The following is a 57,671-nucleotide window of genomic DNA, read 5'->3' as shown; positions in this document are numbered from 1 at the left end:
TCGCCTGGACCTTCCCCTTGGCAACAGAAACCTGTCCCTCCTTGTCGCCGCCGAACGTCGACGACATTGGCACTCCGATCAGAAACACGCCGAATGCATCGCCCGTAGCGGCATCATGTTGTTGCTTCGACACCGCAGCAAGAGCCGTCTGTTCCTTGATCATCTCCTGGCCAAGTTGCTCGCACGAATAGTTAGTGTAAGCGGCCATCGGAATGTCAGCCGGAACAATTGCATCCGGCCGCTTGGCGCACGAAGTAATCACCAGCGCAAGTGCCGGCAGCACAAAATAAGCCTTCATAAATACCCCCACATTACCCGCACGGAGGATAAGCATGATTCAGCCAGAAGTGGAAGTGCTGGCTATGCAACTGCAGCCAGATCACAAAAGGTTATGTCAACGCTGCTGGGCATGCCTATGCGCCTTTTCATGCCCGCATCGCATTAGCAAATTCTCAAAAAGAATCCCTGTTGACTCATTCGCGGATGAGAACATAATTAGAACATCGAAGTTGCCATGGCGGGCGGCTATCCACATATTACCCACAGGTTGAACGCGCTTCGGCGCGAAGGAGAAGTCATGTCTGCTTACGAGGTCCAACGATGATCACGTTTGCCCCCTCCCCACCTTTGGCACCAGAGCCCGCTCCAGCAGCCATTGCGCCGACGGTCATTAAGCCCAGGAAGGACGCTCCTCCACTGGAACTAGTGGCAGAGCCGATCGCCAGAGAACGCGCAAAAAGTTCGAAGCCCCGTAGCCCCAAGCGGAAGGCGACCAAGTCTGCCGAGGATGCGCCTCAGCTGGAACTGGAACTGGAAGCATAGGAAAAACGATGGCAAATGACTTTGTGCGGGCCCCGCCAGACGATCCGCTCATGACGCTGGCATACGCATGGTCTTTCGTGCAGCCGATAGAGAACCCCAGCCGCGAGTTGATCGCTGGGATAGCTGAACGTCCCGACCGTGACCGGTTCAGCTTCTTCAAGGCGGGGATCTGGGGCATGGAGGGGTACACCGACTGGCCGACCTCTTCGTGGCTCGAGTTGGCGATGTCCCCTGAGGGCGATTTCCGCGTGCTCTGGAAAAGCGGGATTGCCGACACGATCGAGCTGCCCTCGACCTACCTCAGCGATTGGGACAATGCACCGGACGCCGAAGCTGCTCTGGAGAAGTTGAGCAAGCGCATGGACGAATCCGGCCGGCCGATGATCGGCGTTTGCGGCACGGAACGTATTCAACATGCCAACGGCCGCTGGCGAGAACGGCCGATCGTGTGGGGCTTCGATCTTGGGAAGAGTGACAAGCAATGACCGCGCAGATCGACCGGCGGCTCCTGAACCCGACGACGTCGCGACCGTGCTGATCGCCCATGACGGAGATACCAACGCCGCCATCACGGCGCTCATTGAGGAGATACGACGCCTTCACCGGGAACTCGCTCTTGCCGAGTTCGCCGGAAGCCGACGTTTTGCACGCGGTTGGCGGCCGCAATATGACCGATAGCGATGTATGATGAAGAACCTGTGCCGCGCTACCGTTGGCCTCGCACTTGGCCTGATAAAGAGAGCCATTTTATTGGGTTCGACGGGATTTGGAACGTCGGGATGTGATGAGCGGACATCAACTAATCCCACCGCCCCGGTTGCTTACTTCCCGGTTAACATCCACAACCGATGTACCGATTTGGTTCGGCAATTGCGTTTGACACTCAGCTCGTTTCACAACCTCAGGGTTCCGAGATTTCATATTCTACATTTACTATCTATTAACCATCTCCACCTCAGATGAGGAGGCCCTTCGTGAGGCAAGAATCGAAGCAAACACAATAGTTTGAGCCATTTATGACAAGCCTTTTGACGAATATCAGCGCCATGTCGGCTCTCCAGACACTCCGCCAGATCTCTGGCCACATGGAGGAAACGCAACGGCAAGTCTCTACAGGGCAACGTGTGAGCTCGGCCTCGGACAATGCTGCGTATTGGTCTATCGCGACCACTATGCGTTCTGATAATGGCGCTCTGTCCGCAGTCCAGGATGCCCTTGGTCTCGGCGCAGCCAAAGTGGATACCGCCTATGCGGCAATGGAGTCGTCTATCGATGTTTTGCAGGAGCTGAAGAATAAGCTGGTTGCAGCATCCGAATCCGGTGTCGATCGCGCGAAGGTGCAGGAGGAAATTAGTCAGCTACAGGATCAGCTCCGTAGCATAGCCTCGTCGGCTTCATTTTCCGGTGAGAATTGGCTGCAGGCGGAGGTCGGCGGTAAGTTCGATTCGACTAGCCGCGGATACGTTGCAGGAACAGCAATTCACAAAAGCATCGTGGGGTCGTTCACGCGTGATGCCTCTGGAAACGTCGCGCTTCAGACAGTGGACGTGAAGCTCGACCATTCCAATGTCCTATTCGACTTATCGGGAGGCCATGGCGGCATTCTTGACCAAGGGATACTAGTGGGGGTGCGAAACTCGGGACATCAGGACACAGCTGGGGCGGATATTTTTGTACCGACGATCGATTTTAACCCAAATTGGACGTTGGACGGTACTGTCGCTTGGGATGATGTGTTCGCCTACCGGCCCTACGTGCAGCTAGACGGAGCTTGGGTTGTTGCTTGGCCAGACATGGGGGTGTGGGACGGAGATTCCATCGAGACGAGCACAAGAGCGACCGTAAGCGCAAGCAACTACGAGAACGAGATAACGGTTGCTACTTTCGACATCACCAAGATGGACGACTACAAAAGCAAGCTGCGTCTCGGGACCAACGCCACCGACGACCAAGTCATCGCGACATTGCTGCCGTTCGTCGATCGGCAACTGGAGAAGTTGATCAACGCTGCTGCAAAACTGGGCTCAGCCGCAACACGAATTGCTCTGCAGGATTCATTTGTCTCGAAACTCACCGATTCTTTCACCAGCGGCGTGGGTCGCCTGGTCGATGCCGATATGAACGAGGCGTCTTCCCGGCTAAAAGCGCTTCAGACACAGCAGCAACTGGCAACGCAATCCCTTTCAATTGCCAACGCGGGTGCAGAGAACATTGTCAGCCTGTTCCGTTAGAAACACAACGTTCCGTCTCGTAAGCCGATATCCCCGTCGCCCCCCGATTTTGGGAGTTCCCGCGTCCCCGCGGCCGGCTATACCCCTGAGGTGCTTCTCCGAGGGGAACCGAATGGAATTGGTTGTATTTGGGTATCAGATCGTGCCCGGCCGTGATGAGCCCTTGGCCTTCGCCGCTTCACTTGAGGAATGCCAGCGCGAAGCCCCATTTGAGCGTGACGAACTTCGGCGGAATGACCCGAACCTCGAATCGCTGGGGGCAATGGCGATTTACCGGCTTACCCTGGCATGGCCCGATACCGAGGTGCTCCTTGCGGTGCTGAACGAGAAGACCTCGCTGCTCGATGCCATTGTCATCGATCGCAAGCTTGTGGGTCTTGTGGCCGACTGAATGCCTTCAGCTTTCAATCGAGGCGGACGACTATCATGTTTCTCACCGGGCAACTGCCAGTAGATCTGCGGGAAGATCAACGTAATGAACCTCGTGGCAGAATATTCCGTGCAGCGATCGGACGGATCTGCATGGTAGCCAGTCCAGCCGCAACTCTTGTCGCCCATCGACTTGGAGGGCCGGTTTCCCAACAAGCCTTTGCGCAGGCTTAGCAATCGTCAAAATCTGTGACGGGTGTGACCAATCAAACACAGCTTTTACAGGTAAATCTGTTAGCCATCTGTTTCGGATGGAGGTCGAAGCTTAGATGAGCGTCAGCCTGGTTTGCCATTGATCGTGATCTGAGGAACCAGTGTCAGCTTCCCATCGACATTGAGGTCGGGCTTCTCGCCGTACTTCTTCGGGCGAAGCTTACCGGCCATCCATTTGCGGGCATCAACCTGCAGGCGGCGGTGCTCGATCATGTCGCCGGTTGTGACCTCGACGATATTGCCTTCCTTGTCGGCCTTCGTCTTCTGACCAATCATTGGCGTGTCGGCGATGTCCAGGATCTCGTCGAAAAGGGCATCGGCCTGAGTTTCCCGCGCGCGGGCGTACTGCTCCGAGAACGTCTCGTTGGAAGCCAGCCATTTGAACACAGTCGACATAGCCGGCATGTCTTCATCGCGGCAGATGGTCCTAAGGCTTTCACCCTCAGCAATACGCTCGCAGATGCGGTCACCGGTTGCCTCGGTGAATGTTGATACGCCGGACATGTTTCACCCTCTGGCCGTCTGAGGGGCTGCTTGCATTTCAACGGGAACAGCTGCAGCTTCTACGTGTCAACTTTTTGGGGATTCGCTGTGCGGGTAGAACTGACGTTGGTGACACTGCTGACCTTCGGCCTGGCATCCTGCCAATCATACGAGGAGAACAACAGACCGTTCAAATTGAACGATCGCAATACGCTTTACGCATGCACCGCTGCCCTTTCGAAGTTTAGAAACGATAGACAGAAATACACCGGATACGGATATATTGCCTTTGCGAAAGGGCCTGCCTTCACCGAGACTGGGATGAGAGGCTGCGGTTGGACTGCTTTTGCGAAAAGCCAGGAGGAAGCGGATGCAAAAGCAATGGCTGCATGCGCAAGGGTTGCAGCAAACCCGTCTCGTTGTGTTGTCATCGAGCGCTAAGGAATGTTTGTTATCATCTATAGGCCGGCTCTACTTTTGGCTGTCTAGCCGGCACAGCCCTTATTGCAATACTTTCAAACCGGTATGACAGATATCTCAAGAAAAGCTGGCCCCAGGGCGGGAATGGTCGCAGGTGGCATAGTCCTGCTCGGTGCCATTATCGCCGGCTCCAACTTCGCTCTGATTGAACGAAGCACTGCCTATCAACAGCCGCCTGTCCAGAGAGCAGCCATCGTGGCCCCCTACCGCTGGGGCTCCCGTTAAGAGCCAACGCTTGCGACTGAATCCCGGGCAAAGTCGAGGTAAGAGGATCGGGCTTATTCCGGCTTAGTAGATAAAGGATGCACTTCAGGACGGGCTCGGGCCGCGACCGACCCGGGTTACGCATAAACGACGGACGCTTGCGGCTTGCTGCCAAGGCTCTCGAACCTCCGAATGATCTCATCGCGGACGCCGTTGGTATTCTTCACAGTGTTTACGTTTGCCAGGCCAACCAGCCCGAAGATGATTACCATCAGCGACCCGATGAACAGCCAAGCTGTCGGATGATAGCTGTCTCGTGTCAGCATGATGAGCAGAGCTCCCAGCCCGGCAATCCCGAGGCTCAGATATGGATAATAGCTCTTCGCCCGCGCGTTCATGGCAACATAGCCGTCTGATGCGGCAACACCAACGATGGCATTCCGAATGACCTGGTTGTCAAACGGCTTTGGCAGGCGGACCTTCCGATTGATGAAGGCGATCGTGCAGGATCGACCGACCTTAACCGCGTCGTCGATGTAGTCATCAACGGCCACGTCTTCCAGTCGCACCACTTCGCCGTCGTCTCTCTTCAACAAGACGTGGGAGTGATAATGAATCTTCCCATGAACGAAACCGCTTCCGATTTCCAGGACCTTACCGGTTTCGTAGCTGACCTTTACCATAGGACCCCCTGACGCAATTGGTGCCAGGGATACAAGCTAGTACCTGTAAATTTTATCTTACCGAAAGCTCGTGGTCCGCTCAGTAAGCTTAACAAAACGGCGGCGGGCAATATTCCGGATTGGGGCGCTCAGGCCGCGACCGACCTGGCTTTGGAGCCGGCGAGTATTCCATCGTCCGCCAGACGCTCCGCAAATCGCGATGAGGAATATTTACCTCATGATAGGAATGCATTCAAGACGCCTCTAGCTGCTTCTTTTCGAATTCCACAGGCGTCATTCTTCCAAACAGTGCGACGAGAGCGGCGATCCGGCCGTGACCCGTCACTTCCTTCACGACGGCGCTCAGGCCAATGAAGCAACCGTCACGACGCGAAGCTCGGCTCCGACAGGAAACTTTTCCTCAAGCTTCGCAATTCGTTGTTTCTTGGTCTGCCCGAGTTGGTCAAACTCTCCGTTGATCTCGTCGGTGTAGACAGCCTGTATTTGGTCGGGATGGATCGCTATGGGCCGCTCCCCGCCCAGGTAGCGGACCACATGATCCCGGATCACATGCATCTTGTCACGGCTGATCGAGACGAACGCACACCCCGGCAATGCGGGGTACTCCCGAACGTGGTATCTGTGTGTTCGGTGGTTTTTCACCTCCCGCCGGCCGTGAGGCACGTAGGTGCGAAAATAGATTTCATACCGATCGCAAGCCGCTGCATCTCAGCAACTGCCACTCGCTCCTCCCCTGGCATCACCTGAGCGACGAACCAGCACTCGCGTCCAGCGTCAAACATCCTCATGCCACTGTGTCTCCGCCCCGGCGCTCCAGCTCGTCCTCGACCATGTCGACGAGGATGTCAATCTCATCCCGCTCCGCAGGTCTTCCAGCTTCGCCAGCAGCTTCAACCATCAAGTTGAGATTTGCGAGATCAAGGGCCGACAGATCGCGAAGTATCTGGCGCGAGAACTGCAACACGGTCGAAATGTAGACGAAAGCCGCTTGCCCGCGGTCCAGGTTGGCAGGGATCTCTGCGTAATTCTGGGCCGCGTCTTGAACGAGTTTGGGCGAGCTCGGCTTCGGATTCTTCCAAGTCGAATCCATCGGCTTTCCGCAAAAATACGGACCGCTCGGCTGCGCGGGGATCGGCCGCCTCGAAGGGAATTCATAGCCATTGCTCATCATAGTGCTCCTCGAAATTGCTGTTTGGAAAGAATCTTCCCTGGACGAGGAACCGGAGGCTCTTCGCGGATTTGTCTCAGCAACAAGAACAGAAAGGGAGGAAAATAGTGATGTCCGGACCGAACGATAAATGGAGCAAACCCGTCCGACTTGATCTCACCAATAGCGGCAGGCTGGAGGTCAGTAGTCCGTTCGAGGCGTTGATCTACCTCACGGAGGACTGGCCGGCCCATCAAGGCCTGCGGTTCGTAAAGGCGCGCAGCGCTTGCATAGGCGCATTGGCCGGCTACAAGCCGATTGAGGAAGCCCGTGCGGAATTCGAAGCTGCTGCGGAGGAGGCTCGACAGCAATTTCGAAAGGGGCGGCACTGACGCGGCTGGCCACCGAGGCGTAGTTCGGCAGAGGCAATGTTCCGAAGGGATACCTAGCATGTCACCTCCTCTGAGCCGAGGGTTTTGAAACTATTAGGAACCGCTTCGAAGCGCCTGTCCGCACCGACGAACTGCAGAGTCACCGACCCCGGCCGGCCGCACATCGGCTGCCGGCGGATTTTCTTCGAAATGACAACGGTGACCTCCTCCTCGTAGTCGCGATAGACGACGATCCCGGCATCGGCCTTGTTCCGCCAATGGGCACTGCCGGCGAGATCGTAGAGGCCGGGAACCGGCTCCTTGCCTTCACCGTGGGCTTTCAGCTTTGTTGGGTGGATGATCATCCAGATCGTGCAGCCGTGGAGCTTTGCAAACAGCTTGCACTTCGAGATGAGCTGCGAAATGAACTCGGTTTCGGTAAGCTTGTCGGGACGAGACGCCTCGATTTCGTTGTACGGATCGATCACAAGGTTCGTCACGCCCTAGCGCAAAACCGCAGCCCTACCTCGCTCCAACAACCAGTCGATCGAGGGCGTGTGATCGACGGCACCGAGCAGAAATATCCGCTCGTTCAGCCAGGCCATGGCCGTCATCATCTCTGCTTCTGACATTCGAGGCGTAGGCCCCTCGAAAAAAGGCTGGCCGCACCAGATTTCGCATAGATCGGCAATGTGGTTCGCCCCACCCGTTTCGGGTGAGAAGAACCCCCACTTCTCGTTGCGCAGCCTCGCGGTCTGGACCGCAACCTGATCGACCCAACGCGACTTGCCGTGGTTCGGAATACCTGTCACCGCAATGAATTGGCCGGGGATATACCTGAACGCCTTGTCCATTTCGGGAAAGCCGGTAGACAGCGGCTTCCACCTTTGAGGGTGAGATTCATTGGTTGTGAACGATAGCGGATGATACGAGAACAAACAAGGAGGGCGCCTACGTTTCAAGGCCTCTAGAGTGACTTGATACACAACGAAAAGTAGTGATATTCGATTCCTGTGCCGGCACAGGGATCAAGCACGGCCTGGTCGGGCTCCTCTGGAATCTCCACCATACGTCCGAGCTCGTGAAGATAGGCGATGATCTCATCCTTGAGGTGGTCTCGTTCACCTAATGCCGAGGAGACAAGCGCGATCCGACGGTAGGCTTCTCTGTCAGTCGGATCGACCGGTTCAACTACAGCTATCCGATGGTTCCGATCGCCTGGACGTTGCTCCCGGCCTCGATCATGGCGGTTACGAACGCCTCTGTCTCATGTTCGTCATGACGGCAGTTGAGCATATTGTGGCTGTGAGGCAACCTTCAGATCTAAGAGGCGCTCGCGCAGCTAGTTTGCTACCCATGACCGGCGGCGGCAACTTGACTCCCGTAAAGAGCGTGCGAATGGTAGTTTCATGAATCCTGACCGCTTCAACGAATGCCTGCGCCACATCCGCTGGACGCCAATCAACCTGGCGTCGGCTTTGCAATGTGATCTTTCATGGGTCGGATCGCTGGAGACGGGCAATCACGAGGTGCCCGCTGGTCTTGCGGGTTGGCTGGAAACGCTCGCCCAAGCGCATGAAGCTCTCCCGCCACCGACCACCTACCGGCGCCAGAGGGCAATCCTGTGACGGTAAAAGCGGGACCTCGCTTCAATATCCGGAAGGGCAGCGGGGCGACGTGGGAGATATTCGACACCACGACCGGTAGGACGGTGTTCATTGCAGGGAAGCCATATTTCGACCTTCCCCAAGACAGCGCCGACACCTTGGCAGACTTCATGAACTCGGTGGGCATGGTTCCCGACACGGACACGCTGCATTGAGTTCGACGAAGGACTTCATCGCAGAACTGGTTCGTGCGGCGAATGAGATCGAGAGGCTCCATCAGGTCCGCCGCCTTGTCGTGGGCCAGCTGTTTGGTCCCGAGGCCATGCTCGACACAGGGCTTCCATAACCGCCGAACGGGCGACGAGAAAGAGCGCCGCTGCGCTCCCCGGCCAGCGGCGCTCCCTCCAGACCTCGCGACCGAAGTCAGACCACCAGAATGTAGACGATCTCGTAGGTATCCGGCTCGACGATCACGATGCGGTTGTCCGCTAGAACGAAGTATCGGTACGAGCGATAGGCCGGAAGGATTTCAACAACCCTCGGCGGAAGCGGATGCAGTTCCACCGTTTTGGGGATTGCCACGCCGACCGATACGCTGAAGCTCGGCTTGATCGGCTCGACCTTGTTCTCCACGATGACCTTTCGAATTTCGGTCTTCTGTTCGGTCGATATATTGATGCTGCCGGTGACCTCGTTCGAGGGCCGGTTAGCCGACGCCGCATCGGTCTCGCTCGACTGGCGTTGCTGCGTACCGGTCGCTGTATTGGTTTCGGTGTCGGGGCTTGTTTTAGTGGTGCTGCTGGCCGCGTTCATATCCTTCCCTTTGGTCGAAGTGCCCGCGCCCTGGGCCGACTGCTTTGTCTGATCAGCGCTCGAACCGGCGGCGGCGTCCTGGTTCATCTTCTTTTTCTGATCGTCCGTCTGAGCCGCATCGGTGCCAGTCTTGCTCTGGCTGTCCTTCGTGGTGACGCTCTGGCCATCCTGCGACGCGCCGCTACCTGCGTCAGCGGGCTTGCGAAGCTGTTCCGACTGGGCCTGATTCTGCGCCGGCTGCTTTGCCGCCGGGCTGTTGCTGCCTGCCGACTGGCCCGAGGCGCCCGCCTCCGGAGTGGTCGCCTTGGTGCCTTGGCTACCGGAGGCCGAACCCTGATTGGAGGTTCCCTCCTTGGGAAGGAGCCTCGGATCGGCAGAGCCGCCCGAGGGATTCTGGGCGAGTGCGGGAAGCGAAAGTGTGGACCCCGCAAGCAGGGCGACGAGGAGGGCTTTCCTATCAAAGAGTCTCATGTGGTTCTCCATCTTGTGTTTTACGGCGCCTATATGTCTGGCGGCGATCAGGACACGAGCTTTCCAAGCTGATCAGTTGATGACGTGCACGACCTTGCGCGTGCTCGGCTCAACCAGAACGGTTTTGCCGCCTACAACGGCATAGCGGTACTTCACGTCCGGGACGTCGACCGTGTGGAGTTCAACCGTTTCGGGAAGCGATGCCCCGACGCTGACGGTGACATTCGGCACGTCCACGGACTTCACCTTCTGCTTGGTGACATACTCCTTGATCACCGTTTCTTGTTCCGGGGCGATGACCACGGTCTGTGCTGAAGCGGCAAAAGTGCCTGCCATGGCGGCTAGGCCTGCCGCTGCGAAAATCATGTATTTTCTCATCATGTTATTCCTTCTTTTGCTTGTTCCCGCACTCGCCTCGCGAGATGTCGGAACAACCATGGAAGGATCATCGTGTTCCAGGGTTCGGACTTCGGTCCGACAGCTATGAGACCTAGGGCCCAACCCATCAGTCCAGCTTTGGGCACAAAGGCCTACTGCGCTTGGACCGAAGTCCCGAGGGTGGAACGCCTTGTACGAGCTCTTGTTGATGGTTCACGGCTACGGCCGAAGCAACGGAGGAAACACAATGAAGAAGCAACTCATCCTGACGACGACCATACTCGCGCTGGCGGGTGGAACAGCCTTTGCTCAATCGTCCACTGTCAACGGAGCGGCTGGTGGTGCGGTAACCGGCGCTATCGTCGGCGGTCCTGTCGGAGCCGCGGTCGGTGGCGTGGTCGGCGCGGTCGCAGGTACGGCCATCGATCCGCCGCCGCCGACTGTCGTCACCTATGTCCGTGACCTGCCCGCACCCACGGAACGGGTCGTGGTGAAGGAGAAGGTGGTCGTTGGCCAGCCCTTACCCTCGACTGTGGTCGTCAAGGCAGTACCGGACAATCCGAATTACGCCTACGCAGTCGTGAACGAGCAGCGCGTGATCGTTGAGCCTTCCTCGCGGAAAGTCATCCAGGTCATTAACTAAATTGGTCGGGTCGGGCGTGGGACACACGCCCGACCGTGTTGGATCGGTCATGATACACAGTCAGCCCAGAAGCAGTCGTAGTAGCACTCCCCTCCTGATGGTTTTGATAGCCATGGTGGGAATGGTCGTTGCACTTGTAGTGCTCAACGACTCCTCGAAGAATTCCCCTGCCCGTGTCTATATTCCTGAGGACTTGGCACTGAAGACCAAATCCTGAAATTCATCAATCGCCAGGAGAAGCCGCTGCTGGAAGCGCTAGCAACGGTACGGCTGTGGCTGTTGCGCGCCCGCTCGCAACTCGTTCCGCGCTGTCTGGTCTATCGCCTCTGGAAGAGCCCAAAAGCCGCCGGCCAAGCCGATTGAAATTGAAGAAGAACTGAGCGCCGGCTAACGATTTGGATCTAGATCCCACGTTTTTCGGAACATAGTAGCGCGCAACGGCATTCCGTTGGCGATCCAACCGGATCTGAAATCAGACCCACCAGTAGGTGACATCATGAATAGCATCGTATGGCTCGTCGGAGCCGTCGTTATCGTCCTGTTTATTCTCGGCTTCTTCGGACTGCGGTAATACTTACTCGGGCGACGCAAAGATGTTGCCCAAAAACTGCAGCCGTACGACTAATCGGTTCCTGAATGAACGCTTTCGACGCACCAAAACGTCGTCCGGCCGTAGCCGGCCATCTGCCTACCCCTCGGGCTGCGCTATTACCTCTTTAGGAGGATCTAATATGTTGACGCTGAAGTGGGAGAAACCGGTTCGCGCCGCAGGACAACTGAAAGCGGGGCCGCTCGAGGCGCACCAATTCTTGATGCACGGATGGCCGCATCGGAAAAATGAGGATTGGTCGGCGGCTGAGAACACCGCGCTGGCCGCGCTAGATGGAAGAAAGTCCCCTGACGAAGCACGCGCGAAATTTGAGGCGGCGCTCAAGTCGGCTCAGTTGAACTGACGCGGAACGAAGCCGACGCAGTTCCGTTCTGTGAGGCCCTGACGTCCACATCGAAGGCTCGGACACTCGGTGCCGTGGACCACTCAGAGGAAAGGCACTCTTATGAAAAACATTGTCCTCGCCGCCGCCCTTGTTGCAGGAGCAGGCGGCGCTTTTGCTCAGCAACCTACGGCGGCCCCACCCGACAAGGCGGTGGATTTTGTCAGCAGGCAACCCATGCCTGCCAATCCTGTCCAGGTCAGCGAGAAGATCGCAGTTGGCCAGCCAATACCAAACAACCTCGTGCTGTCACCTATTCCGGATACGCCGAACCTGGCCTTCGCGATCGTCAATCAGAAGCGACTGATCGTCGATCCCAAGACGTTCGTGGTTGTTAGGATCGTTGAGTGACACATAGATGAGCCCACACCGGGCGATTGACGATGGTCGACCTCAATATCTGATGGTGGAACGATGGCGTCTATCCGACGTGCTCTCTGCGCTAGAAATCAGAGGGGCGTTGGTGCACGGATCCGAAGCATCGTGGATCTCGATCTTTGATGACGTGGGCTATGCTATCTTTGACGAGCGGCGAACGGATTTCGGGCGTGCGCGGGCAAGCATCCCCATCATTTGCAGCACCGATGCCAGCAGGCCTTCGGCCTGGCGCAGCCGTAGACTGAAACACCAGGCCCAGCGTCAAGGCAGTCTCGATCGCAAGATCGGAATAGCGCGGCTGGCCGCCCCGGGTCTTGCGTCGTGGGCAGCCCAACCAACAAGCGCTTCCGGCGTCAGCCACAGGGTCAGGCTGCCACGTTCGCGCGGAGGCCCGCCTCATATTCCGGCCAGTTCGTCACCTTGAATTTCATCTTGCCTATACAATGCCGGCGGGAAGAATTGTGTTTGAAAGGCATCGCTGGGCAACCGGCTATTGAGATTGCAGCCCGCCTACACCACGACCGCTAAATGATCCGTGCACCAACGCTCTCGGCCCCAAAACGGCCCGCATGCGACCGACCTTTTTACGTGACCGCGCCGACCTGCCACGGCACGAATTCGTTGTCGCCGTAGTCATAGATCTCGCTCAGCGTCTTCTTGCCCGAAGCCACCGCGATCACGTCCTCGAAAATCCGCAGTCCCGCCTGTTCGATCGTCTCCTCGCCGGTGACGATGCCGCCGCAGTTCAGGTCCATGTCTTCCTTCATGTGCTCGTACATTTCAGAATTGGTGGCGATCTTGATGCAGGGCGACGGCTTGAAGCCCGAGACCGAGCCCCGCCCCGTGGTGAAACAGATGACGTTGCAGCCGCCGGCGACCTGGCCGGTCACCGCGACCGGATCGTAGCCCGGCGTATCCATGAACACGAAACCGGGTTCGGTCACGGTCTCGGCAAACTCATAAACCGCCTTCAAAGGCATCGAGCCGCCCTTGGCGACGGCGCCGAGCGACTTTTCGAGGATGGTGGTCAGACCACCGAGCTTGTTGCCGTGGGACGGATTGTTGTTGAGCTCGTCGCCGTTGCGGGCGGTATAATCCCGCCACCAGTCGATCCGCTGCAGAAGTTTCTTCGCCACGTCCGGCGTCACGGCGCGACGGGTGAGAAGATGTTCGGCGCCGTAGATCTCGGGGGTTTCGGAGAGAACCGTGGTGCCGCCGTTGCGGACGATCAGGTCTGACGCATGACCGAGCGCCGGATTGGCGGAAATGCCGGAATAACCGTCCGAACCGCCGCATTCCAGCGCCAGCTTCAGTTTCGAAAGCGGCTGCGGGGTGCGCGTCGCGGCATTCACGCCGGGCAGCATCTCCTTGATGATGGCGATCGCCGCGTCGATGGTCTTTTTCGTGCCGCCATGCTGCTGGATGTTCATGGTGCGCAGCCGGTCGCCCTCTTCCATGCGGTAATGTTCGAGGATCGGGGCGATCTGGTTGGTTTCGCAGCCGAGGCCGATCATCAGGATGCCGCCGAAATTCGGGTGGCGGGCATAACCCTGGATGGTTCGGATCAGCAGCCTGTACCCTTCCGACTTGTTGTTGAGCGCGCAGCCGCCGCCATGGGTCAGCGCCACGACGCCGTCGATATTGTCGAAGCCTTCGAGCCCGCCCATGCGATTGAAATAGTCGGCGATGTAACGCGACACCGTGGCGGAACAGTTCACCGACGAGATGACGCCGATATAGTTGCGGGTGCCGGCCCCGCCGGCGCCCCGGTCATAACCGAGAAAGGTGCGCCGCTCGGCTTCCGGCAGCATGCCCTTTTCCTCGATATCGACGCTGAACTGGTGCTCGTGTTCGGACGGCAGCATGGCGAGGTTATGCAGATGCACATGGCTGCCGGGCGCGATGTCCTCCGTCGCAATCCCGATCACCTGGCCGTATTTCTTCACCTCGCCGCCAGTCGGGATCGCCCTGATCGCCACCTTGTGGCCGCGGCCGATCAACTCGCGGGCCATAAGATCGCCGTAACCGGTCGGACCGCCGGCCCGCATCGGCTGCCTTGCGACGCCGACGTCGTCGATCGAATTCAAGATGATGATGGGTGAAGCAGCAACCATATCCATTTTCGTTTCCTCCCGAAACAGGCGCAGGAATATCACCGTGTCTCGTGGTTCATCCAGCGTTGTTTCGATTCTTCCAGATGTGCATGCATCATCGCCTGGGCAAGAAGCGGATTGCGCGCTTCCAGCGCCGCATAGATCGCCTCGTGTTCGACGAGCGCGGCCCCCCAGGTTTCCGGGGATTCGAACCGCGCGCGGATCTGCGCCGACATCGGGCTGTGCCGCTCGTCGAACAGATCTCCGACGATATGGACCAGCACCGAATTGCCCGACTGGCCGGCAATGGTCAGGTGGAAAAGCCGGTCGAGATCGAGCGCCTTGCGGCCTTCGGCGATCTCGGTCCGCATCTGGTCGAGCGTCTGGCGCAGCGACCGCAGCATCTCCGGCGTGATCCTTGCCGCCGCGAGCAGGATGACCGCGCCTTCGACGGCGGCACGCGCCTGCATCAGCTCCAGCGGGCTTTCGCCCATGGAGCCGCTCTGCCAGGGCCGGCGGTCCGGCTCGGCCGTGACGTAGATGCCCGACCCCATGCGGATCTCGACGCTTCCGTCGATCTCGAGCGCGATCAGCGCTTCGCGCAGGGAGGGGCGTGAAACGCCAAGCTGCTGGGCAAGCTCACGCTCCGCCGGCAGCCGCGCCCCGGCGGGAAACTGGCCGCCCTGGATGAGCAGCCGGATCTGGTCGGCTATCTGCTGATAAAGACGTCTTGGTTCTGGAGCTTTGATGGATCCATTCATGGATTTGGTCATCCCGGGCAATGTGGCCTTACCATATCAGGCTGCTCCAAGAGAGCAACCAACAAATTTTTACCGTTAAATTTCATTGTTTTACCATTCGATCTCCGTTTTTAATCGTCGGCGAAAGGACAGGCAACAGGCTTTCGCAAAAATTGGCTTGACCAGTTTCCAACTCGGGTTTACCCATTGGCAATGCCGGAGGGAGGAGCCGCCGGCGAATGGGCCTGGCGGCCCAGGGAGGCAAATGTGGAAAACCGTCCGGCCGAGCTTGGGCAGACTGCGCATGGCGCCGCCACGCTGCCGGGCTGCGTCACGCCGGCTCCGGCCACCGGAACGCTGCTCCGCCTCGACAACATCAGCAAGGACTTTCCCGGCGTCAAAGCGCTCTCCAACGTGCATTTCGATCTCCGCCGCGGCGAGGTCCATGCCGTCTGCGGCGAGAACGGCGCCGGCAAGTCGACGCTGATGAAGATCGTCAGCGGCGTCTACCAGCCGAGTTCGGGCACCATCACCTACAAGGGCGAGGAACGGCATTTCTCCTCGACGCGGGAATCGGAAGCCGCCGGCATCGCCATCATCCACCAGGAACTCAACCTCGTGCCGCATCTGACGGTGGCCGAGAACATCTATCTTGCCCGCGAGCCGCGCCGCCGCTTTTTCGGCGGCGGCTTTCTAGTCGACCGGAAGAAGCTGCGCGCCGATGCAAAAAACTGCCTCGACCGGCTGGGCGTCGACATCGACCCGGACCGGCCGGTGCGCGGCCTGTCCGTCGCCCAGTGCCAGATGGTCGAGATCGCCAAGGCGCTGTCGCTCGAGGCGCAGGTGCTGATCATGGACGAGCCGACCTCGTCGCTCACCGAACAGGAGACGGGGAAACTCTTCAAGGTCATCCGCGACCTGAAGGCATCCGGCGTCGGCGTCATCTATATCTCGCACCGGCTCGACGAAATGTCGGAGATCGTCGATCGCGTCACGGTGCTTCGCGATGGCCGCTACATCTCCACCGACGATTTCGCCGCCACCAGCATCGACGCGATCGTCTCGAAAATGGTCGGTCGCTCGCTTGAGGAAAAATTTCCGGATAGGACTTCGGTGCCGGGCGACGAAATCATCTTCTCGGCGCAAGGCCTTTCGCGGGCCGGCGTCTTCCGCGACGTCTCCTTCACGCTCCGCCGCGGCGAGATCCTCGGCTTTGCCGGCCTGATGGGCGCCGGACGCACGGAAGTGGCACGCGCCATATTCGGCGCCGAGCCGCTCGATACCGGCACCGTCACCCTGCACGGCCGGACGCTCTCGATCAGCTCGCCCCGCGACGCAATCGCCGCCGGTCTTGCCTACCTGTCGGAAGACCGCAAGGCGCAGGGGCTGGCGGTCAAGATGACGGTTGATGCGAACATGACGCTCGCCAACATGGAGGCGGTCTCCAATCGCTTCGGCGTGATCGACTTCGCCAGGCATGCGAAGGCCACCCGGCAATATGTCGATCTGCTCAACATCCGTACGCCCTCGATCAAGCAGCCGGTTCGCCTTCTCTCGGGCGGCAACCAGCAAAAGATCATCATCGGCAAGTGGCTGTTCCGCAAATCGAAACTGCTGTTTTTCGACGAACCGACGCGCGGCATCGATGTCGGCGCCAAGCTCGCGATCTACCGGATCATGGACGAGCTTGCGGCAAACGGCATCGGCGTCGTGCTGATCAGTTCCGAGCTTCCGGAAATTCTCGGCATGACCGACCGCGTCGCGGTCTTCCATCAGGGCCGCATCACCGGCGTGCTGGAGACTGCGAAAACCGATCAGGAAGAGATCATGCGATACGCCTCCGGCTACGCTCGGTCGGCAGGATGAGGGCATAACATGGCTGAGATCACCGAAGTTTCGAAACAGAAGAGCGGCGCGTTCAGCGACCGGCAGAAGGACATCATCCAGAAATTCGCCGCCCTCGGCAGCCTGTTCGTGCTGATCGGCGTCTTCTCGGCGACCAGCAGCGCCTTCTTCACCATCGACAACGGCATGACGGTGGCGCTGCAGGTGACCTCCATCGCCTTTCTCGGCATCGGCGCCACATGCGTCATCATCACCGGCGGCATCGACCTGTCGGTCGGCTCGGTGCTGGCGCTATCCGGCGTCGTCGCGGCACTCGCGGTCAAGGATTTCGGGGCGCCCGTCTGGCTCGGCATGATCTGCGGCATCCTCACCGGCTCGGCCTGCGGGTTCATCAACGGCATTCTCGTGACCAAAATGAAGCTGCCGCCGTTCATCGCGACGCTCGGCATGATGATGATCGCCCGCGGCGTGGCCCTGCAGATCACCGGTGCGCGGGCCGTCTCGGGACTTGGCGAATCCTTCGGCGAACTGGGCAACGGCTCGCTCTTCCGCGTCGTCAAGATCGGCGACGACGGTTTCCCGACCATCCTCTTTCCCGGCATCCCCTATCCGGTCATCCTGATGATCGTCATCGCGCTCGCCGTCTCCTACATGCTCAACCGCTCGGTGCTCGGCCGGCATATCTATGCGGTCGGCTCGAACGCCGATGCGGCCCGGCTTTCCGGCGTCAACGTGACCCGCATCGTCAGCTTCACCTATGTGCTGTCCGGCACGCTCGCGGGCCTTACCGGCTGCGTGCTGATGTCGCGCCTCGTCACCGCACAGCCGAACGAGGGCGTGATGTACGAACTCGACGCGATCGCCAGCGCGGTCATCGGCGGCACGTCGCTGATCGGCGGGGTCGGCACGATTTCCGGAACCGCGATTGGCGCCTTCGTGATCGGCATCCTGCGCAACGGCCTCAACATGAACGGCGTCTCCGCCTTCACACAGCAGATCATCATCGGCCTCGTCATCCTGGTCACCGTATGGATCGACCAGCTGCGCAACCGCCGCTGAGGAAAGGGCACGCGGACCGTTTTACCCGCGAGAATACCAAGGGAGTGAGGAGCTCTCTTAAAAACCGGCCGATCAGGCCAACCAAAAGAGGAGGAAGACATGAAAAAGCTTGCTGCCGCATTGCTGACATCCGTGATCGCGCTCACCGCGTTTTCGGCTCAGGCAGGCGAAATCGCCGTCATCGTGAAGACCGTCAATTCCACCTTCTGGCAGAATGTCCAGAAGGGCGCCGATGCCGCCATGAAGGCCGGCGGCGGTAGCAACACCATGACCTTCCAGGGACCGGCCGCGGAATCGGCGATCGCCGACCAGGTCAACATGGTCGAAAACGCCGTCAACCGGAAGGTTTCCGGCATCGTGCTCGCGCCGTCCGATCCGGACGCGCTGGTTCCGGCCGTCAAAAAGGCCTGGGAAGCCCGCATCCCGGTCGTCATCGTCGACTCGCTACTCGCCAAGGGCTCCGAGCAATATTACCAGTCGTTCCTCGCCACCGACAACAAGAAAGCCGGTGAACTCGCCGCCAAGGCGTTGATCGACAAGGTCGGCAAGGAAGGCAAGATCGCCGTGATGTCTTACGTGGCGGGCGCCGGTTCGGAGATCGGCCGCGTCGGTGGCTTTACCGATTATATCAAGGCGAACTCGAAGCTGACGATCGTCGGGCCGTTCTACTCGCAGTCCCAGATGGCGACGGCGCTCAACCAGACGACCGACGTGCTGGCCGCCAATTCCGACCTGAAGGGCATTTTCGGCGCCAACGAGCCGACCGCGATCGGCATGGGCCGCGCGCTGAAACAGTCCGGCAAGGCCGGCAAGGTGGTGGCGATCGGTTTTGACGGAAACCAAGACCTGCAGGAATTCGTGAAAGACGGCACGCTGTCGGCCATCGCGGTGCAGGGCTCGTTCCAGATGGGCGAACTCGGCGTCAAGACCGTGCTCCAGTCGATCAACAAGGAGAAGGTCGAAAAGTTCGTCGATACCGGCGTCGTGGTCGTCACAAAGGACAATATCGACAAGCCGGAAGCCAAGAACGTTCTCTACTGAGCCTTACCCCAGCGGGCGCGCATCGCGAATGGTGCGCGTCCGTACTCCCTGCCCCTATGAACTTCGGACTGTCCCATGAATGTCACTGAGCGCCGCAAGCTGCCCAATGCCCCCGTAGAAGTGACCCAGATGGGGCTCGGCTGCGCGCAGATGGGCAGCCTCTACCACAAGACTTCCTACGACGAATCGGCCGGCGCTTTTGGAGCCGCCTGGGAGGCCGGCATCCGTTATTTCGATACGGCGCCCTTCTACGGATACACGCGCTCGGAGCGGCGGCTCGGCACCATGCTGACGGACCTGCCGCGCGGCGACTTCGTGCTCAGCACCAAGGTTGGCCGGCTCATGCAGCCGGACGAGACGGTCGGTTCGCAGGAAGACGGATATGTCGAGCCGCTGCCCTTCCGGCCGGTCTTCGACTACAGCTATGACGGCATCATGTGGTCCTTCGAGGCAAGCCAGCAGCGGCTCGGCATCCTCAAGCCCGATATCCTCTACATCCACGATATCGGCAGCATGACCCATGGCGACAGACACCAGCACTACTGGTACCAGCTGACCGCCGGCGGCGGTTTTCGCGCGTTGAAGAAGCTGCGTGAGGAAGGACTTACCAAGGCCGTCGGCCTCGGCGTCAACGAGTGGGAGATCATCCGCGACGCGATGCAGGTCTTCGATATCGACGTCGCCATGCTCGCCGGCCGGTACACACTGCTCGAACAGCAGAGCCTCGCCTTCATGGACGACTGCGCCAGCCAGGGCGTCGGCATCGTGGTGGCCGGCCCGTTCAATTCCGGCTTGCTCGCCGGCAACCGCAAATTCAACTATACGGACGCGCCGGCCGATATCCTCGCCCGCGTCGACGTGCTGCGCGCGGCCTGCGAGGAAGAGGGCGTCAGCCTGCAGGCGGCGGCCTTGCAATTCCCGCTCGCCCATCCAGCCGTGGTGACCGTTGTTTCCGGCGCACGCACCGCCGATCAGATCAGATCGAATGTCGACTGGTTCGGCGAAGAGATCCCCGCCTCCTTCTGGTCCCGCCTGAAAGCCCGCGGGCTGATCGCCGATGGCGCACCGCTGCCGGGCCGGGGAGCCTGAGATATGAGGATCGACGCGCATCAGCATTTCTGGCGGATCGCGGACCGGGCGGGCCAATGGCCGCCGGCCGACCTGCAGGCGATCCATCGGGATTTCCTGCCGGACGACTTGGCGCCGCTTCTCGATGCGGCCGGCATCGCCGGCACGGTGCTGGTGCAGACCATGGAGAACGAGACGGACACGGCTTTCATGCTCGATCTCGCCGACAGGACGCCTTTCATCCTCGGCGTGGTCGGCTGGACCGACATGAAAGCGCCGGGCGCTCCGGCAGCCATTGCCCGGCTGGCCCGGCATCCGAAGCTCAAGGGTTTCCGGCCGATGCTGCAGGATATTGCCGACGACCGCTGGATCGACGATCCGGCGCTCGACGCCGCCGTCGCCGCAATGATCGAACACCGGCTGGTCTTCGATGCGCTGGTGCTGCCGCGCCATCTCGAACCGCTGCTCGTCTTCGCCCGGCGATACCCCGACCTGCCGATCGTGATCGACCACGGCGCCAAACCGCCGATCTCTGAAGGCCGTTTCATCGACTGGTATGCACGCATGAAGGTGCTCGCCGAACGACCGAACATTCTTTGCAAGCTTTCCGGCCTGTTGACCGAAGCGGGCGACCAGAAGCCGCAGGCGGTGCGGCCCTATGCCGAAACCATTTTCGACCTGTTCGGCCGGGAGCGGGTCATCTGGGGCAGCGATTGGCCGGTGCTGAGGCTCGCCGGAGATTACCAAGCCTGGCTGGACCAGTGCCTCGATATCGTGCCCGCCGAGGCCCATGACGAGGTTTTCGGGGGCACTGCCCGGCGTTTCTATCGGCTCGGAGCGTAAGAACATGCTGACTATCATCTGCGACGAACCAGGCAAACTCACCGCCGTCGACCGGCCCAAGCCTCTTCGCGGCGAGGATGAAGTGCTGGTGAGGCTGCGGCGTATCGGCGTCTGCGGGACCGACCTGCACATCTTCACCGGCAACCAGCCCTATCTCTCCTATCCGCGCGTCATGGGCCACGAGCTCGCCGGCACGGTCGAGGACGCGCCGGCCGGCGGCCGGCTTGAGGCGGGCGATACCGTCTCGATCATGCCTTACATTTCCTGCGGCCACTGCCATGCCTGCCTCAGGGGCCGGACCAATTGCTGCCGCAACCTCGGCGTCCTCGGGGTCCATCGCGACGGCGGCATGACCGAATATCTGAGCCTGCCGCAGGAATTCGTGCTGAAGGCGGAGGGCCTGTCGCTCGACCAGGCGGCCATGGTGGAGTTCCTGGCGATCGGCGCCCATGCGGTTGCCCGTGCCCGGATCGAGCCGGGGCAGAGCGTACTGGTGACAGGCGCCGGGCCGATCGGGCTTGCGGTCGCGATCTTTGCTACACTCGAGGGTGGCGCGGTGACGCTTCTCGACGGCCGCGCCGACCGGCTGGATTTTGCTCGGCAACAGCTCGGGCTGACGTCCACGGTTCAGCTCGGTCCGGACGACCATGGACAGCTTTCGGCGCTGACGGAGGGTGATTTCTTCGACACGGCCTTCGATGCGACCGGCAATCCGAAAGCAATCGAGCGCGGGTTCGGTTTCGTCGCCCATGGCGGCACCTATGTGCTGGTCTCGATCGTTTCGAGCGATATCACGTTTTCCGATCCGGAATTTCACAAGCGCGAGACGACGCTACTCGGCAGCCGCAATGCGACGGCTGCGGATTTCGAGCGGGTGATGCAGGCAATGCGCGATGGCAGGATCCCCGCAGCCCTGGTTACCCACAGAATGATGCTGTCGGAGGTGCCGGAGCGGTTTGCGGGACTGACCGATCCAGCCGCCGGCGTCGTCAAGGCACTGGTGGAGGTCTGAGGAGACAATGATGCAGCGAATGGGCATGGTGATCGGCGTCGAGCCGCAGATGATCGCGGAATACAAACGCCTGCACGCCGCCGTCTGGCCGGAAGTGCTGGAGCTGATCAGCCGCGCCAACATCCGCAACTACACGATCTTCCTGCGCGAACCGGAAAACCTGCTGTTCGGCACCTGGGAATATCACGGCACGGATTTCGAAGCCGACATGGCAAGAATAGCCGCCGATCCGAAAAACCAGGAATGGTGGTCGTTCACCATCCCTTGCCAGAAGCCCCTCGATAGCCGCAAGGAAGGCGAATGGTGGGCGATGATGGAAGAAGTCTTTCATCTGGATTGACGATTTTCTCAATCAGACTGACGGCCGACCGGACATTTCGAGGATAAGACATGATCAGACTTGATGGGAAAACCGCACTCGTGACCGCCGCAGGTCAGGGCATCGGCCGCGCGACGGCGCTCGCCTTCGCCGAGGCCGGCGCGACTGTCCATGCGACAGATATCAACGAGGGCCTGCTCTCCGCCCTGCCGAAACTCGACAACCTGAAGACCGCGAAGCTCGACGTGCTGGACAATGCGGCGGTCGCGGCCTGCGTCGAGAATATCGGCACGGTCGATATCCTCTTCAACTGTGCCGGCTTCGTTCATGCGGGGTCCATCCTCGAGATGAAGGACAGCGATTTCGACTTCGCGCTCGACCTCAACGTCAGGGCGATGATCCGCACCATTCGGGCCGTGCTGCCGGGCATGCTGGCGCAAAAGGACGGCGCGATCATCAACATGTCTTCCGTCGCCTCCAGCATCAAGGGCGTCCCGAACCGCTTCGCCTACGGCGTCACCAAGGCGGCCGTGATCGGGCTCACCAAATCGGTTGCCGCCGACTATGTGACGGAAGGCGTGCGCTGCAACGCCATTTGCCCCGGCACTGTCGAAAGCCCCTCGCTGCAGGACCGCATGCGCGCTCAGGGCAATTACGACGACGCCCGCGCCGCCTTCATCGCCCGCCAGCCGATGGGCCGGCTCGGCACGCCGGAAGAAATCGCCGAACTCGCCCTCTACCTCGCCGGCGCCACCTATACGTCAGGCCAGGCTTACGCCATCGACGGCGGCTGGACCATCTGAGGCAATACGAGAAACCCATGACCCGCATCACCGATCTCCGCGTCTTCGATCTCCGTTTTCCCACCTCGCAGAGCCTCGACGGCTCCGACGCGATGAACCCGGATCCGGATTATTCGGCGGCCTATGTCATTCTCGATACCGATAGTGGAGAGCTTGCCGGCCACGGCCTGACCTTCACGATCGGCCGTGGCAACGACATTTGCTGCATGGCGATCAAGGCGATGCGGCATCTGGTGGTCGGGCAGGAGCTGGAGGCTTTCGCCGCCGCACCCGGAAAATTCTGGCGGCATCTGACCAGCGACAGCCAGCTGCGCTGGATCGGGCCGGACAAGGGCGCCATCCACCTCGCCACCGGCGCTGTCGTCAACGCCTTGTGGGACCTCCTCGCCAAACAGCGGGGCAAGCCGGTCTGGCAGCTCGTTTCCGAGATGTCGGCGGACGAAATCGCCGACATCGTCGATTATCGTTACCTGACCGACGTGCTGTCGCGCGAGGATGCGCTGGCGATCCTGAAGCGGGCGGAAGCGGGCAAGGCGGAACGCATCGCCACGCTCAAGCGCGAAGGTTATGCCTGTTATACGACCTCCGCCGGCTGGCTCGGTTATCCGGAAGACAAGCTCCGCCGGCTCTGCCACGAGGCGGTCGATGCGGGGTTCAACCATGTGAAGATGAAGGTCGGCCGCGATCTCGAGGACGATATCCGGCGCCTGACCATCGCCCGCGAGGTGATCGGCCCGGATCGTTACCTGATGATCGACGCCAACCAGGTGTGGGAGGTCGGGCAGGCGATCGACTGGGTGAACAAGCTCGCCTTCGCCAAACCCTTCTTCATCGAGGAGCCCACCAGCCCGGACGACATTGCCGGCCACCGCAAGATCCGCGAAGCGATCGGTCCCGTGAAGGTCGCGACGGGCGAGATGTGCCAGAACCGCATCATGTTCAAACAGTTCATCGCCGAAGGCGCAATCGACATCGTCCAGATCGATTCATGCCGCATGGGCGGGCTGAACGAGGTGCTGGCGGTACTGCTGGTCGCCGCCAAATATGACCTCCCGGTCTGGCCGCATGCCGGAGGCGTGGGCCTCTGCGAATATGTGCAGCATCTGTCGATGATCGACTACATCGCCGTCTCCGGCACCAAGGAAGGCCGGGTGATCGAATATGTCGATCATCTGCACGAACATTTCGTCGATCCCTGCCTCATCGAGAATGCGGCCTATATGCCGCCGACACTGCCCGGCTTCTCGATCGAGATGAAACCGCAATCGATCGCGGATTATACGTTCAGAGGGTAAGCGATCGCCCCTCATCCGCCCTGCCGGGCACCTTCTCCCCGCTCACGGGGAGAAGGACAGATGTGGCACCGTTTCCCTCCGCATTTAGCATCGCGTGGAGCACCTCCCCTCTCCCGTCAGAACGGGGTGAGGGGCGTGACTCCAACTGGAAAGCGGGCATCGGCATCAGCCGGCGTTGATTTTTTCAAGCTCCGCATTCACCTGCGCACGCCATGCGCTATTCTCCATGAGAGCCTGGGGGAACAGGCCGGGAATGGCGAAGAAGGATGCGGACGGATCATCCGCCGTCATCCTGGCGGCGGCGGCCTTGAGCTCGGCCGCGCGCGGATCGTTGATCTCGGCAGTCTTGCGGGCATAGGCAATCCAGAGAGCAACAACGTAAGCCGCAGACGACGCATCTCCGCCACTCGCCAGGGCTTCCACTGCGCCCGCAAAGATGCGCTGCGGCAGTTTCTGGGTGCCGTCCATGGCGATCTGCTGCGTCTTGTGGGCGATCGTCGGGTTTTCGAAGCGCTCGATCAGCTGGTCCATGTAGTGGTCGAGATCCATGCCCGGCACCGGATCGAGTGTCTGCACAGCCTCCGCCATGTGGCGGCGAACCAGCGCCCGGTATTCCGGCGCGGCCATGACGTCGCGGACGAATTCGAGCCCTTTCAGCTGGCCGAGATAGGCGACCAGCGAATGGGCGCCGTTGAGCAGCCTGAGCTTCATCTTCTCGTAGGGCTCGACATCGTCGACAAAAAGCGCGCCGCCGGCTTCCCATTTCGGACGTCCGGCGAGAAAATGGTCCTCGATCACCCATTGCATGAAGGGCTCCGTGCCGAGCGCCAGCCTGTCTTCGGCACCGGTCAGGGTTTCGGCCAGAGCCCGCGTCTCGTCGGTCGCGGCCGGCACGATGCGGTCGATCATGCTGGACGGAAAGGCGCCGTGGCCGGCGATCCAGTTGGCGAGCGCCGGATCGCGGGCGCCGGCCATCTCGATCACCAGTTTCCGGACGATACGGCCATTGGTCGGCAGGTTGTCGCAGCACAGCACGGTAAAGGGCGCCAGGCCGGCGGCGTGGCGGCGCGAAAAACCTTCGACGAGATAGCCGATCACCCCGGTCGGCGATGTCGGATCGGTAAGGTCGGCCTTGATGGACGGATGATTGCGATCGAGCCCGCCGGAAACCGGATCGATGCCATAGGCCTTTTCGGTGACGGTGATGGTGACGATCTTGATCGCCGGATCGGCCAGCAGCGCCAGGATTTCCGCCTGGTTCTCGGTGCCCGACAGGCCCTTGACCACCGAGCCCACCACCTGGGCATGATCGCCGGCGGCGCTGCGGGTCACGACCGAATAAAGCCCGTCCTGCGCCGCAAGATCATGGACGATATCGACGGAACGTAAGCTGACGCCGACAATGCCCCAGTCGCCGAATTCCGCCCCCAGCGCCGCGTCCGTATAGACCGCCTGATGGGCGCGGTGGAAGGCGCCAAGCCCGATATGAAGGATGCCGGGTTTCAGGAGAGCCCGGTCAAACCCGGGTGCTTTCACATGGGCGGGAAGTGCGGTGGCGGCGGAAAGGCGTGGCATTTCTTGATCATGACGCCCGGAATATTCGCGGGCATCCTCCCTTATTGACGCGAGCAGTGATAGCCCCGCGCGAGCGCGCGGGTCAACGCCGTATTCTGGACATCCGGCCGACGGAAAGCCAGAAATTTCCGGCTCAAGGGCCACAGAAAATTGCATGCCGCCGACCCCGGCGGCGCTTTCAAAACATGCAAAATCTGATAGTGACTAACCATCGGTCGCGGGGGCGGCCGGCATATCCGCCGATCGGCCGGAAACCGGCCGGGTCCCGGGTGCGGGACGTTGCTGACAAGGGGGTATTGATGCGTTTGCCGGCAGTTCTTTCGATGGCGCTCGCCCTGGCTTTGGCCGGCTGTTCCCAGGTGGCGGAAAAGGCGGAAAACGCCGCCAACCGGTCTTTCACGAGTTACGCGATGGACCGTACCTATGCCGAGGTCGCCAATGTCGGCCAGTCGACGCTGGCGCGGCTTTCCGGCTCCGAGGCGACGTTCGGGCCGATGATCGGCGCAACGCAGCTGAAAAACGGGATGACCGTCTACCGGCATATCGCACCGGCCGCCAAGACCGAGTCCGGTTCGAGTTTTGGCGGGCTGGTCGGCCGCTCGACCGTATCGCAGAACAACCGGCTTTCCTATTTCCTGGTCGGCCCGGACGGCATCGTCAAGGATTGGGCGACCGGTTCGGTACAGGGCAGCACCAGCGACTGCGTGCAATATATCGGCGGCATCATCAACCGCTGCGCCGACATGCGGCAAGTCCAGGCTTCGCTTGCCCTCTACGACATGCGCGTGACGACCAAAGGCGGCCAGCCGGTTTCGGCCTGGGGAGAAGCGGCCCTGCCCTCCGCCGAGGCGCCCGCCCCCAATCCATCTGCGTCCCCGGCGCGTACGGTCCCAACCGCTGCGCATCCGGCCCGGCCGGCGACACGCTGAGCAATCCGGCTTTCGCAATATCGCGCCCCTTGGCAGGCGCGCTTCTGCTATTATCTCCGGTCTCGGCATCCGCTTTTTCACGCCAGGAGACCCTCCATGACCGCCCCGCATCCTTCGAAGACGCATATCGGCAATCACAAGCTCCATCCCGAAACGCAGATGCTGAACTACGGCTACGACCCGGAGCTTTCCGAGGGCGCGGTCAAGCCCCCGGTCTTCCTCACCTCCACCTTCGTGTTCAAATCGGCGGAAGAAGGCCGCGACTTCTTCGACTTCGTCTCCGGCCGCCGCGAGCCGCCGGCGGGGACGGGCGCGGGCCTGGTCTATTCCCGCTTCAACCATCCCAATAGCGAAATCGTCGAGGACCGGCTGGCGGTCTACGAGCGCACCGAGAGCTGCGTGCTGTTTTCCTCCGGCATGTCGGCGATCGCCACGACCCTGATGGCGTTCGTCAGGCCCGGCGACAGCGTGCTGCACTCGCAGCCGCTTTACGGCGGCACCGAAACGCTGCTCGCCAAGACCTTCCTCAACATGGGCGTTGCGGCGGTCGGCTTTGCGGACGGGGTCAACGAACAGTCGGTGACGGCGGCGGCCGAGGAGGCGATGGGCAAGGGCCGCGTCTCGGTGATCCTGATCGAGACGCCGGCGAACCCGACCAACAGCCTGGTGGACGTGGCGATGATCCGCCGGGTGGCGGAGGCGATCGGCGCAAGACAGGGCCATACGCCGGTGATCGCCTGCGACAACACGCTGCTCGGCCCGGTCTTCCAGCGGCCGATCGAGCACGGGGCGGATATCTCGCTCTATTCGCTGACCAAATATGTCGGCGGCCATTCGGACCTGATCGCCGGCGCCGCCCTCGGCGCAAAAGCGGTGATGAAACAGGTGAAGGCGCTGCGCGGGGCGATCGGCACCCAGCTCGATCCGCATTCCTGCTGGATGCTCGGCCGCAGCCTGGAAACGCTGTCGATCCGCATGGAAAAGGCCAATACCAACGCGCTTGATGTCGCCGACTTTTTGCGCGGGCACCCGAACGTGGAGAAGATCCATTACCTGCCCTATCACGACCCGTCCTCGCCGGTCGGAAAAGTGTTTGCGGCGCAATGCACCGGCGGCGGCTCGACCTTCTCCTTCGACATAAAGGGCGGCCAACCGGCCTCGTTCCGGTTCCTCAACGCGCTGCAGATCTTCAAGCTGGCGGTCAGCCTCGGCGGCACCGAATCTCTCGCCAGCCACCCGGCGACAATGACCCATTCCGGCGTGCCCGCCGAGGTGCGCCAGAGGATCGGCGTGCTCGACTCGACGATCCGATTGTCGATCGGCATCGAACACCCGGACGACCTGATCGCCGACCTGACGATTGCGCTCGACAAGGCGTGAGCCGGCGGTGGTGGCGCTTGGAACCGCCGGCATCGGGGCAGTCGTTCGCCTGTGTGCCCGGCCTGCCGCCTGCCACGCAATTTCGGCTCGTCGTCGCCCTCGCCGCCGAGCCGCCTCATGCCCGTCAGCACCTTCCGCTGACGCGCACCGAAGGCCCATACAGGGCGGTAAGACCTCGTGGTAACGCAGTACGAAGCCGACAGATGAAACTCCGTTCGAAAGCCAATTCATTCAAAGGATTCCGCAGGCGTTTTGTGTGAGAATTTTGTCGATTGGCATCACTCTTGCCAGGATGCGTGGCTGCCGATGGCGGTTTCCCAGTCTAACCCACCAGTCAAATCCCAAGACTGCTGAGTTGAAACAATTCATACACCCCGGGCTCAGCGCGTTCCTCGAGTGCAGAAAGTTCAATACCCATGCCAGCAGTTATTGCCGCGGGACCCGATAAGGTCAATTGGCCTTCTTGCCGGCGACGCGCGTTACCTAAAGATCCTGAGTAGTCCGGCGCCTCATCCCATGCGAACTCCGGTGAGCAGCGAGGCACGCTATCCCGACGCCGCCGCACGCGCATCTGTGTGTTCCCGCGAATGCTTTTTCGAGAGGAGTGAATTCGAGAGCTTTGTCGCCGCGGCTAGCGAAATCAAAGACGGGCTGATTCTGACATAGCTCGAGATCAGGTCTAGACGCAGCACCTTTGAAGCCGAACCCTCCCTTTTCCTTCCAACGAGGGCCTCGGACCAGTGTTCGAAATCTACCAGGGCGGGGGCGCGGATCGCCGTCCGTCATCCGGGGACGCAGGCCAAAGCTCGCTGTCGCATATAGGAACTTCGCCCCCACTCCTCCCCGGCAGGATTTCCCGCGGGGGAGTCCGAGCGGAAATCATGTAAACTGGAAATCTCCCGAGTGAAGGCTTGATAAGAGCACGTTCTGCAGCGTGATAGTATTGTTCGCATCGGCCATAATGAGCGTATCGCCGCCAGATTGGTTGGATGCAGCAAGAAGCGACGCCCAATCGGCAAAGACGCTGTCATCGATCCTGATCGTATCGTGAGCCGTGCCGGTTGCCACGAAGTTTGTGATCGTATCATGACCCCAGTTTGGCAGATATACGAAGAAGTCTGCGGCCACTCCACCAGTGAGAGTATCGTCGCCTGCGCCGCCCGTCAGGGTGTTGGCACCCGCGCCGCCCCGGATCGTGTTGTCGAGGCCATTGCCGGTGCCCGTGAATGCCGCCGTGCCGGTATAGGTCAGGTTCTCGACATCGGCGACCGCCGCCAGCGAGTAGCTGGCGAGTGCGGTCTTTATCGTATCCGTACCTTCATCAGCGTTTTCGGTGACGCTATCGCCGGCGTTGTCGATCACGTAGGTGTCGTCGCCCGCGCCACCGATCAGCGTGTCGGCGCCGACGCCGCCGTTCAGCGTGTCATTGCCCGCCCCGCCGGTGATCGTGTTGGCGGCACCATTGCCGGTACCGGTAAAGTTTTCAGATCCCGTGTAGGCGAGATTCTCGACATTTACCAATGCAGCGATCGAATAGGTAGCGAGCGACGTCCGGATCTCGTCCGTGCCGGCGCCGGCTGCCTCCGTGACCACATCGGTCGCCATGTCGACGATGTAGATATCGTTGCCGGTGCCGCCGACCAAGGTATCGGCGCCCGCGCCACCATCCAGGGTATCATTGCCGGCGCCGGCAATGATAACATTCCTCTGCGAATTGCCGATGGCGCTGAAGTTGCCAGCACCGGCAAAGGTCAGATTCTCGACGTTCGAGAATGGTACCAGAGAGTAGCTCGTGAGCGTCGTCTTGATGAGGTCAGTGCCTCCTCCGACATCTTCGATCACCAGATCATCGGCATTGTCGACAGTGTACGTATCGTTCGCGCGACCACCCTGCAGCGTATCCGCCCCGGCACCGCCATCAAGCATATTCGCAGCCAGGAGAGAGCCCGTGATGATGTTGTCCAATGCATTGCCCGTACCGGAAAACGCGGCAGCTCCAATGTAGGTCAGGTTTTCGATGTTCACCTTGGATGCAAGAGAGTAGGCAGCCAGCGCAGTCCTGATGGTATCGACGCCCTCGTCGGCGTTTTCGGTGACGGCGTCGGCGGCATTGTCGACGATATAGGTATCGTCGCCGGTGCCGCCGATCAGGATATCGGCGCCAGCCTTGCCGTCCAGCGTGTCGTCGCCGTCGCCACCCGACAGCGTGTCCACGGCAGCCCCGCCGGTGATCGTGTTGTCGAGGTTGTTGCCCGTCCCGGTAAAGGCCGCCGTGCCGGTGTAGGTCAGGTTCTCGACATTGGCGCCAAGCGTGTAGCTCGCCAGGGCCGTCTGCATCGTGTCGGAGCCCTGCGCGGCACTCTCGACGATGGCATCGCCGACGTTGTCGATGACATAGATGTCGTTGCCGCTGCCGCCGATCAGCGTATCGGCGCCGGCTCCGCCGTTCAGCGTGTCATTGCCCGCCCCGCCGGTGATCGTGTTGGCAAGCGCATTGCCGGTGCCGGCGAAGTTGCCGCTGCCGGTATAGACGAGGTTCTCGACATTGACGGCAAGCGTCAGGGCAGCAAGTCCGGTCTGGACCGTATCGCTGCCCTCGTTTGCCAGTTCCGTCACCACGTCGGTGGCGATATCGACGATGTAGGTATCGTCACCGGTACCGCCGATCATCGTGTCGGCGCCCGCGCCGCCATCCAGCGTGTCGTTGCCCGCAGCCCCGGTCAGCCTGTCGGCTGCCGCTCCGCCCTTGATGATGTTGTCGAGCGCATTGCCGGTGCCCGTGAAGGCTGCCGCGCCCGTCGAGGTCAGGTTCTCGACATTGGCCCCCAGCGTGTAGGAGGCCAGGTTCGTCTGCACCGTGTCGATGCCTTCGTCGGCATTCTCGACGACAATGTCGCCGGTGCTAATGACATAGGTGTCGTCGCCCACCCCGCCCTTCAGCGTATCGACACCCGTTCCGCCGGTCATGACGTTATTCAGCACATTGCCGTTGCCGGCAAACGCCGCCGTGCCGGTATTGGTGAGGTTCTCGACATCGGTGCCAAGCATGTAACTTATGAGGGTCGTTTGCACCGTGTCGGTGCCCTCGTCGGCGTTCTCGGTGACGGTGTCACCGGCATTGTCGATGACGTAGATATCGTTGCCCGTGCCGCCGGAAAGCGCATCCGCTCCGGCGCCGCCGTTCAGTGTGTCGGCGCCCGCATCGCCAGAGAGCGTATCGTCGCCAGCTCCGCCGGTGATGACGTTGTCGAGAGTATTGCCGGTGCCTATAAAGCCGCCGCTTCCGGTGAAGGTCAGGTTCTCGACATTGGCGATCGCGGCCAGCGAATAGCTCGCAAGATCGGTCTTGATGACATCGGTGCCGCCGCCGGGTGCCTCGACCACCACATCGCCCAGGGTATCGACGATATAGGTGTCATTGCCGCCAGCGCCGATCAGCGTATCGGCGCCGGCCTTGCCGTCGAGCGTGTCGGCCCTCGCCCCGCCGGTGATGACGTTCACCGCGCCATTTCCGGTGCCCGTAAACGCCGCCGCACCAGTATAGGTCAGGTTCTCGACATTCGTTCCAACGACATAGCTCGCAAGCGTCGTCTGGACCGTGTCGGTGCCCTCGTTCGGGTTCTCGACGACGATATCGCTCGCAACATCGACCACATAGGTGTCGTCGCCCACCCCGCCCGACATCGTGTCGGAACCTGCTCCGCCAATCAATGTGTCGGCGCCCTCACCGCCGCTCAGATTGTCGGCAGCCGCCCCTCCAGTCAGGATATTGTTCAGCTCGTTTCCAGCGCCCGTGAACGCCGCCGTGCCTGTATAGGTCAGGTTCTCGACATCGGCGACCGCCGCCAGCGAGTAGCTGGCGAGTGCGGTCTTTATCGTATCCGTACCTTCATCAGCGTTTTCGGTGACGCTATCGCCGGTGTTGTCGATCACGTAGGTGTCGTAGCCCGCGCCACCGATCAGCGTGTCGGCGCCGACGCCGCCGTTCAGTGTGTCATTGCCCGCCCCGCCGGTGATCGTGTTGGCGGCACCATTGCCGGTACCGGTGAAGTTTTCAGATCCCGTGTAGGCGAGATTCTCGACATTTACCAATGCAGCGATCGAATAGGTAGCGAGCGACGTCCGGATCTCGTCCGTGCCGGCGCCGGCTGCCTCCGTGACCACATCGGTCGCCATGTCGACGATGTAGATATCGTTGCCGGTGCCGCCGACCAAGGTATCGGCGCCCGCGCCACCATCCAGGGTATCATTGCCGGCGCCGGCAATGATGACATTCCTCTGCGAATTGCCGATGGCGCTGAAGTTGCCAGCACCGGCAAAGGTCAGATTCTCGACGTTCGAGAATGGTACCAGAGAGTAGCTCGTGAGCGTCGTCTTGATGAGGTCAGTGCCTCCTCCGACATCTTCGATCACCAGATCATCGGCATTGTCGACAGTGTACGTATCGTTCGCGCGACCACCCTGCAGCGTATCCGCCCCGGCACCGCCATCAAGCATATTCGCAGCCAGGAGAGAGCCCGTGATGATGTTGTCCAATGCATTGCCCGTACCGGAAAACGCGGCAGCTCCAATGTAGGTCAGGTTTTCGATGTTCACCTTGGATGCAAGAGAGTAGGCAGCCAGCGCAGTCCTGATGGTATCGACGCCCTCGTCGGCGTTTTCGGTGACGGCGTCGGCGGCATTGTCGACGATATAGGTATCGTCGCCGGTGCCGCCGATCAGGATATCGGCGCCAGCCTTGCCGTCCAGCGTGTCGTCGCCGTCGCCACCCGACAGCGTGTCCACGGCAGCCCCGCCGGTGATCGTGTTGTCGAGGTTGTTGCCCGTCCCGGTAAAGGCCACCGTGCCGGTGTAGGTCAGGTTCTCGACATTGGCGCCAAGCGTGTAGCTCGCCAGGGCCGTCTGCATCGTGTCGGAGCCCTGCGCGGCACTCTCGACGATGGCATCGCCGACGTTGTCGATGACATAGATGTCGTTGCCGCTGCCGCCGATCAGCGTATCGGCGCCGGCTCCGCCGTTCAGCGTGTCATTGCCCGCCCCGCCGGTGATCGTGTTGGCAAGCGCATTGCCGGTGCCGGCGAAGTTGCCGCTGCCGGTATAGACGAGGTTCTCGACATTGGCGGCAAGCGTCAGGGCGGCAAGTCCGGTCTGGACCGTATCGCTGCCCTCGTTTGCCAGTTCCGTCACCACGTCGGTGGCGATATCGACGATGTAGGTATCGTCACCCGCGCCACCGATCAGCGTATCGCTGCCTGTCCCGCCATCCAGTGTGTCGTTGCCGGAACCGCCGGAAACGACGTTCGCCAAAGCATTTCCAGTCCCCACAAAGTCACCGGCGCCGATGAAGGTCAACTTCTCGACATTGGCGATACCGGTCAATTCATAAGCGGAAAGAACCGTCTTGATCAGATCGATGCCTGCGTTGGCGGCTTCGGAAACGATATCGCCCAGCGCATCGACGACATAGGTGTCGTTGCCAACGCCGCCAATCAACGTGTCGGCGCCTGCGCCGCCGTCGAGGATATCGGCACCCGCGCCGCCCCGGATCGTGTTGGCGAGGCCATTGCCGATGCCGGTGAACGCCGCCACGCCGGTATAGGTCAGGTTCTCGACATCGGCGACCGCCGCCAGCGAGTAGCTGGCGAGTGCGGTCTTTATCGTATCCGTACCTTCATCAGCGTTTTCGGTGACGCTATCGCCGGTGTTGTCGATCACGTAGGTGTCGTAGCCCGCGCCACCGATCAGCGTGTCGGCGCCGACGCCGCCGTTCAGTGTGTCATTGCCCGCCCCGCCGGTGATCGTGTTGGCGGCACCATTGCCGGTACCGGTGAAGTTTTCAGATCCCGTGTAGGCGAGATTCTCGACATTTACCAATGCAGCGATCGAATAGGTAGCGAGCGACGTCCGGATCTCGTCCGTGCCGGCGCCGGCTGCCTCCGTGACCACATCGGTCGCCATGTCGACGATGTAGATATCGTTGCCGGTGCCGCCGACCAAGGTATCGGCGCCCGCGCCACCATCCAGGGTATCATTGCCGGCGCCGGCAATGATGACATTCCTCTGCGAATTGCCGATGGCGCTGAAGTTGCCAGCACCGGCAAAGGTCAGATTCTCGACGTTCGAGAATGGTACCAGAGAGTAGCTCGTGAGCGTCGTCTTGATGAGGTCAGTGCCTCCTCCGACATCTTCGATCACCAGATCATCGGCATTGTCGACAGTGTACGTATCGTTCGCGCGACCACCCTGCAGCGTATCCGCCCCGGCACCGCCATCAAGCATATTCGCAGCCAGGAGAGAGCCCGTGATGATGTTGTCCAATGCATTGCCCGTACCGGAAAACGCGGCAGCTCCAATGTAGGTCAGGTTTTCGATGTTCACCTTGGATGCAAGAGAGTAGGCAGCCAGCGCAGTCCTGATGGTATCGACGCCCTCGTCGGCGTTTTCGGTGACGGCGTCGGCGGCATTGTCGACGATATAGGTATCGTCGCCGGTGCCGCCGATCAGGATATCGGCGCCAGCCTTGCCGTCCAGCGTGTCGTCGCCGTCGCCACCCGACAGCGTGTCCACGGCAGCCCCGCCGGTGATCGTGTTGTCGAGGTTGTTGCCCGTCCCGGTAAAGGCCACCGTGCCGGTGTAGGTCAGGTTCTCGACATTGGCGCCAAGCGTGTAGCTCGCCAGGGCCGTCTGCATCGTGTCGGAGCCCTGCGCGGCACTCTCGACGATGGCATCGCCGACGTTGTCGATGACATAGATGTCGTTGCCGCTGCCGCCGATCAGCGTATCGGCGCCGGCTCCGCCGTTCAGCGTGTCATTGCCCGCCCCGCCGGTGATCGTGTTGGCAAGCGCATTGCCGGTGCCGGCGAAGTTGCCGCTGCCGGTATAGACGAGGTTCTCGACATTGGCGGCAAGCGTCAGGGCGGCAAGTCCGGTCTGGACCGTATCGCTGCCCTCGTTTGCCAGTTCCGTCACCACGTCGGTGGCGATATCGACGATGTAGGTATCGTCACCCGCGCCACCGATCAGCGTATCGCTGCCTGTCCCGCCATCCAGTGTGTCGTTGCCGGAACCGCCGGAAACGACGTTCGCCAAAGCATTTCCAGTCCCCACAAAGTCACCGGCGCCGATGAAGGTCAACTTCTCGACATTGGCGATACCGGTCAATTCATAAGCGGAAAGAACCGTCTTGATCAGATCGATGCCTGCGTTGGCGGCTTCGGAAACGATATCGCCCAGCGCATCGACGACATAGGTGTCGTTGCCAACGCCGCCAATCAACGTGTCGGCGCCTGCGCCGCCGTCGAGGATATCGGCACCCGCGCCGCCCCGGATCGTGTTGGCGAGGCCATTGCCGATGCCGGTGAACGCCGCCACGCCGGTATAGGTCAGGTTCTCGACATCGGCGACCGCCGCCAGCGAGTAGCTGGCGAGTGCGGTCTTTATCGTATCCGTACCTTCATCAGCGTTTTCGGTGACGCTATCGCCGGCGTTGTCGATCACGTAGGTGTCGTCGCCCGCGCCACCGATCAGCGTGTCGGCGCCGACGCCGCCGTTCAGCGTGTCATTGCCCGCCCCGCCGGTGATCGTGTTGGCGGCACCATTGCCGATGCCCGAGAAATTGCCGGTGCCGGTGTAGACGAGGTTCTCGACATTGGCACTGAGCGCATAACTCGCAATCGCTGTCTGGACTGTGTCCGTTCCTCCATTCAGGTTCTCGATCACAATGTCAGCCGCGATATCGACCACATAGAGATCGTCGCCCACCCCGCCCGACATCGTGTCGGAACCAGCGCCTCCAATCAACGTGTCGTCGCCGGCACCGCCGCCAAGCGAATCATTTCCAGCGTTACCCCAAAGGGTATTGTTTGCCTCGTTGCCCACAATCGTGTCGTGACCGGAGCCTGCCTGAACATTCTCTACCAGCGACGCAAGGTTGTTGTGATAAAGCAGCGCGTTGAAAATGTTACCGCGGGCGTAACCATTGTTCAGGCTACCGCCCAGATCGGCCAACTGGCCTTGGGAAAAGAAAGAGTAGCCCCCGGCTCTCAGGTCGATCCTAAGGCTGGTGGTATAGGCGCTCAGATCATAGGTATCGACACCGCCGCCGTCCCAGATCGTTGCGAATATCCTGTTAGCATTGGGCGTGATGGCCGCGACGCCATTGACATACGTAACGCCTTCGCTCGGAATCCACTTATAGGTGGTATCGTCACCGTTGGTCGTATAATCCGCGCCATACATTTCCTGCAGAGCAGCGATGTCGAGCATCATGAAGCTCTGCGGCGCACTATTCTGCTCGTATTCGTAGCCGTTCGGAACGTCTCCGATATATGTGCGGTAGGTCATGATCGTATATTCGAGAGAATCGTAACTGCTGGGCACGATCTTCGGATTATTATCGGGTTCATGAGCGTGTTTCAGGCCCAGAGCGTGGCCCAGTTCATGCGCCAAAGTATGTCCCGCATAGTTGCCGAATTCCGGAAACCGATAATCATCGAAAGTGCCGGCATATTCCGTCCCGAACCAGATATCGCCGCCGGCGCTGTCGGTGCTGGGAAAATAGGCCCATGCCGTCGAAAGATCAGGGTAGGACGACTGAGCAAATCGCACCGTTGCAGTGTTCACGTCTCCCGCCACAAACTCGGCGTTCGTAAATCCCTCTACGGAAAAACCGTCATTCGCCGTGTTCCCGTAGGATTGTTCCATGAGGATCAAGGCAGCAGCCTGCTGCTGCGAGGAAATCGAGGAGAAACTGAAATCTTTCTCGCCATTATACGAGTACGAGGTCGAGCTGGTGGGAAACGCATAGGTTATCGTACCGTCCCACGCGTAGCCGCTGATAAGCCCGTCGACTTTCTGATCTCCGGTCAAGTCCACAGTCTTTGTGGAAGTGATAATGCCCGTCATGAAATCCCTGTCCGCTTTATACTACTCGATCATCTGTTATGCAGCTTCCCTGTGGTCCAGGAGAGCGGTTCAACCATTTATTGGGGAACCAGGGACTGCGAAAGGTCGAGTGCAGTTACCTGTAAAACGCGCTTCTGCGCGGTAGCACGAGTTGCCGGGATAGCCGCAAGCGGTTCATCGTTCATGCATCGCTTCCTCCGCGACCTCGACCAACGGCGAAAACACATACTCGAGTATCCGGCGCTCTCCCGTCCGAACCTCCGCCGTCGCCGACATGCCCGAACTGAGCTTGACCTCACGTCCATCCGCCGAAACCCGGTCGACATCCAGGCTTAACGTCACCGGAAACACCAGGTTCTGCATTCTTTCGGCGCCGCCGAAGACGCTCCCCGCCTGCCTTGCTGCGGCATCGCCTTCACGGCGCGCGGCGTCGGGTTCCGGAATGGCATCCGCCGCGATTTTCGTGACGCGGGCCGGGATCGTGCCATAGCGGGTAAAGGGAAAGGCTTCGAGCTTGACGACCGCCTCCTGGCCAAGCTTGATAAAGCCGATGTCCTTGTTCAAGACGTAAACCTCGAGTTCCAGCGCGCTGCCCTCGGGCACGACACGCATGACGTCCTGACCGACGCTCACCACTTGCCCGACACTGGTGATCGACGATGCCTGTACCGTGCCGGCGATCGGGCTGCGCAGCGTCATCTGCTCCCGCGAATTTCTTGCCTTCGTCAGGCGCTGCTCAAGCTCTTCGACCCGGCGCTCCGCGTCGCCGAGGCGCGCGAGTTGGTCGCTCAGAAACCCCCGTGTTACCTTGTCCTTCTCCCGCGCGAAGACCTCGATGCTTGCCACGGCGTCGGCAAGCCGGCCCTCCTGCATCGCAAGCTGCGTCGCCTGCTCCTTCAGCGTTTCCGTCGCATCGATGACGCTTGCCATCGTCCCGGCATCCTTTGACGCGAGCGCGCTGCGCATCGTCACGCGCTCGTTCAGCGTTTCAACCAGGGAATTTTGGGCCGTAAGCGTCACTGTCAGGCGATCGCGTTCCACTTCCTTCTGGTGCTTCTGAGCCGCAAGCGAGGCGACTGCTGCCTGGTGTTGTTCCAGATCTCCCCGGAGAATGCCGTCTTCCCTCCGGCGCAGCTCATCGGGCACATCGGCGTCCCATGCGATTGTCGGCAATGACGCATTCGGCGCGCGTGAATGGACATGATCCACAACCGCTTTGCGGCGCCGGACCTCGGCACGCATGGACGCCAGGCCCTTTGCCGCATCTGTCTCGTCGGCAATGGCATCGGTCGGATCGAGCCCAAGGAGGATATCGCCCTTTTCGACATGGGTACCGTTTGGCGGCGGAAGCGCCGCCACCTTGCCGGTCAGCAGCGGCTGGACGACCTTGACGCGCCCGGTCGGCTGGAGTTTGCCCTGAGCGGCAGCGATAATGTCGATGCGGCCGACATAGGACCAGATCAACGCCGTTGCGGTGAAGGCGCAAATGATCAGGATCAGCGCCATACGCACCGGTGAGGGTGGCGTCTCCAGGACTTCCAGAGCAGGCGCCAGGAACTCGTGATCGGAGCGCTTTGCTGGCCTTGGCGGAAGGCCGGTATATCGGGCGGCCGTGGCGGGCGCATTCCTCATGTCGCGTCCCTGTCGTTCTGCAGGGCCCAAAGCCGCGCATAGAGCCCCTCCGGACGCTTGAGCAATTCCTCATGGCTGCCCATTTCGGCGATCCGCCCATCCGCCATGCCGATGATCCTGCTGCACGGCCGGACGGCGGCAAGCCGGTGCGCAATGATGATGACCGTCCTGCCCTGGGCGATCTGGTGCATGTTCGTCTGGATGACCCGCTCGCTCTCGTAATCGAGGGCGCTGGTCGCCTCGTCGAAGATCAGGATCGTCGGGTTCGTCGCAAGCGCACGGGCAATCGCAACCCTCTGCCGCTGCCCACCCGACAGGTTGGCCCCGCGTTCCTCGATCAGCGTGTCGTAGCCCTGCGGCAGCCGGGTGATGAATTCGTTTGCGCCCGCGAGCTTGGCAATGGCGATCACCTGGGCGCGATGCATCGCAGGATTTGAGAAGGCGATATTGTCGTGGATCGTCCGATTGAAGAGAAGGTTCTCCTGCAGGACGACGCCGATGTGGCTTCGCAGCCAGGCCGGGTCGAGCTGCGACAGGTCGGCGCCGTCGAGCATCACCTGTCCCTCTTCCGGGAGATAGAGGCGCTGGACGAGCTTGGTAAGCGTCGATTTGCCGGAACCGGAGGCGCCGACGATGCCAATGACCTCGCCGGGATGAATGTCGAGAGAGATGTTCTTCAAAACCTCGGGCAAGCCCGGCCGGTAGCGGAACGTGACATTGCGAAACTGGATCATACCCTTGGGTGGCGGGAGCGCCACGCGAGCGCCAGGCTGCCGTTCCATCGGCGTGTTCAGGATGTCGCCGAGGCGGTCGACGGAGATCTGCACCTGCTGAAAATCCTGCCAGAGCTGCGACAACCGCAGAACCGGCTGGGTCACCTGCCCGGCGATCATGGTGAAGGCGACAAGCGAGCCAACCGACAGTTCACCATCGATGACCGCCTTGGCCCCGAAAAGCAGCAGGGCCGCGGTCGAAAGCTTGCTCACATACTGGATGGCGTTCTGGCCGCCGGCGCTGAGCAGCGTGGCATCGAAAGCCGTCCGCACATAGGCCGCAAGCTTTTCTTCCCATTGCGCCTGCATGATGGGCTCGACGGCCGAAGCCTTGACGGTATGGACGCCGACGATCGCTTCGACGAGGAACTGCTGGCTGGCGGCACCGCGATTGAACTTCTCCTTGACCAACTCCCGCAGCGGCGGACGCACGACCATGCCTATCAGGATATAAATCGGGATCGCGGCAACCACAATTAGCGTCAGCTTCCAGGAATAGGCGAAGAGCACCGCGATGAAGACGAAGGTGAAAAGCAGGTCGATCACCGAAAACAGCCCCTGTCCGGTGAGGAAAGCGCGGATGGTCTCCAGCTCGCGGACACGTGCCACCGTCTGGCCGGCAGACCGGGTCTCGAAATAACCAAGCGGCAGCCGCAATAGATGGTGGAACAGCCGCTGACCGAGCTCGACGTCAATCCTGTTGGTCGTATGGGCCAGTGCGTAAGTCCGCAAATATTGAAGCACGACATCGAAGAGGCCGATGATGGCGATGCCGGCCACCAGCACGAACAATGTCGAGTAGCCTTTGTGCGTCAGGACCTTGTCGACGACGACCTGGAAAAACAGCGGGGTCACCAGCGCGAATATCTGCACGAAAAAAGAGGCGAGCAGAACATGCGCCAGCGGCTTTCGATATCGCCAGATGGACGGCACAAACCACCTGAAACCGAATTCCCGCGGATCCGAGCCCTCGCCCCCGAGCAGCCGCCCGACGAGAAGGACACTCCCTCCGATCTCCGATGTGATGTGCTCTGGCTCGATTTCCCGATCGACCCGCGTAACGGGATCGATCAGCCGGTACTTTCCGGAGGGATTGAGGCCGCCAAGCACCTGGAAGGCACCGCCTTTCACCCGCACGATTGCCGGCACCGGAATTGTGCGCAGGCGACGTTCGCTAACCTTTTCGACCGGGCGGGCTTTCAGGCCAATCAGCCTGGCGGCACGCTGCAGATCAAGCGCCTGCGAGGGCCGGCCCTTCAGGGCGAGATCGTGTTGCAGTTGCTGAGGGTCGGCTGCGATCCGATAGAAAGCCGCAATGCCGCACAGCGCACGGAGACCGGAGTCGAGCTGCTGCGAAACGACGCCATCCATGCCGAGAAACAATCCCCTGAGCGTTTTCGTTGCCGGTGCAAGGCACCCTTCCCCGCAGCCGTTGCCGACGGTTTGCGCCTGGAGATGTAGGCGGATTCACGTCTACAATCTATGGGAATATTGCACTCCCTAGATTTCGGGAGGACGTGTGACGTATTATCCACGGATCACAATCATGGCGCGACGCTGGCTGATCCATGATTACCGCTGCCGCCAGCCAGCTCCCTTTTTCATTGTCTCGATAGGCTGGTAGAGTCGGGGCCTTCGACCACCCGCGGCCATAACGGGATCGCGCGCCGATTTCAGTCATAGAGGTATCGTCGCGCCTCGCTGATAGCGAACGCAAACTCAGGCCCCTCGCGACGACGACGACGGGATATTCTCTCCTTTGCTCGCAGGCTGATCTGTTCCGCTGGTCAGCCTATGCACACGCTGAGCTTACCAAGTAAAGGGTTACCGCCATCAGGCATAAGAAACGCGCCAGTGCCGTCGTTCGTTGCCAAGAGGGGAAGAATATCGGTTGGGAACAGCGTGTCCAGATGTGTCACTAGCACCGCCTCTCGCACGTAGGCTGGTGCACTCCATTTCAGATAAATATTTCCCGATCAGTTTCGAAGCGATGGATATTTGTCCACGGTACAGCACAGATCAACTTCCGTGGGCTCGACACGCGATAGGCGCGAGCCGCCAGCCATTCTTCCGCCCAAATGGTTGTTGGATTTATGGTGAAAACCAGAGTTTCAACAGCTACCGTTCGTATGCGTTCGTCTACGTAACAACCTACTGTCGTACCTGGACAAGGTCTGAACTGAAAGGGCATGCGCTGTTGAGCATGCAGCAGTATGGGGTGACACTGACGAAGGATCAACCTGAGATAGCATTTCAGAATTTTTGCCGTTACTTTCAGCTGGTGGTAAAAATTACTAGCACGAGCAAATGGAGGTGAATCATGGCCAATGTCGAAAAGGTGAGCGTCTCGATGACGCCGCAGCACGCCCAGTTGTTGCGCGATGCCGTGCAGAGCGGGGCTTATGCCAGTGGAAGCGAGGTCATTTGCGAGGCGATGCGCGACTGGTCGGCCAAGTGGATGCAGCAGCGCGAAGATATCGCCAAATTGCGGGCCATGTGGGCTGAAGGCAAGGCCAGCGGCCCCGCCACCGAGGTGGATTTTGATGCTGCGCTGGAGGAAGCGCGCGAGGAACTGTCTGCCGCGACCCATGCCCGCTAAACTCGTTTGGACACCCAAAGCCCGCGCCGACGTTAAGAAATCCATTCGATATCGGTAAAGACCAGCCCCGCAGTGCAGAACGGTATTCCGCCACTTTCCGGGATAGGGCGGAAATGCTGATCGAGCATCCGCGCCTGGGCGAGCGCTATCCGGAAATCTTCCGTACCGCCCGGATGCTGGTCGAAGCGCCCTATGACATTCTTTATAGACCCTGCCGGACACGACGAAGGCGGTACCTATACGGTTGAGATTGGTACGGGGTGGACGGTCGGCGCGACCTATCCGCTTTATTTTAAGGCCGCATGGCTCCAACCCTTGTGTGTAGCTTCCGGCAGGATCCCGGGATAGAGCCCAAGGGTCGTGTCCCAAACCTGTCACATTCACGATGAGGTATGAGCCTTGCCGCCAATGTTCGTGGGAGAAGATCCATGGCATCCGCAGCGAGAGTGTCAACGGCGGAGAGCGAATTGCAGGAGAATCGGTATCGCTTTCCCAGCATCAAAATCAGGCTTTTCAACTGATCCTTTAGTGGCTGATCAATACCGTTCCAGAACTCAGCACAGTGGCCGACCGCACCTTCGCTCTCCGCGCAAAGGCAAAAAATGTAACCCATGTCTCCGGTATGAACTGTCACCCTTCTCTCTGGAAGGACATCAACATCTTATGAACATTCCTGAAGCTGCCAATCTCGTTCATGTGACTTTCATGTAACGGGCCCTCAACGGCAGAAATACTAAAGAACAGAGCCCAGCCACCCGTCAGATGACGACGCTGGATGCCTTGGGCGGAATGATATAAGCTATCGACATGAACCGAACCGACGCCATTCAGAAGCTTCAACAGCACGCAGATGCCGTGAAAGGCATGGGCGCGACGGCCCTGTACCTTTTCGGATCGACGGTTCGCGATGAAGCACGGGCGTCGAGTGACCTCGACCTGTTCATTGATTATGACCCTGCTAAGCGGTTCTCACTCCTCGATCTGGTCGGAATTAAGCAGTTTCTTGAGGAAGAGCTTGCCGTGGAGGTTGACGTCACGACCCGCGGCAGCCTGCATCCGATGCTGCGCACCGACATCGAACAATCCGCCATCCGCGTTTTCTGATGGTCACGCGTAAGGTCGGGCCGGTTCTGGCGGAGATCCTGGAAGCCATCGATGGCATTGAAAACCATACCGCGGGAAAGTCCCTGGCAGAGTTTGAACACGATTGGCTGCTGCGTCTCGGCACCCAACGGGCGCCGGAAGCGATAGTCTTTCCTCAATCGGCGTGGAGCCCGGCAATGAGGGATCCCGGTCGGCAGGACATGGCGGCGGAAAGCCTCTATCGCGAGAACCACGATCGTTAGACCGTGAGCACAGTCTTGCCTCCCATCGACACGAAAGGCGCACGGGGTCGAACTTGCCCTAAGAGGGCGCCTAGATGTAACCACCCAACCGTCAACGACGACGACCATTGGGTGCCTGGCTTCTCAGGCATGCCGCAGCCGTTCCATACGACCAGCACGGCCCGGTCCGGCGTGTCCTTGGAACGCTTGTCGCGGCCTTACGCCGCCTCCCCCACCTTCCCATACGGGTCAAACCGCCCGTAAAACGTCTCGCCCTTCGCCGCCATATCCTTCAACAGCTCCGTCGGCTTGAAGTGCGCCCCGTAGCTCGCCGCCAGCTTTTCGCACAGCGCGACAAAATTCTTCACGCCCATGCCGTCGATGTAGGAGAGCGTGCCGCCGGTATAGGGGGCGAAGCCGAAGCCGAGGATGGAGCCGACGTCGGCTTCGCGCGGGTCGGTGACGATGCCTTCTTCCACCGTGCGGGCGGCTTCGAGCGCGATCGTCACCAGCAGGCGCTGTTTCAAGACGGTGACATCCACCTCGTCGGCGCGCTTCTGCGGGTAGAGGGTCTTCAGTTCGGGCCACAGGAACTTTTTCGCCGGCTTGGCCGGATATTCGTAAAAGCCCTTCAGGTTCTTGCGGCCGCGGCGGTCGAACACGTCGACCATTTGATCGACCAGCGCCATGTGCTCCGCCTTGACGGCATTGGGGCCGAGGTCGGCGATCGAGGCCTTCATGATCTTCTGGGACAGGTCGACGGCGACCTCGTCGTTGAGCGACAGCGGGCCAACCGGCATGCCGGCCATTTTTGCGGCATTTTCGATCATCGCCGCCGGTACGCCTTCGATCAGCATGTCATAGGCTTCGTTGATATAACGGAAGACGCAGCGGTTGACATAAAAGCCGCGGGTATCGTTGACGACGATCGGGGTCTTCTTGATCGCGGCGACGAAATCGAGCGCTGCGGCCAGCGCCTTGTCTCCCGACTTTTCGCCGAGGATGACCTCGGTCAGCATCATCTTTTCGACCGGCGAGAAGAAATGCACGCCGATGAACTGGTCGGCGCGCTTGGAATTCTCGGCAAGGCCGGTGATCGGCAGGGTCGAGGTGTTGGAGGCGAAGATGGTGGTTTGCGGGATGACCGCTTCGACCGCCTCGATCACCGCCTTCTTGACGGCGCGATCCTCGAACACCGCCTCGACGACCAGGCTCGCATCCGACAGCGCCTGGTAATCCGGGGTGGGGATGATCAGCGAGAGCAGCTTTTCGCCCTCCTCCTTGGTCATCCGGCCTTTGCCGACTTGATCGGCCACCAGCTTTTCGGAATGGGCCTTGCCCTTGTTCGCGGCCTCCTGGTCGCGGTCGATGAGGGTGACGGGAATGCCGGCCGCGGCGGTCACATAGGCGATCGAGGCGCCCATGAAGCCGGCCCCGACGACGCCGATCTTGGAGAATTCCGTCTTCGGGATACCGGCCGGGCGGCGAGCGCCCTTGCCAAGTTCCTGCATGGAGACGAACAGCGAGCGGATCATCGAAAACGCTTCTGTCGTGCGCAGGATCTCGGTGAAATAACGCTGCTCGACCTTGAGGCCCGTATCGAAGGGAAGCTGCAGGCCTTCATAGACGCATTTGAGGATCGCGAGCGCGCCCGGATAATTGCCCGCCGACTCGCGGCGCAGGATGGCGGGGGCGGCCGGCCAGAGCTGGGCCGCAGCCGGCGTCCAGATGCCGCCGCCGGGGACCTTGAAACCCTTTTCGTCCCAGGGGGCGACGGGTTTCAGGCCGTCCTTAATCATCTGTTTCGCAGCATTGATCAGTTCGGCTGGCTCGACGACCTGATGCACGAGGCCCATGGCCTTGGCGCGCTGGGCGGTCAGCGACGACCCCGTCGTCATCATCTGCAGGGCGTCCTGGGCATTGGCCAGCCGCGGCACCCGCTGGGTGCCGCCAGCGCCCGGGAAGATGCCGACCTTGACTTCCGGAAGCGCTATTTTCACCGACTTCGAATTGGCGGCAACGCGGCCATGGCAGGCGAGCGACAGTTCGAAGGCACCGCCCATGCAGGTGCCGTTGATCGCCGAGACCCAGGGTTTGCCGTTGGTCTCGACCTTGCGCCAGAGCCAGGACATGCGGCCGGCGGCATCGAACAGTTTCTGCGCCGCGGTAGCCGGGTCCTTCGCCTGTTCCTCGGCGAGCATCGAGAACATCGACTTGATCATGGTGAGATCGGCGCCGCCGGAGAAGGACGATTTACCGGAGGTGAAGACGACCCCCTTGACGGCGCTATCCGCGACAGTGGCATCGACGATCTGGTCGATCTCGTCCATCACTTCCATGGTGAAGACGTTCATCGACTTGTCCGGCATGTCCCAGGTGACGAGAGCGATGCCGTCCGCGTCGGTTTCGACGGTGAAGTTCTTGTAGGTGCTCATGATGGGATTCCTCTTCCCTGAATATCAAAATACGCCGAGTACGAAGCAAAGCCAGCCGACGAGAAGGAGCAGAGCGACGAGGAGAACGAGATTGCCGAGCTTCAGCGACCGGACATGGCCCGTAGAAACGGGACGCACCGCTTTTTCGTGCGCCTTTGCCATGTCCTTCGCCAGATTGTGCTGGGCGAACTGCTTTTCTATCTCGTTCTTCTGGCGCTCATACACCTCGCCTGCCCTTCTGCCGAATTTCAGTCCGGTCCTCCTGCTTCTCCGTTATCCTCGGGCTTGACCCGAGGATCCATCGCCCGGGGCCGTGGATGGGCGGGTCAAGCCCGACCATGACGGAGAAGAGGGTCTCAGACCCGTTCGATAATCGTCGCGGTGCCCATGCCGGCGCCGATGCAGAGCGTGACCAGCGCGGTGTTGAGATCGCGGCGCTCCAGCTCGTCCAGAACCGTGCCCAAAATCATCGCGCCGGTGGCGCCGAGCGGGTGGCCCATGGCGATGGCGCCGCCGTTGACGTTGATCTTGTCGTGGGAAATGTCGAAAGCCTGCATGTAGCGGAGCACAACGGCGGCGAAGGCTTCGTTGAGTTCGAAGAGATCGATGTCGGAGATCTTCATGCCCGAGCGCGCCAGCAGCTTTTCCGTCACATCGACCGGGCCGGTCAGCATCAACGCCGGGTCGGAGCCGATATTGGCGAAGTGGCGGATGCGGGCGCGCGGCTTGAGGTTCATGCTCTCGCCGCCGGCCCTGGAGCCGATCAGGACGGCCGCGGCGCCATCGACGATGCCGGAGGAATTGCCGGCGTGGTGGACGTAGTTGATGCGCTCGATTTCCGGATGGGCCTGGATGCCGACGGCTTCGAAACCACCCATTTCGCCCGGCATCTGGAAGGACGGGTTGAGCTGGCCAAGCGACTGCATGTCGGTGGTCGGGCGCATGTGCTCGTCGCGGTCGAGGATCACGAGGCCGTTCTGGTCCTTGACGGGGATGACGGAGTTCTTGAAGTAACCGGCGTCCCAGGCTTTTCCGGCGCGCTTCTGGCTCTCGACGGCATAGGCGTCGACGTCGTCGCGGCTAAAACCGTATTTGGTGGCGATGAGGTCGGCCGAGACGCCCTGCGGCATGAAGTAGGCCGGGAAGTTGACGGACGGGTCCATGTACCAGGAGCCGCCGGACATGCCCATGCCGACGCGCGACATGCTTTCAACGCCGCCGGCGATGACGATGTCGTCGGAACCGGCCGCGACCTTGCCGGCCGCGAAGTTGACGGCGTCGAGGCCCGAGGCGCAGAAGCGGGAGATCTGCATGCCGGGGGCCCTGGTGGAGTAACCTGCCTCGAAGGCAGCGGCCTTGGGGATGACGGCACCGGCGTCCATGACCGGATCGACGCAGCCCATGATGATGTCGTCGACCCTGGATGTGTCGAGGCCGTTGCGGTCGCGGATCGCCTCGAGCGTCTTCGCCGCAAGGCGCACGGACGGCACTTCGTGCAGCGCCCCGTCCTTCTTGCCGCGGCCGCGCGGCGTGCGGACGTGGTCGTAAATGAAGACTTCGGTCATGGTGTCATCTCCCTGGGTGGCAATTTATATTGCCTCAAATCTCGGACATGGGAGAGAAGACCCCTCCCCAGCCCTCCCCGCAAGCGGGGAGGGAGTGCGTCGGCGCAAAATCAGAACGCCTCGGCCGCCAGTTCCATCACGCTGTCGGCGCCGGCTTCGATGCGCACCTTGCGCATCGCGGTTTCCGGCAGGATCTTTTCCATGAAGAATTTTGCCGTGGTGAGCTTGTTCTTCAGGTAGTCGGCGCGGGCGTCACCGTTGGCGAGACCCGCCTGCGCAGCCTTGGCGATCTTCGCCCACATGTAGCCGAGCGTGACGAGGCCGAACAGGTGCATGTAGTCGGTCGAGCCGGCACCGGCATTGTCGGGCTTGGCCATGGCGTTCTGCATGAACCACATGGTGGAAGCCTGCAGGTCGTTCAAGCCCTTCTTGAGACCCTTGGTGAAGGGGGCCATCGCCTCGTCGGCGCGGTTTTCCTCGCAGAAATCGCCGATTTCCTTGAACATCGCCATCACGGCGCGGCCGCCATTCAGCGCCAATTTACGCCCGACCAGGTCGAGCGCCTGGATGCCGTTGGCGCCTTCGTAGATCATGGTGATGCGGGCGTCGCGGACATACTGGCTCATGCCGTGTTCCTCGATATAGCCGTGCCCGCCGAAAACCTGCTGGGCCATCACGGCGTGCTCGAAACCCTTGTCGGTCATCACGCCCTTGAGGATCGGGGTCGCAAGGCCGAGGAGGTCATCGGCGTTCTGGCGCTCGGCCGCATCCGGCGAACGATGGGCAATGTCGGATTTCAGCGCCGTCCAGAGCAGGAAGGCGCGGCCGGCCTCGTTGAAGGCGCGGATGGTCATCAGCGAACGGCGGATGTCCGGGTGGACGATGATCGGATCCGCCTTTTTGTCCGGTGCCTTGGTGCCGGAAAGGGAACGGCCCTGGATGCGCTCGCGGGCATAGGCGACGGCGTTCTGATAGGCGGTTTCGGCGATCGACAGGCCCTGCAGGCCGACGCCGAGGCGGGCCTCGTTCATCATCACGAACATGGCGGCGAGGCCCTTGTTCTCCGCCCCGATCAGGAAGCCGGTCGCCTCGTCATAGTTCATGACGCAGGTGGAATTGCCGTGGATGCCCATCTTGTGTTCGATCGCGCCGCAGGTCACGCCGTTGCGCTTGCCGAGCGAGCCATCGGCATTGACCATGAACTTCGGCACGATGAACAGCGAGATGCCCTTGGTGCCTTCCGGCGCGCCTTCGATACGGGCGAGCACCAGGTGGACGATATTGTCGGTCATGCCGTGTTCGCCGGCGGAGATGAAGATCTTCTGGCCGGAAATCCTGTAGGAGCCGTCCGCCTGCGGCACGGCCTTGGAACGCAGAAGGCCGAGATCGGTGCCGCAATGGGGTTCGGTGAGGTTCATGGTGCCCGACCAGGTGCCGGCGACCATTTTTGGCAGATAGGTCTGTTTCTGCTCTTCGGAACCGTGCACGAGGATCGCGGCGATCGCACCCTGGGTCAGGCCCGGATACATCATCAGCGACATGTTGGCCGACGACATGTATTCTCCGACGGCGGCATGCAGCGTATAGGGCAGGCCCTGGCCGCCGAACTCTTCCGGCACGGCAAGACCGATCCAGCCGGCCTGGCAATACTGGTCATAGGCCTGCTTGAAGCCCTTCGGCACCGAGACCGTGCCGTCGTCGTGACGGGTGCAGCCTTCCTGGTCGCCGGAGAGGTTCAGCGGAAAAAGCACATCCTCTGCCACCTTGGCGGCTTCCCCGACAATCGCTTCCAGCATGTCGGGCGTGGCATCGGCAAAGCCAGGCAGGTTGCCGTAGCGCTCGATGCCGAGCACATCGTTGAGAATGAAAAGCGTGTCGTTTACCGGGGCCTTGTATACTGGCATGGTCGAGCTTCCTCCAAATCCTCGTCTCGGGATCCCCGGCCAGGGCCTTCGGCTCACGGCAAGATCCGCATTCTTTCTACCACAAATAATTGACGTTCGCGTAAACGTCAATTCCGTGCGCCGGGAACTTTAGCGATCTCCACCATCGCTATTCCTCCGTCCTGCGTACAGTCTTAACCGGCCGAACAGTTGCGAAACTGGATGGGAAATCAGGGAAGATAGGGCCGGCAAGCGGAACGTCCTTGCGACAAAGGAAGCAGAACGCTCCGAAAAGGTTAAAATTTTCGTTCCGGTTAACGACTTGTTTACCACGTTTCGGGAAATAGTGGGCACTTAAGCGACGCAGTACATTTACCTCAAGACGTCCCGCGTCCGCTGAAAATGGCAAGTCCTGCGAAAGGCATCTTCAAGGCATAGCCGGTCGGCGGGAACTTCGTATCCCTGACAAAGGCCGCTGACGGGAAGCCAGGCAGGTACAACGTCGAAACGAGCGAGCACATGAACGGATCACGATCGACCCCTTCCCGTCCCGGCGACCGCTCTTCCCTGGATGCGTTGAACCGCACCATCGAAGGGCTCGAAGCGCGTATCGAGGGGTTGATGTCAGGCACGGCGCGTGACGCCCGCGCGCCGAAAGCAACCGATCCGCGCGAGCAGCGCCGGCCGACTCCGGCTGCCGCCTATCGCGAACCGCAAATCTCCAGCGATCCGCTTGCCGAGATCCGCGAGCGCCAGCGCATGCTCGACGCCGACCGCGGCGCGAGGGCCGAGCGTCCGCGGGCTCCCGAGCTGCGCCGCGAAGAGCCGCGTTATGCCGAACCCCGCCGTACCGAGCTGCGCCCGCCGGAAGCCTATCGCCCGCCAGCGCGGCAGATCCCCGCTCGCGCCGAACCGCGCCCGGTCGCGCCAGCGCCGCGCCGCGAGGAACCCCGCCGTCCTGCCGTTCAGCCGCGCATGCCCGCACCGCAGGCGCAGCATCAGGTCGATAACGGCATGCGCGACATCGCCCAGGCGCTGGTCGGCCTGCGCCAGGAGTTGAAGCAGGATATTTCCGACAGCGTCGCCCGCGAGATGACCGCGCTGCGCTCCGAGATCCGCTCGATCAAATCGATCGCCGAAGACCAGAATTTTACCGAGGACCTGCGCGGCGACCTCGCCCGGCTTGCCGAAGGCATCAGCCAGCTCGGTTACCAGGCAACGCCGGAGGCCGCCGGCCTGCGCAGCGAATTCGAGGAACTGCGCGCCGTCATGGACGGACTCGCCCGCGAAGATTCCGTGCGGCGCATGGAAACCCGCTGGCAGGGTCTCGAAGATCGCATGCAGGATCTCGACTCCGCGGCACTGCGCGAGGAGCTCGTCTCGCTCGCCTATCGGATCGACGACATCAAGGGCCAGCTCGGCGCGATGAGCGACAGTCCGGTCATCCGCGCGCTCGAACAGAAGCTGATCACGGTCGCGAGCGCGATGGAGCAGCTTGGCTCGCGCATGCAGCCGAACGACTCGGTCATCGCCGAACAGTTCGCGACATTGGACGAGCGGCTGGACGAGATCAGCCGGGCGATCGCCGCCGGCAGCCGCGCCTCTGCCTCCGCCTCGATCGACCAATCCTTCCTGCAGCGGCTCGACGGCCGCATCAGCGCGCTCGCCGGGCAGATCGATGCGATAAGCCAGGCGACCCATGTCCAGGTCGATCCCACCGAAGCGCTGTCCGCCCGCATCGAAGCCTTGACGGGCCGCATCGAGGAACTCACCGATGAACAGGCCGCAATGCGCCTGGAGGAGCGGCTCGAACAGCTTTCTCTGATCCTCGAACAGGCCCAGAAGCCTTCGCAGGATCCCGAGCTCTCCGCCTATCTCGCCGATATTTCCCGCAAGATCGACGGGCTGGAGCAGGGTACTGTCAATGACGTGCTCGCCGAGCGGCTCGACTATCTCGCCCGCCGGATCGAGGAAATCGACTACCCGCCCCGCGCCCAGTCGGTCATGGACGAACAGGCCTTCGGGCGGATCGAGGACCGGCTGACCGATATTGCGGCGCGGCTCGACGAAGCGACGACGGCGCCGCGCGGCGACCACGGCGCGCTTCGCAATCTCGAAGACCAGATCGCCCATCTTTCGGTGCTGATCAGCCAGCCGCAGCAGGGTACAACCGCCCTTCCCGCCGAATTCGAGAACCGCATGACGGCGCTCGAAAGCTACATGGCGACCAATGACGAATATATCATCGAGGCTGCCCGCCAGGCTGCCGAGACGGTGGTGGAAGCTTATTCCCGCAACGGCATGGCAGGTGCACCGGGCGCCGCCGCCGACATGGCCGCACTTTCGGCGCTTGCGGACGACCTTCGCCATCTCGAAGACCTGACCCGCCATTCGGACGATCGCACCCACCAGACCTTCGAAGCCCTGCACGGCACGCTGGTGCAGATCGCCGACCGCCTGGACGGCATGGAAGAACGGCTTGCCTCCTCCGCTCATACGCAGCGGGACCGCTATCACGAAGAACCGGCGCGTTACGAAACCCGCCCCGCCCCGGCCATGCCGGCGGCCGCGCAGCTTTCCGTCGCCGCCGCCGAAGAGCTGATGAGTTACGAGCTGGCGGAGGCCGAGGCGGACGAGCAGCCACTCGCAACCTTCGGCACCCGCGCAAGGCCCCCCCAGGAAACGTCCTCCGACGAAACGGTGCTTCGTGCCGACCACGCCGACACGAAAGTCGCCGCCAAGGAAAATGCCACCAGGGAAAAGGCCGCCAAGACCAGCCTGCTGACCGAGCTTTCCCGCCGCTTCCTGCCGGGCGGCAAGGCCGAGGCCCCGAAGGGCGACCGCACCGTGATCGATCCGACGCCGTCGCTCGATCCTTCCGACGTGCTGCCGGCGGATCGCGAAAACGATCTTCTGGAGCCGGGCTCCGGTGCGCCTGATGTCAAGAAAATCCTGGAGCGCGTTCGCGCCAGCCAGGTCGCCGGCGACTTCGACAATGACCGGACAAGTGCCGCCGAACGCGCCGACTATATCGCCGCCGCCCGCCGTGCGGCCAAGGCCGCTGCCCAGGAAACCGACCCCTCGCAGGGCGGCTCGCCCTCCAAGGACTTGCGCAGGGCCGCCAAGGCCTCCGCCAACAAGGGTTTCGGCGCCATGCTTTCGCAGCATCGCCGTCCGATCCTGATGGCGGTCGGCGCCGTGCTTCTGGTGCTGATGGCGATGCCGCTCGCCAAGACGCTGACAAGCGGCACGAAGGCTCCCGCAGCACCGGCGCCGACGATCGAGGCACCGGCCAGGCCCGCGGCACCGGCCAACATGAGCGGCAGCAACGAAATCCCGACGATCGAGGATCAGGCCGCGACCGACGGCGCCGAAAGCGACGCGGATGTTGCAGCCGCGCCGACGCAGCCTGTCGAGCAGGCGCCGGCACCGGCGATGACCGCCAACCACCTGACCGATCCGCGGCCCGCCTCCGGCGCGCCGTCGATCATGGAACAGCCCGGCAATGCGCCGGCTGCCGCCAACACTTTCGCGGCCGCTCCCAGGGCCGCGGCTCCGGCTGCGATCGTGGTGCCCGTTGGCATCGAACCGAAGTCGCTTGCCGACGCCGCCGCCGCCGGCGACCCGAACGCGCTCTTCGAGATCGGCGCCCGCTTCACCGACGGAAAGGGTGTCAAGAGCGATCTGTCGGAAGCCGCCAACTGGTACAAGCTCGCCGCCGACCGCGGCCTGGCGCCGGCCCAATACCGGCTCGCCAATCTCTTCGAAAAGGGCACCGGCGTTTCCCGCGACCTTTCGAAGGCAATGACCTATTACAAGCAGGCCGCCGACGCCGGCAATGCCAGCGCCATGCACAATCTGGCGGTGCTCTACGCATCGGGCGCAGCCGGCCAGCCGGACTATGCCGCAGCCGTCTCCTGGTTCGGCAAGGCCGCCGATTTCGGCATTGCCGACAGCCAGTTCAACCTCGCCATCCTGCTTGCCCGCGGCAACGGCGTGAAGCAGGATCTCGAGGAATCCTACAAGTGGTTCGCGGTCGCCGCCAAGGAGGGCGACAAGGACGCCGCCCAGAAGCGCGACGAGGTCGCCAACGCGATGCGCAAGGAACAGCTCGAGAGCGCCCGCGCCAAGGTCGAACGCTGGAAGGTGACGCCGCTCGATCCGAAGGCCAACTCCGTCAACCTCCCGGACGAATGGGCCTCCGGCAAGCCGCTGACCACCGCTTCGGTCGACATGGAAAAGGCGATCCGCAACATCCAGGCGATCCTCAACAAGAGCGGTTTCGACGCCGGCACGGCGGACGGCAAGATCGGTGCAAAGACGGTGACGGCGATCAAGGCCTTCCAGACCTCCGTCGGCCAGGAGCCGACTGGCAGGATCACCGACGCGCTGGTCAAGGAATTGCTCGCCAAGAACAAGTAAGTTTATCTGCCCGATCGTTAAGTCTACTTACCCGACCGATCTAGGCGAGTTGGGGGATATTAATCACGCCTCCAGAAAAACGGCAAAATTGCCGCATTATCCGACACTTGCGAATTGACTTCCCGGCACGCACGGGCGCATGACGGATGAAGTCCTTCATGCCCTGTTCACATGGCATGTGAGATCACGTTCCCACCCGCGCCGGGCGGATAACCACATCGCGAACCGCCCGCGAGGGCATCGCTTTTTGCCGTGTCGAGGTTCTGCCGTGACTGTCTACCTGCCGATCGCGGAGCTGTCGGTGAACATCTTCATCATTCTGGGCATGGGCGCGGCCGTCGGCTTTCTCTCGGGCATGTTCGGCGTCGGCGGCGGCTTCCTGATCACGCCGCTGCTGATCTTCTACAACATCCCGCCTGTCGTGGCGGTCGCCACCGGCGCCAACCAGGTCGTCGCGTCGTCGATTTCGGGCGCGATCACCCATTTCAGGCGCGGCACGCTCGACATGAAGCTCGGCTCAGTCCTGCTTGTCGGGGGCCTTGCGGGCGCGACGGCGGGTGTATGGGTCTTCTCGTGGCTGAGGCGGATCGGACAGCTCGATCTGTTCATCTCGTTGCTCTATGTCGTGCTGCTGAGCTCGATCGGCGCGCTGATGCTGCAGGAGAGCGTCCGGGCGATGCGCCGGGCGAAGAACAACAACCAACTGCCGGTCAAGCGCCCCGGCCAGCACAACTGGGTTCATCGGCTGCCGCTCAAGATGCGGTTCAAGAAGTCGAAGATCTATCTCAGCGCCATTCCGGTCGTCGGGCTCGGCTTCGGCATCGGCGTGCTGACCTCGATCATGGGCGTGGGCGGCGGCTTCATCATGGTGCCGGCGATGATCTATCTCCTGCGCATCCCCACCAACGTGGTCGTCGGCACCTCGCTGTTCCAGATCATTTTCGTCACCGCCTACACGACCATGGTGCAGGCCGCGACCAACTATTCCGTCGACATCGTGCTGGCGACGATCCTGATGGTGGCGGGCGTGATCGGCGCGCAATACGGCGTGCGTGTCGGGCAGAAGCTGCGCGGCGAACAGCTGCGCGCGCTCCTGGCGCTGCTCGTGCTCGCCGTCGGCATTCGCCTGGCGATCGGGCTGGTCGTCACGCCGAGCGATGTCTATTCGGTCTCGGTCGGGGGGATGTCCTACTGATGCGCCGGCTTCTCCGCGTCGCCCTCCTCCTGCCGTTGCTGGCGCTCGGATCTCCGGTCCAGGCACAGGTGCCGTTCGGGCAGGCGTCGGGCGTGAAGGAACGGCTGGAGATCGGCACTTCGACCAGCGAAATAGCCATCACCTCGGATTTCCGCGGTGCGGATCTTACGATCTTCGGGGCGCTCACCAATGCCGACGAGCTCTTCCTGGCGATCGGCCAGTATGACGTGGTGGTGACGCTGGAAGGGCCGAAGGACTATGCGACGGTGCGCAAGAAGGAGCGCGTCTTCGGGATCTGGATGAACACCGAGGGAATGACCTTCGAACAGGTGCCGGAAAGCTATTCGCTGGCCAGCACCCGGATGATCGACAGTATCGACGAGGCGCCGAGCCTCAACAATATCGGGGTCGGCATCGACCATCTGGCGCTGAACCCGGTCGGCTATATCCCCGATTCCGGCATGATCGGCGAATTCCGCAATGCCTACCGGCGTCTCAAGCTGACAAACGGGCTTTACCAGCGCGACACGAGCGGCGTGCGCTTCGTCTCCTCGAGCCTGTTTCGCGCGTCCCTGAAACTGCCGGCCAACATCCCGGACGGGATGCATATGGTGCGCGCCTACCTGTTCAAGAGCGGCCAGCTGATCAACCAGCGGGAAATGCCGTTGCGGGTCGTCAAGACCGGTATCGAGCAGGCGATCACCGACGCGGCGCATGATCGGCCTCTCGCCTACGGTTTCCTCTGCGTGCTGATCGCCATCATCACCGGTTGGGGCGCCAGCATCGTCTTCCGCAAGGACTGATCATTCCGCCGCATCGGCCGCCGCGGCATTGCGGGCGACGACTTCGAGATAGGCGGCGCGCAGGCGGTCGAAGACGGAAGGCTTGCCTGGATCGCGCGGCGCCTGCAGATGCAGGACGCGCAGTTCGGCCATGAAATCGTCCCACAGCGGCCGGCCGCCTTCCTCCAGCAGCTGGGCGCGGATCGAAAGCTCTTCGGAAACCGGCATGAACCGGCGGCCCCAGGCTCCCATTTCCGCAAGGATCGGCACCAACCGGATCGACATCTCGGTCAGGCTGTAGATCCCCTTCTGCTTGTGGCTCCGGTCGTCCTCGCGCGAAAGCAGGCCCCGCTCGACCAGCCGCTTCAACCGATCGGCAAGGATGTTGGAGGCGATGCCTTCCTCGGAATTCTGCAGCAGTTCGCGGAAGTGGCGGCGGTTGCCGAACATGATGTCGCGGATGACGATCAGGCTCCAGCGGTCTCCCAGAACCTCCAGCGTCAGATTGATCGGGCAACCCGACCGATATGCTTCATTCATGTCCGTCTCCAATACCGCTTGCAATCTACAATCAGTTTGGTTAGCTTTCAACTGCTTGCTTTTTGCAACTGGTTTAAACGGGATGGAGGATGGCATGAGAAAGCTGGTGGTCTGGAACCTGATGAGCCTCGACGGTTACTTCGAGGGAGAGAAACCTTGGGATCTCGCCTTCCACAACTACGCCTGGGGGCCGGAGCTGGAAAAGCTCTCCGAACAGTTCGGCGAGGAAGGCGACCTCCTGGTGTTCGGCCGCAGGACCTACGAGGGCATGGCAGCCTATTGGCCGACCGCCGAGGAAGGCGGCACGGTCAAGAACTACATGAACAATATCGCCAAGATCGCCGTGTCGACGACAATAAAGGACGCCCCCTGGAACAATACCCGGGTCGTCAGCGATCCGGTTGCCGAGCTCACCAGGCTTAAAGACGAGGACGGCAAGACGATCTTCATCTTCGGCAGCGCCGAGCTGGTGGCTTCGCTGATGAAAGAGGGCCTCGTCGACGAATACCGGCTGTGCATCGCGCCGGTGCTTCTCGGCTCCGGCAACCCGCTGTTCAAGAAGGCGGAGCAGCAGACCGAGCTCAAACTCCTGAGCTCGAATGCGGCGGCCAACGGCGCGGTGATCCTCACGTATGAGGTAAACAAGGCGGCCTGACGCCGCAGGCGCAGGATATCAAGGGATTGATTGTTGGCCTGAAGGGATGTTTGCGCTAGAGACGCACCAACTCGTTTCTGCAAGATGTTCATGTTCAGCCGGTTCTCCTCCCTCCTGTCCTCCGCCCGGGTTATTCTCAAGCCGGGCCATCTGCGGGCGCTCGTCCGGCGTAGCGAATTCGGGCTCATTGCCGTCGCGGCCCTGGTCGGCGCGCTCTCCGGGTTCGCGATCGCCGGCATGAGTTTCGTCTCCCAGGAACTGCACCGGGCGATCTTCGGGCTCGGCGGCGGCGAAAGACTGAGCTCGGCAACCGATATCAACCGGCTTGCCGTTCTGCTCGCACCGATCGGTGGCGGGCTCCTTCTTGGCTTGTTATTCCTGATCCTACGGCGCTGGCGCAAGAAGCCTATGGTCGATCCGATCGAGGCGAACGCGCTGCACGGCGGACGCCTGTCCCTGACCGACAGCATTCTCGTCGCCGTCCAGAACCTGATCTCGAACGGTTTTGGCGCATCGGTCGGGTTGGAGGCGGGATATACGCAGCTCTCCTCCGGGATTGCCTCGAAGATCGGGCTTTTGCTGCAATTGCGCCGGTCGGATCTCCGCATCCTCGT

Annotated in this window: 47 protein-coding genes and 1 pseudogene (2 of these 48 running past the window's edge); 27 read left to right on the top strand and 21 right to left on the bottom strand. The window is 61.3% G+C overall.

What is annotated here, in order from left to right:
• Window positions 1-334, bottom strand: partial view of a hypothetical protein gene (locus ACSQ8R_RS22835; protein WP_436255680.1) — the 5' portion only. It extends 110 nt beyond the left edge of the window; the window shows 334 of its 444 coding nt (coding positions 1-334); the start codon lies at window positions 332-334; the stop codon falls past the left edge of the window.
• Window positions 335-830: 496 nt separating this feature from the next.
• Between ACSQ8R_RS22835 and ACSQ8R_RS22830 the strand changes: the two genes are divergently transcribed.
• From ACSQ8R_RS22830 to ACSQ8R_RS22820, 3 genes are all read left to right on the top strand, one after another.
• Window positions 831-1,307: a hypothetical protein gene (locus ACSQ8R_RS22830; protein ID WP_436255679.1), complete on the top strand. Its 477-nt coding sequence runs from the start codon at window positions 831-833 to the stop codon at window positions 1,305-1,307.
• A gap of 531 nt (window positions 1,308-1,838) precedes the next feature.
• Window positions 1,839-3,053 carry a flagellin gene (locus ACSQ8R_RS22825; RefSeq protein ID WP_436255678.1) on the top strand — a complete coding sequence of 405 codons (1,215 nt, stop codon included), beginning with the start codon at window positions 1,839-1,841 and terminating at the stop codon, window positions 3,051-3,053.
• A 112-nt stretch (window positions 3,054-3,165) separates the two neighbouring features.
• Window positions 3,166-3,444: a hypothetical protein gene (locus ACSQ8R_RS22820; RefSeq protein WP_436255677.1), complete on the top strand. Its 279-nt coding sequence runs from the start codon at window positions 3,166-3,168 to the stop codon at window positions 3,442-3,444.
• 314 nt (window positions 3,445-3,758) lie between these two features.
• Here the strand turns inward: ACSQ8R_RS22820 and ACSQ8R_RS22815 are convergent, their stop codons facing one another.
• The 4 genes from ACSQ8R_RS22815 to ACSQ8R_RS22800 all read right to left on the bottom strand — a co-directional run bounded on the left by ACSQ8R_RS22815 (window position 3,759) and on the right by ACSQ8R_RS22800 (window position 6,713).
• On the bottom strand, window positions 3,759-4,199 hold the full coding sequence (locus ACSQ8R_RS22815; protein ID WP_436255676.1) for a terminase small subunit protein: 441 nt from the start codon (window positions 4,197-4,199) through the stop codon (window positions 3,759-3,761).
• A gap of 800 nt (window positions 4,200-4,999) precedes the next feature.
• Window positions 5,000-5,545: a hypothetical protein gene (locus ACSQ8R_RS22810; protein WP_436255675.1), complete on the bottom strand. Its 546-nt coding sequence runs from the start codon at window positions 5,543-5,545 to the stop codon at window positions 5,000-5,002.
• Window positions 5,546-5,887: 342 nt separating this feature from the next.
• Window positions 5,888-6,139 carry a hypothetical protein gene (locus ACSQ8R_RS22805; RefSeq protein ID WP_436255674.1) on the bottom strand — a complete coding sequence of 84 codons (252 nt, stop codon included), beginning with the start codon at window positions 6,137-6,139 and terminating at the stop codon, window positions 5,888-5,890.
• 190 nt (window positions 6,140-6,329) lie between these two features.
• Window positions 6,330-6,713 carry a hypothetical protein gene (locus tag ACSQ8R_RS22800; protein ID WP_436255673.1) on the bottom strand — a complete coding sequence of 128 codons (384 nt, stop codon included), beginning with the start codon at window positions 6,711-6,713 and terminating at the stop codon, window positions 6,330-6,332.
• A gap of 110 nt (window positions 6,714-6,823) precedes the next feature.
• Between ACSQ8R_RS22800 and ACSQ8R_RS22795 the strand changes: the two genes are divergently transcribed.
• Entirely contained in the window at window positions 6,824-7,084 is a 261-nt protein-coding gene (locus ACSQ8R_RS22795; protein WP_436255672.1) for a DUF982 domain-containing protein, read from the top strand.
• 53 nt (window positions 7,085-7,137) lie between these two features.
• On the opposite strand, the gene ACSQ8R_RS22790 is transcribed toward ACSQ8R_RS22795, so the two are convergent.
• Together ACSQ8R_RS22790 and ACSQ8R_RS22785 are read right to left on the bottom strand one after the other, a co-directional pair.
• Window positions 7,138-7,563: a hypothetical protein gene (locus tag ACSQ8R_RS22790; RefSeq protein ID WP_436255671.1), complete on the bottom strand. Its 426-nt coding sequence runs from the start codon at window positions 7,561-7,563 to the stop codon at window positions 7,138-7,140.
• A 3-nt stretch (window positions 7,564-7,566) separates the two neighbouring features.
• Window positions 7,567-7,917 carry a hypothetical protein gene (locus ACSQ8R_RS22785; protein WP_436255670.1) on the bottom strand — a complete coding sequence of 117 codons (351 nt, stop codon included), beginning with the start codon at window positions 7,915-7,917 and terminating at the stop codon, window positions 7,567-7,569.
• 555 nt (window positions 7,918-8,472) lie between these two features.
• Between ACSQ8R_RS22785 and ACSQ8R_RS22780 the strand changes: the two genes are divergently transcribed.
• Entirely contained in the window at window positions 8,473-8,691 is a 219-nt protein-coding gene (locus ACSQ8R_RS22780) for a hypothetical protein (RefSeq protein ID WP_436255669.1), read from the top strand.
• A 402-nt stretch (window positions 8,692-9,093) separates the two neighbouring features.
• Here ACSQ8R_RS22780 and ACSQ8R_RS22775 read toward each other — a convergent pair whose 3' ends face one another.
• Entirely contained in the window at window positions 9,094-9,954 is an 861-nt protein-coding gene (locus ACSQ8R_RS22775; RefSeq protein ID WP_436255668.1) for a DUF1236 domain-containing protein, read from the bottom strand.
• Between the two features lie 72 nt (window positions 9,955-10,026).
• Complete coding sequence (locus ACSQ8R_RS22770) at window positions 10,027-10,335, bottom strand: DUF1236 domain-containing protein (RefSeq protein WP_436255667.1); 309 nt, start codon at window positions 10,333-10,335, stop codon at window positions 10,027-10,029.
• 244 nt (window positions 10,336-10,579) lie between these two features.
• Here ACSQ8R_RS22770 and ACSQ8R_RS22765 point away from each other — a divergent pair, with 244 nt between their 5' ends.
• The 3 genes from ACSQ8R_RS22765 to ACSQ8R_RS22755 all read left to right on the top strand — a co-directional run bounded on the left by ACSQ8R_RS22765 (window position 10,580) and on the right by ACSQ8R_RS22755 (window position 12,318).
• A complete protein-coding gene (locus ACSQ8R_RS22765) occupies window positions 10,580-10,975 on the top strand; it encodes a DUF1236 domain-containing protein (RefSeq protein WP_436255666.1) in 396 nt (131 codons plus the stop codon).
• 731 nt (window positions 10,976-11,706) lie between these two features.
• On the top strand, window positions 11,707-11,928 hold the full coding sequence (locus ACSQ8R_RS22760; RefSeq protein WP_436255665.1) for a DUF982 domain-containing protein: 222 nt from the start codon (window positions 11,707-11,709) through the stop codon (window positions 11,926-11,928).
• A 102-nt stretch (window positions 11,929-12,030) separates the two neighbouring features.
• Window positions 12,031-12,318, top strand: coding sequence for a DUF1236 domain-containing protein (locus ACSQ8R_RS22755; protein WP_436255664.1), 288 nt, complete (start codon window positions 12,031-12,033; stop codon window positions 12,316-12,318).
• A gap of 210 nt (window positions 12,319-12,528) precedes the next feature.
• Here the strand turns inward: ACSQ8R_RS22755 and ACSQ8R_RS22750 are convergent.
• The 3 genes and pseudogenes from ACSQ8R_RS22750 to ACSQ8R_RS22740 all read right to left on the bottom strand — a co-directional run.
• A pseudogene (locus ACSQ8R_RS22750) lies at window positions 12,529-12,821 on the bottom strand (transposase); the annotation flags it as partial.
• 108 nt (window positions 12,822-12,929) lie between these two features.
• Window positions 12,930-14,459, bottom strand: coding sequence for a UxaA family hydrolase (locus tag ACSQ8R_RS22745; protein WP_436257250.1), 1,530 nt, complete (start codon window positions 14,457-14,459; stop codon window positions 12,930-12,932).
• A gap of 38 nt (window positions 14,460-14,497) precedes the next feature.
• The gene (locus ACSQ8R_RS22740; RefSeq protein ID WP_436255663.1) at window positions 14,498-15,199 is read right to left on the bottom strand and encodes a FadR/GntR family transcriptional regulator; all 702 of its coding nucleotides are present in this window, start codon (window positions 15,197-15,199) and stop codon (window positions 14,498-14,500) included.
• Between the two features lie 297 nt (window positions 15,200-15,496).
• Between ACSQ8R_RS22740 and ACSQ8R_RS22735 the strand changes: the two genes are divergently transcribed.
• From ACSQ8R_RS22735 to ACSQ8R_RS22695, 9 genes are all read left to right on the top strand, one after another.
• A complete protein-coding gene (locus tag ACSQ8R_RS22735; RefSeq protein WP_436257249.1) occupies window positions 15,497-17,044 on the top strand; it encodes a sugar ABC transporter ATP-binding protein in 1,548 nt (515 codons plus the stop codon).
• Between the two features lie 9 nt (window positions 17,045-17,053).
• A complete protein-coding gene (locus ACSQ8R_RS22730; RefSeq protein ID WP_436255662.1) occupies window positions 17,054-18,082 on the top strand; it encodes an ABC transporter permease in 1,029 nt (342 codons plus the stop codon).
• 99 nt (window positions 18,083-18,181) lie between these two features.
• Window positions 18,182-19,123 carry an ABC transporter substrate-binding protein gene (locus tag ACSQ8R_RS22725; RefSeq protein ID WP_046600539.1) on the top strand — a complete coding sequence of 314 codons (942 nt, stop codon included), beginning with the start codon at window positions 18,182-18,184 and terminating at the stop codon, window positions 19,121-19,123.
• Window positions 19,124-19,198: 75 nt separating this feature from the next.
• Entirely contained in the window at window positions 19,199-20,212 is a 1,014-nt protein-coding gene (locus ACSQ8R_RS22720) for an aldo/keto reductase (RefSeq protein WP_436255661.1), read from the top strand.
• 3 nt (window positions 20,213-20,215) lie between these two features.
• Window positions 20,216-21,034 carry an amidohydrolase family protein gene (locus ACSQ8R_RS22715; RefSeq protein WP_436255660.1) on the top strand — a complete coding sequence of 273 codons (819 nt, stop codon included), beginning with the start codon at window positions 20,216-20,218 and terminating at the stop codon, window positions 21,032-21,034.
• 4 nt (window positions 21,035-21,038) lie between these two features.
• On the top strand, window positions 21,039-22,046 hold the full coding sequence (locus ACSQ8R_RS22710) for a zinc-binding alcohol dehydrogenase family protein (protein ID WP_436255659.1): 1,008 nt from the start codon (window positions 21,039-21,041) through the stop codon (window positions 22,044-22,046).
• Window positions 22,047-22,056: 10 nt separating this feature from the next.
• Window positions 22,057-22,386: an L-rhamnose mutarotase gene (locus ACSQ8R_RS22705; protein WP_436257248.1), complete on the top strand. Its 330-nt coding sequence runs from the start codon at window positions 22,057-22,059 to the stop codon at window positions 22,384-22,386.
• A 50-nt stretch (window positions 22,387-22,436) separates the two neighbouring features.
• Window positions 22,437-23,168 carry an SDR family oxidoreductase gene (locus ACSQ8R_RS22700; protein ID WP_436255658.1) on the top strand — a complete coding sequence of 244 codons (732 nt, stop codon included), beginning with the start codon at window positions 22,437-22,439 and terminating at the stop codon, window positions 23,166-23,168.
• A gap of 17 nt (window positions 23,169-23,185) precedes the next feature.
• Window positions 23,186-24,463: an L-fuconate dehydratase gene (locus ACSQ8R_RS22695; protein ID WP_436255657.1), complete on the top strand. Its 1,278-nt coding sequence runs from the start codon at window positions 23,186-23,188 to the stop codon at window positions 24,461-24,463.
• A gap of 165 nt (window positions 24,464-24,628) precedes the next feature.
• Here the strand turns inward: ACSQ8R_RS22695 and ACSQ8R_RS22690 are convergent, their stop codons facing one another.
• The gene (locus ACSQ8R_RS22690; protein WP_436255656.1) at window positions 24,629-26,038 is read right to left on the bottom strand and encodes a mannitol dehydrogenase family protein; all 1,410 of its coding nucleotides are present in this window, start codon (window positions 26,036-26,038) and stop codon (window positions 24,629-24,631) included.
• A 299-nt stretch (window positions 26,039-26,337) separates the two neighbouring features.
• Here ACSQ8R_RS22690 and ACSQ8R_RS22685 point away from each other — a divergent pair, with 299 nt between their 5' ends.
• Entirely contained in the window at window positions 26,338-26,967 is a 630-nt protein-coding gene (locus ACSQ8R_RS22685) for a hypothetical protein (RefSeq protein WP_436255655.1), read from the top strand.
• A gap of 96 nt (window positions 26,968-27,063) precedes the next feature.
• Complete coding sequence (locus tag ACSQ8R_RS22680) at window positions 27,064-28,347, top strand: cystathionine gamma-synthase family protein (protein WP_436255654.1); 1,284 nt, start codon at window positions 27,064-27,066, stop codon at window positions 28,345-28,347.
• Window positions 28,348-29,226: 879 nt separating this feature from the next.
• Here ACSQ8R_RS22680 and ACSQ8R_RS22675 read toward each other — a convergent pair.
• From ACSQ8R_RS22675 to ACSQ8R_RS22665, 3 genes are all read right to left on the bottom strand, one after another.
• Window positions 29,227-37,251: a M10 family metallopeptidase C-terminal domain-containing protein gene (locus tag ACSQ8R_RS22675; protein ID WP_436255653.1), complete on the bottom strand. Its 8,025-nt coding sequence runs from the start codon at window positions 37,249-37,251 to the stop codon at window positions 29,227-29,229.
• Between the two features lie 174 nt (window positions 37,252-37,425).
• Window positions 37,426-38,883, bottom strand: coding sequence for an HlyD family type I secretion periplasmic adaptor subunit (locus ACSQ8R_RS22670; RefSeq protein WP_436255652.1), 1,458 nt, complete (start codon window positions 38,881-38,883; stop codon window positions 37,426-37,428).
• Complete coding sequence (locus ACSQ8R_RS22665; protein ID WP_436255651.1) at window positions 38,880-41,027, bottom strand: type I secretion system permease/ATPase; 2,148 nt, start codon at window positions 41,025-41,027, stop codon at window positions 38,880-38,882. Before ACSQ8R_RS22665 ends, ACSQ8R_RS22670 begins: the two co-directional genes overlap by 4 nt.
• A 949-nt stretch (window positions 41,028-41,976) precedes the next feature.
• Between ACSQ8R_RS22665 and ACSQ8R_RS22660 the strand changes: the two genes are divergently transcribed.
• From ACSQ8R_RS22660 to ACSQ8R_RS22650, 3 genes are all read left to right on the top strand, one after another.
• Window positions 41,977-42,255 carry a ribbon-helix-helix domain-containing protein gene (locus tag ACSQ8R_RS22660; RefSeq protein WP_436255650.1) on the top strand — a complete coding sequence of 93 codons (279 nt, stop codon included), beginning with the start codon at window positions 41,977-41,979 and terminating at the stop codon, window positions 42,253-42,255.
• Window positions 42,256-43,062: 807 nt separating this feature from the next.
• A complete protein-coding gene (locus ACSQ8R_RS22655; protein WP_436255649.1) occupies window positions 43,063-43,359 on the top strand; it encodes a nucleotidyltransferase family protein in 297 nt (98 codons plus the stop codon).
• Window positions 43,359-43,601: a hypothetical protein gene (locus ACSQ8R_RS22650; RefSeq protein WP_436255648.1), complete on the top strand. Its 243-nt coding sequence runs from the start codon at window positions 43,359-43,361 to the stop codon at window positions 43,599-43,601. Before ACSQ8R_RS22655 ends, ACSQ8R_RS22650 begins: the two co-directional genes overlap by 1 nt.
• Before the next feature lie 197 nt (window positions 43,602-43,798).
• Here the strand turns inward: ACSQ8R_RS22650 and ACSQ8R_RS22645 are convergent, their stop codons facing one another.
• The 4 genes from ACSQ8R_RS22645 to ACSQ8R_RS22630 form a co-directional block, all read right to left on the bottom strand.
• The gene (locus ACSQ8R_RS22645) at window positions 43,799-46,015 is read right to left on the bottom strand and encodes an FAD-dependent oxidoreductase (protein ID WP_436255647.1); all 2,217 of its coding nucleotides are present in this window, start codon (window positions 46,013-46,015) and stop codon (window positions 43,799-43,801) included.
• A 24-nt stretch (window positions 46,016-46,039) separates the two neighbouring features.
• Window positions 46,040-46,240 carry a hypothetical protein gene (locus tag ACSQ8R_RS22640; RefSeq protein ID WP_436255646.1) on the bottom strand — a complete coding sequence of 67 codons (201 nt, stop codon included), beginning with the start codon at window positions 46,238-46,240 and terminating at the stop codon, window positions 46,040-46,042.
• 131 nt (window positions 46,241-46,371) lie between these two features.
• The gene (locus ACSQ8R_RS22635) at window positions 46,372-47,580 is read right to left on the bottom strand and encodes an acetyl-CoA C-acetyltransferase (protein ID WP_436255645.1); all 1,209 of its coding nucleotides are present in this window, start codon (window positions 47,578-47,580) and stop codon (window positions 46,372-46,374) included.
• A gap of 110 nt (window positions 47,581-47,690) precedes the next feature.
• Window positions 47,691-49,484: an acyl-CoA dehydrogenase C-terminal domain-containing protein gene (locus ACSQ8R_RS22630; protein ID WP_436255644.1), complete on the bottom strand. Its 1,794-nt coding sequence runs from the start codon at window positions 49,482-49,484 to the stop codon at window positions 47,691-47,693.
• A gap of 498 nt (window positions 49,485-49,982) precedes the next feature.
• Here ACSQ8R_RS22630 and ACSQ8R_RS22625 point away from each other — a divergent pair, with 498 nt between their 5' ends.
• From ACSQ8R_RS22625 to ACSQ8R_RS22615, 3 genes are all read left to right on the top strand, one after another.
• The gene (locus tag ACSQ8R_RS22625; RefSeq protein WP_436255643.1) at window positions 49,983-53,885 is read left to right on the top strand and encodes a peptidoglycan-binding protein; all 3,903 of its coding nucleotides are present in this window, start codon (window positions 49,983-49,985) and stop codon (window positions 53,883-53,885) included.
• Window positions 53,886-54,153: 268 nt separating this feature from the next.
• A complete protein-coding gene (locus ACSQ8R_RS22620; RefSeq protein WP_436255642.1) occupies window positions 54,154-55,080 on the top strand; it encodes a sulfite exporter TauE/SafE family protein in 927 nt (308 codons plus the stop codon).
• Window positions 55,080-55,883 carry a TIGR02186 family protein gene (locus ACSQ8R_RS22615; protein WP_436255641.1) on the top strand — a complete coding sequence of 268 codons (804 nt, stop codon included), beginning with the start codon at window positions 55,080-55,082 and terminating at the stop codon, window positions 55,881-55,883. The genes ACSQ8R_RS22620 and ACSQ8R_RS22615 overlap by 1 nt, the downstream gene beginning before the upstream one ends.
• Here ACSQ8R_RS22615 and ACSQ8R_RS22610 read toward each other — a convergent pair whose 3' ends face one another.
• Window positions 55,884-56,402 carry a winged helix-turn-helix transcriptional regulator gene (locus tag ACSQ8R_RS22610; protein WP_436255640.1) on the bottom strand — a complete coding sequence of 173 codons (519 nt, stop codon included), beginning with the start codon at window positions 56,400-56,402 and terminating at the stop codon, window positions 55,884-55,886.
• Between the two features lie 94 nt (window positions 56,403-56,496).
• Between ACSQ8R_RS22610 and ACSQ8R_RS22605 the strand changes: the two genes are divergently transcribed.
• Window positions 56,497-57,057: a dihydrofolate reductase family protein gene (locus ACSQ8R_RS22605; protein WP_436255639.1), complete on the top strand. Its 561-nt coding sequence runs from the start codon at window positions 56,497-56,499 to the stop codon at window positions 57,055-57,057.
• A gap of 90 nt (window positions 57,058-57,147) precedes the next feature.
• Window positions 57,148-57,671, top strand: the 5' portion of a protein-coding gene (locus ACSQ8R_RS22600; protein WP_436255638.1) for a chloride channel protein. 1,267 nt of this gene lie beyond the right edge of the window; the window shows 524 of its 1,791 coding nt (coding positions 1-524); the start codon lies at window positions 57,148-57,150; its stop codon lies beyond the right edge, outside the window.

Source organism: Neorhizobium sp. LjRoot104 (genome assembly GCF_964253725.1).
GTDB lineage: Bacteria > Pseudomonadota > Alphaproteobacteria > Rhizobiales > Rhizobiaceae > Neorhizobium.
The sequence above is the reverse complement of the archived record's forward strand: the minus strand, read 5'-3'. Positions and strand labels throughout refer to the sequence as shown.

Coding starts and splice junctions, on each gene's coding strand:
- ACSQ8R_RS22795 (WP_436255672.1), top strand. CDS start 6,824: ATGTCCGGACCGAACGATAAATGGAGCAAACCCGTCCGACTTGATCTC.
- ACSQ8R_RS22645 (WP_436255647.1), bottom strand. CDS start 46,015: ATGAGCACCTACAAGAACTTCACCGTCGAAACCGACGCGGACGGCATC.
- ACSQ8R_RS22800 (WP_436255673.1), bottom strand. CDS start 6,713: ATGAGCAATGGCTATGAATTCCCTTCGAGGCGGCCGATCCCCGCGCAG.
- ACSQ8R_RS22625 (WP_436255643.1), top strand. CDS start 49,983: ATGAACGGATCACGATCGACCCCTTCCCGTCCCGGCGACCGCTCTTCC.
- ACSQ8R_RS22680 (WP_436255654.1), top strand. CDS start 27,064: ATGACCGCCCCGCATCCTTCGAAGACGCATATCGGCAATCACAAGCTC.
- ACSQ8R_RS22810 (WP_436255675.1), bottom strand. CDS start 5,545: ATGGTAAAGGTCAGCTACGAAACCGGTAAGGTCCTGGAAATCGGAAGC.
- ACSQ8R_RS22830 (WP_436255679.1), top strand. CDS start 831: ATGGCAAATGACTTTGTGCGGGCCCCGCCAGACGATCCGCTCATGACG.
- ACSQ8R_RS22725 (WP_046600539.1), top strand. CDS start 18,182: ATGAAAAAGCTTGCTGCCGCATTGCTGACATCCGTGATCGCGCTCACC.
- ACSQ8R_RS22775 (WP_436255668.1), bottom strand. CDS start 9,954: ATGAGACTCTTTGATAGGAAAGCCCTCCTCGTCGCCCTGCTTGCGGGG.
- ACSQ8R_RS22785 (WP_436255670.1), bottom strand. CDS start 7,917: ATGGACAAGGCGTTCAGGTATATCCCCGGCCAATTCATTGCGGTGACA.
- ACSQ8R_RS22660 (WP_436255650.1), top strand. CDS start 41,977: ATGGCCAATGTCGAAAAGGTGAGCGTCTCGATGACGCCGCAGCACGCC.
- ACSQ8R_RS22700 (WP_436255658.1), top strand. CDS start 22,437: ATGATCAGACTTGATGGGAAAACCGCACTCGTGACCGCCGCAGGTCAG.
- ACSQ8R_RS22755 (WP_436255664.1), top strand. CDS start 12,031: ATGAAAAACATTGTCCTCGCCGCCGCCCTTGTTGCAGGAGCAGGCGGC.
- ACSQ8R_RS22825 (WP_436255678.1), top strand. CDS start 1,839: ATGACAAGCCTTTTGACGAATATCAGCGCCATGTCGGCTCTCCAGACA.
- ACSQ8R_RS22650 (WP_436255648.1), top strand. CDS start 43,359: ATGGTCACGCGTAAGGTCGGGCCGGTTCTGGCGGAGATCCTGGAAGCC.
- ACSQ8R_RS22720 (WP_436255661.1), top strand. CDS start 19,199: ATGAATGTCACTGAGCGCCGCAAGCTGCCCAATGCCCCCGTAGAAGTG.
- ACSQ8R_RS22695 (WP_436255657.1), top strand. CDS start 23,186: ATGACCCGCATCACCGATCTCCGCGTCTTCGATCTCCGTTTTCCCACC.
- ACSQ8R_RS22740 (WP_436255663.1), bottom strand. CDS start 15,199: ATGAATGGATCCATCAAAGCTCCAGAACCAAGACGTCTTTATCAGCAG.
- ACSQ8R_RS22670 (WP_436255652.1), bottom strand. CDS start 38,883: ATGAGGAATGCGCCCGCCACGGCCGCCCGATATACCGGCCTTCCGCCA.
- ACSQ8R_RS22685 (WP_436255655.1), top strand. CDS start 26,338: ATGCGTTTGCCGGCAGTTCTTTCGATGGCGCTCGCCCTGGCTTTGGCC.
- ACSQ8R_RS22655 (WP_436255649.1), top strand. CDS start 43,063: ATGAACCGAACCGACGCCATTCAGAAGCTTCAACAGCACGCAGATGCC.
- ACSQ8R_RS22610 (WP_436255640.1), bottom strand. CDS start 56,402: ATGAATGAAGCATATCGGTCGGGTTGCCCGATCAATCTGACGCTGGAG.
- ACSQ8R_RS22780 (WP_436255669.1), top strand. CDS start 8,473: ATGAATCCTGACCGCTTCAACGAATGCCTGCGCCACATCCGCTGGACG.
- ACSQ8R_RS22770 (WP_436255667.1), bottom strand. CDS start 10,335: ATGATGAGAAAATACATGATTTTCGCAGCGGCAGGCCTAGCCGCCATG.
- ACSQ8R_RS22705 (WP_436257248.1), top strand. CDS start 22,057: ATGCAGCGAATGGGCATGGTGATCGGCGTCGAGCCGCAGATGATCGCG.
- ACSQ8R_RS22630 (WP_436255644.1), bottom strand. CDS start 49,484: ATGCCAGTATACAAGGCCCCGGTAAACGACACGCTTTTCATTCTCAAC.
- ACSQ8R_RS22675 (WP_436255653.1), bottom strand. CDS start 37,251: ATGACGGGCATTATCACTTCCACAAAGACTGTGGACTTGACCGGAGAT.
- ACSQ8R_RS22635 (WP_436255645.1), bottom strand. CDS start 47,580: ATGACCGAAGTCTTCATTTACGACCACGTCCGCACGCCGCGCGGCCGC.
- ACSQ8R_RS22715 (WP_436255660.1), top strand. CDS start 20,216: ATGAGGATCGACGCGCATCAGCATTTCTGGCGGATCGCGGACCGGGCG.
- ACSQ8R_RS22815 (WP_436255676.1), bottom strand. CDS start 4,199: ATGTCCGGCGTATCAACATTCACCGAGGCAACCGGTGACCGCATCTGC.
- ACSQ8R_RS22765 (WP_436255666.1), top strand. CDS start 10,580: ATGAAGAAGCAACTCATCCTGACGACGACCATACTCGCGCTGGCGGGT.
- ACSQ8R_RS22710 (WP_436255659.1), top strand. CDS start 21,039: ATGCTGACTATCATCTGCGACGAACCAGGCAAACTCACCGCCGTCGAC.
- ACSQ8R_RS22730 (WP_436255662.1), top strand. CDS start 17,054: ATGGCTGAGATCACCGAAGTTTCGAAACAGAAGAGCGGCGCGTTCAGC.
- ACSQ8R_RS22820 (WP_436255677.1), top strand. CDS start 3,166: ATGGAATTGGTTGTATTTGGGTATCAGATCGTGCCCGGCCGTGATGAG.
- ACSQ8R_RS22760 (WP_436255665.1), top strand. CDS start 11,707: ATGTTGACGCTGAAGTGGGAGAAACCGGTTCGCGCCGCAGGACAACTG.
- ACSQ8R_RS22605 (WP_436255639.1), top strand. CDS start 56,497: ATGAGAAAGCTGGTGGTCTGGAACCTGATGAGCCTCGACGGTTACTTC.
- ACSQ8R_RS22615 (WP_436255641.1), top strand. CDS start 55,080: ATGCGCCGGCTTCTCCGCGTCGCCCTCCTCCTGCCGTTGCTGGCGCTC.
- ACSQ8R_RS22745 (WP_436257250.1), bottom strand. CDS start 14,459: ATGGTTGCTGCTTCACCCATCATCATCTTGAATTCGATCGACGACGTC.
- ACSQ8R_RS22665 (WP_436255651.1), bottom strand. CDS start 41,027: ATGGATGGCGTCGTTTCGCAGCAGCTCGACTCCGGTCTCCGTGCGCTG.
- ACSQ8R_RS22690 (WP_436255656.1), bottom strand. CDS start 26,038: ATGCCACGCCTTTCCGCCGCCACCGCACTTCCCGCCCATGTGAAAGCA.